Annotated in this window: 50 protein-coding genes; 29 read left to right on the top strand and 21 right to left on the bottom strand. The window is 48.1% G+C overall.

The window, feature by feature from the left end; all coding sequences use genetic code 11:
- The first annotated feature begins 24 nt into the window (after window positions 1-24).
- The 3 genes from ACJJIQ_RS15535 (at window position 25) to ACJJIQ_RS15525 (ending at window position 3497) form a co-directional block, all read left to right on the top strand.
- Entirely contained in the window at window positions 25-429 is a 405-nt protein-coding gene (locus ACJJIQ_RS15535; protein ID WP_445355808.1) for an NUDIX hydrolase, read from the top strand.
- Window positions 430-676: 247 nt separating this feature from the next.
- On the top strand, window positions 677-2725 hold the full coding sequence (locus tag ACJJIQ_RS15530; protein ID WP_445362372.1) for an aminotransferase class I/II-fold pyridoxal phosphate-dependent enzyme: 2049 nt from the start codon (window positions 677-679) through the stop codon (window positions 2723-2725).
- A 31-nt stretch (window positions 2726-2756) separates the two neighbouring features.
- Entirely contained in the window at window positions 2757-3497 is a 741-nt protein-coding gene (locus ACJJIQ_RS15525) for an SDR family NAD(P)-dependent oxidoreductase (RefSeq protein WP_445362371.1), read from the top strand.
- Between the two features lie 42 nt (window positions 3498-3539).
- Here ACJJIQ_RS15525 and ACJJIQ_RS15520 read toward each other — a convergent pair whose 3' ends face one another.
- Window positions 3540-5198 carry an acyl-CoA dehydrogenase family protein gene (locus tag ACJJIQ_RS15520; protein WP_445362370.1) on the bottom strand — a complete coding sequence of 553 codons (1659 nt, stop codon included), beginning with the start codon at window positions 5196-5198 and terminating at the stop codon, window positions 3540-3542.
- Window positions 5199-5883: 685 nt separating this feature from the next.
- Here ACJJIQ_RS15520 and ACJJIQ_RS15515 point away from each other — a divergent pair.
- The 6 genes from ACJJIQ_RS15515 to ACJJIQ_RS15490 all read left to right on the top strand — a co-directional run bounded on the left by ACJJIQ_RS15515 (window position 5884) and on the right by ACJJIQ_RS15490 (window position 10322).
- Window positions 5884-6567, top strand: coding sequence for a helix-turn-helix transcriptional regulator (locus tag ACJJIQ_RS15515; protein WP_444896277.1), 684 nt, complete (start codon window positions 5884-5886; stop codon window positions 6565-6567).
- A 4-nt stretch (window positions 6568-6571) separates the two neighbouring features.
- Window positions 6572-7000, top strand: a complete 429-nt coding sequence (locus tag ACJJIQ_RS15510) for a CsgE family curli-type amyloid fiber assembly protein (protein ID WP_444896278.1) — start codon at window positions 6572-6574, stop codon at window positions 6998-7000.
- The gene (locus tag ACJJIQ_RS15505; RefSeq protein WP_444896279.1) at window positions 7000-7401 is read left to right on the top strand and encodes a curli assembly protein CsgF; all 402 of its coding nucleotides are present in this window, start codon (window positions 7000-7002) and stop codon (window positions 7399-7401) included. Before ACJJIQ_RS15510 ends, ACJJIQ_RS15505 begins: the two co-directional genes overlap by 1 nt.
- A 42-nt stretch (window positions 7402-7443) precedes the next feature.
- A complete protein-coding gene (locus ACJJIQ_RS15500) occupies window positions 7444-8289 on the top strand; it encodes a CsgG/HfaB family protein (protein WP_444896280.1) in 846 nt (281 codons plus the stop codon).
- Window positions 8290-8600: 311 nt separating this feature from the next.
- Entirely contained in the window at window positions 8601-9086 is a 486-nt protein-coding gene (locus ACJJIQ_RS15495; protein ID WP_445362369.1) for a hypothetical protein, read from the top strand.
- A gap of 54 nt (window positions 9087-9140) precedes the next feature.
- The gene (locus tag ACJJIQ_RS15490; RefSeq protein ID WP_444896282.1) at window positions 9141-10322 is read left to right on the top strand and encodes a hypothetical protein; all 1182 of its coding nucleotides are present in this window, start codon (window positions 9141-9143) and stop codon (window positions 10320-10322) included.
- A gap of 88 nt (window positions 10323-10410) precedes the next feature.
- On the opposite strand, the gene holA is transcribed toward ACJJIQ_RS15490, so the two are convergent.
- The 3 genes from holA to leuS form a co-directional block, all read right to left on the bottom strand.
- Complete coding sequence (gene holA / locus ACJJIQ_RS15485; RefSeq protein ID WP_445362368.1) at window positions 10411-11415, bottom strand: DNA polymerase III subunit delta; 1005 nt, start codon at window positions 11413-11415, stop codon at window positions 10411-10413.
- A 13-nt stretch (window positions 11416-11428) separates the two neighbouring features.
- Window positions 11429-11953, bottom strand: a complete 525-nt coding sequence (locus tag ACJJIQ_RS15480) for an LPS-assembly lipoprotein LptE (protein ID WP_444896284.1) — start codon at window positions 11951-11953, stop codon at window positions 11429-11431.
- A gap of 85 nt (window positions 11954-12038) precedes the next feature.
- Window positions 12039-14636 (bottom strand): leucine--tRNA ligase, encoded by a 2598-nt coding sequence (gene leuS, locus ACJJIQ_RS15475; protein ID WP_444925763.1) that lies wholly within the window; start codon window positions 14634-14636, stop codon window positions 12039-12041.
- A gap of 161 nt (window positions 14637-14797) precedes the next feature.
- Between leuS and ACJJIQ_RS15470 the strand changes: the two genes are divergently transcribed.
- The 3 genes from ACJJIQ_RS15470 to ACJJIQ_RS15460 all read left to right on the top strand — a co-directional run bounded on the left by ACJJIQ_RS15470 (window position 14798) and on the right by ACJJIQ_RS15460 (window position 16612).
- Entirely contained in the window at window positions 14798-15247 is a 450-nt protein-coding gene (locus ACJJIQ_RS15470) for a zinc ribbon-containing protein (protein ID WP_108734284.1), read from the top strand.
- Between the two features lie 197 nt (window positions 15248-15444).
- On the top strand, window positions 15445-16026 hold the full coding sequence (locus tag ACJJIQ_RS15465) for a YdcF family protein (RefSeq protein ID WP_413663112.1): 582 nt from the start codon (window positions 15445-15447) through the stop codon (window positions 16024-16026).
- 172 nt (window positions 16027-16198) lie between these two features.
- A complete protein-coding gene (locus ACJJIQ_RS15460) occupies window positions 16199-16612 on the top strand; it encodes a hypothetical protein (RefSeq protein WP_413663111.1) in 414 nt (137 codons plus the stop codon).
- Window positions 16613-16622: 10 nt separating this feature from the next.
- On the opposite strand, the gene ACJJIQ_RS15455 is transcribed toward ACJJIQ_RS15460, so the two are convergent.
- The 6 genes from ACJJIQ_RS15455 to miaB form a co-directional block, all read right to left on the bottom strand.
- Window positions 16623-17540, bottom strand: a complete 918-nt coding sequence (locus tag ACJJIQ_RS15455) for a TIGR01777 family oxidoreductase (RefSeq protein WP_444925762.1) — start codon at window positions 17538-17540, stop codon at window positions 16623-16625.
- A gap of 114 nt (window positions 17541-17654) precedes the next feature.
- The gene (gene lnt / locus ACJJIQ_RS15450; protein ID WP_444925761.1) at window positions 17655-19220 is read right to left on the bottom strand and encodes an apolipoprotein N-acyltransferase; all 1566 of its coding nucleotides are present in this window, start codon (window positions 19218-19220) and stop codon (window positions 17655-17657) included.
- A gap of 70 nt (window positions 19221-19290) precedes the next feature.
- On the bottom strand, window positions 19291-20187 hold the full coding sequence (locus tag ACJJIQ_RS15445) for a CorC family transporter (RefSeq protein ID WP_445355814.1): 897 nt from the start codon (window positions 20185-20187) through the stop codon (window positions 19291-19293).
- 71 nt (window positions 20188-20258) lie between these two features.
- The gene (gene ybeY / locus ACJJIQ_RS15440; RefSeq protein WP_444940901.1) at window positions 20259-20729 is read right to left on the bottom strand and encodes an rRNA maturation RNase YbeY; all 471 of its coding nucleotides are present in this window, start codon (window positions 20727-20729) and stop codon (window positions 20259-20261) included.
- A gap of 16 nt (window positions 20730-20745) precedes the next feature.
- Window positions 20746-21801, bottom strand: coding sequence for a PhoH family protein (locus tag ACJJIQ_RS15435; protein WP_445362367.1), 1056 nt, complete (start codon window positions 21799-21801; stop codon window positions 20746-20748).
- A 194-nt stretch (window positions 21802-21995) separates the two neighbouring features.
- Complete coding sequence (gene miaB, locus ACJJIQ_RS15430; protein ID WP_413663105.1) at window positions 21996-23363, bottom strand: tRNA (N6-isopentenyl adenosine(37)-C2)-methylthiotransferase MiaB; 1368 nt, start codon at window positions 23361-23363, stop codon at window positions 21996-21998.
- 180 nt (window positions 23364-23543) lie between these two features.
- Here miaB and ACJJIQ_RS15425 point away from each other — a divergent pair, with 180 nt between their 5' ends.
- From ACJJIQ_RS15425 to olsF, 3 genes are all read left to right on the top strand, one after another.
- Complete coding sequence (locus ACJJIQ_RS15425; protein ID WP_172975496.1) at window positions 23544-23876, top strand: DUF1820 family protein; 333 nt, start codon at window positions 23544-23546, stop codon at window positions 23874-23876.
- A gap of 311 nt (window positions 23877-24187) precedes the next feature.
- Entirely contained in the window at window positions 24188-24979 is a 792-nt protein-coding gene (locus ACJJIQ_RS15420) for a UDP-2,3-diacylglucosamine diphosphatase (protein WP_445362366.1), read from the top strand.
- Window positions 24976-26649, top strand: a complete 1674-nt coding sequence (olsF, locus tag ACJJIQ_RS15415; protein ID WP_444915682.1) for a bifunctional ornithine lipid synthase OlsF — start codon at window positions 24976-24978, stop codon at window positions 26647-26649. The genes ACJJIQ_RS15420 and olsF overlap by 4 nt, the downstream gene beginning before the upstream one ends.
- An 84-nt stretch (window positions 26650-26733) precedes the next feature.
- On the opposite strand, the gene ACJJIQ_RS15410 is transcribed toward olsF, so the two are convergent.
- Window positions 26734-28008 (bottom strand): aspartate aminotransferase type Ic, encoded by a 1275-nt coding sequence (locus tag ACJJIQ_RS15410; RefSeq protein WP_445362365.1) that lies wholly within the window; start codon window positions 28006-28008, stop codon window positions 26734-26736.
- 191 nt (window positions 28009-28199) lie between these two features.
- Window positions 28200-29066, bottom strand: coding sequence for a DUF6279 family lipoprotein (locus ACJJIQ_RS15405; protein ID WP_445362364.1), 867 nt, complete (start codon window positions 29064-29066; stop codon window positions 28200-28202).
- A gap of 262 nt (window positions 29067-29328) precedes the next feature.
- On the opposite strand from ACJJIQ_RS15405, the gene nagB-II reads away from it, so the two are divergent.
- Both nagB-II and nagA read left to right on the top strand, forming a co-directional pair.
- A complete protein-coding gene (gene nagB-II / locus ACJJIQ_RS15400; protein ID WP_413663100.1) occupies window positions 29329-30327 on the top strand; it encodes a glucosamine-6-phosphate deaminase NagB-II in 999 nt (332 codons plus the stop codon).
- A 32-nt stretch (window positions 30328-30359) separates the two neighbouring features.
- Window positions 30360-31490 carry an N-acetylglucosamine-6-phosphate deacetylase gene (gene nagA / locus ACJJIQ_RS15395; protein ID WP_445362363.1) on the top strand — a complete coding sequence of 377 codons (1131 nt, stop codon included), beginning with the start codon at window positions 30360-30362 and terminating at the stop codon, window positions 31488-31490.
- A 29-nt stretch (window positions 31491-31519) separates the two neighbouring features.
- On the opposite strand, the gene ACJJIQ_RS15390 is transcribed toward nagA, so the two are convergent.
- Window positions 31520-32566, bottom strand: a complete 1047-nt coding sequence (locus ACJJIQ_RS15390; RefSeq protein WP_445362362.1) for a LacI family DNA-binding transcriptional regulator — start codon at window positions 32564-32566, stop codon at window positions 31520-31522.
- Window positions 32567-32684: 118 nt separating this feature from the next.
- Window positions 32685-32897, bottom strand: a complete 213-nt coding sequence (locus tag ACJJIQ_RS15385) for a hypothetical protein (RefSeq protein WP_445362361.1) — start codon at window positions 32895-32897, stop codon at window positions 32685-32687.
- 497 nt (window positions 32898-33394) lie between these two features.
- Here ACJJIQ_RS15385 and edd point away from each other — a divergent pair, with 497 nt between their 5' ends.
- From edd to ACJJIQ_RS15345, 8 genes are all read left to right on the top strand, one after another.
- Window positions 33395-35212: a phosphogluconate dehydratase gene (gene edd / locus ACJJIQ_RS15380; protein ID WP_445362360.1), complete on the top strand. Its 1818-nt coding sequence runs from the start codon at window positions 33395-33397 to the stop codon at window positions 35210-35212.
- Window positions 35213-35265: 53 nt separating this feature from the next.
- Window positions 35266-36726: a glucose-6-phosphate dehydrogenase gene (gene zwf / locus ACJJIQ_RS15375; protein WP_444934012.1), complete on the top strand. Its 1461-nt coding sequence runs from the start codon at window positions 35266-35268 to the stop codon at window positions 36724-36726.
- A 69-nt stretch (window positions 36727-36795) separates the two neighbouring features.
- Window positions 36796-37506: a 6-phosphogluconolactonase gene (pgl, locus tag ACJJIQ_RS15370; RefSeq protein WP_445362359.1), complete on the top strand. Its 711-nt coding sequence runs from the start codon at window positions 36796-36798 to the stop codon at window positions 37504-37506.
- Between the two features lie 21 nt (window positions 37507-37527).
- Window positions 37528-38154: a bifunctional 4-hydroxy-2-oxoglutarate aldolase/2-dehydro-3-deoxy-phosphogluconate aldolase gene (gene eda, locus ACJJIQ_RS15365; RefSeq protein ID WP_445362358.1), complete on the top strand. Its 627-nt coding sequence runs from the start codon at window positions 37528-37530 to the stop codon at window positions 38152-38154.
- A gap of 75 nt (window positions 38155-38229) precedes the next feature.
- On the top strand, window positions 38230-39264 hold the full coding sequence (gene gap / locus ACJJIQ_RS15360) for a type I glyceraldehyde-3-phosphate dehydrogenase (protein WP_445362357.1): 1035 nt from the start codon (window positions 38230-38232) through the stop codon (window positions 39262-39264).
- A gap of 117 nt (window positions 39265-39381) precedes the next feature.
- A complete protein-coding gene (pyk, locus tag ACJJIQ_RS15355) occupies window positions 39382-40818 on the top strand; it encodes a pyruvate kinase (protein WP_444907446.1) in 1437 nt (478 codons plus the stop codon).
- A gap of 879 nt (window positions 40819-41697) precedes the next feature.
- The gene (locus ACJJIQ_RS15350; RefSeq protein ID WP_445362356.1) at window positions 41698-46740 is read left to right on the top strand and encodes an RHS repeat-associated core domain-containing protein; all 5043 of its coding nucleotides are present in this window, start codon (window positions 41698-41700) and stop codon (window positions 46738-46740) included.
- Window positions 46724-46972: a hypothetical protein gene (locus tag ACJJIQ_RS15345; RefSeq protein WP_445362355.1), complete on the top strand. Its 249-nt coding sequence runs from the start codon at window positions 46724-46726 to the stop codon at window positions 46970-46972. Before ACJJIQ_RS15350 ends, ACJJIQ_RS15345 begins: the two co-directional genes overlap by 17 nt.
- A gap of 84 nt (window positions 46973-47056) precedes the next feature.
- Here ACJJIQ_RS15345 and ACJJIQ_RS15340 read toward each other — a convergent pair whose 3' ends face one another.
- The 3 genes from ACJJIQ_RS15340 to ACJJIQ_RS15330 all read right to left on the bottom strand — a co-directional run bounded on the left by ACJJIQ_RS15340 (window position 47057) and on the right by ACJJIQ_RS15330 (window position 48351).
- Entirely contained in the window at window positions 47057-47659 is a 603-nt protein-coding gene (locus ACJJIQ_RS15340; protein ID WP_445362354.1) for a hypothetical protein, read from the bottom strand.
- A 194-nt stretch (window positions 47660-47853) separates the two neighbouring features.
- Window positions 47854-48006 carry a hypothetical protein gene (locus tag ACJJIQ_RS15335; protein ID WP_445362353.1) on the bottom strand — a complete coding sequence of 51 codons (153 nt, stop codon included), beginning with the start codon at window positions 48004-48006 and terminating at the stop codon, window positions 47854-47856.
- Between the two features lie 204 nt (window positions 48007-48210).
- The gene (locus ACJJIQ_RS15330) at window positions 48211-48351 is read right to left on the bottom strand and encodes an IS4 family transposase (RefSeq protein ID WP_445364821.1); all 141 of its coding nucleotides are present in this window, start codon (window positions 48349-48351) and stop codon (window positions 48211-48213) included.
- Window positions 48352-49176: 825 nt separating this feature from the next.
- Between ACJJIQ_RS15330 and ACJJIQ_RS15325 the strand changes: the two genes are divergently transcribed.
- From ACJJIQ_RS15325 to ACJJIQ_RS15315, 3 genes are all read left to right on the top strand, one after another.
- Window positions 49177-49728 carry a putative adhesin gene (locus tag ACJJIQ_RS15325; RefSeq protein WP_444958494.1) on the top strand — a complete coding sequence of 184 codons (552 nt, stop codon included), beginning with the start codon at window positions 49177-49179 and terminating at the stop codon, window positions 49726-49728.
- 556 nt (window positions 49729-50284) lie between these two features.
- Window positions 50285-51199 (top strand): zinc metalloprotease, encoded by a 915-nt coding sequence (locus ACJJIQ_RS15320; RefSeq protein ID WP_445362352.1) that lies wholly within the window; start codon window positions 50285-50287, stop codon window positions 51197-51199.
- A gap of 33 nt (window positions 51200-51232) precedes the next feature.
- Window positions 51233-51634 carry a hypothetical protein gene (locus ACJJIQ_RS15315; RefSeq protein WP_445362351.1) on the top strand — a complete coding sequence of 134 codons (402 nt, stop codon included), beginning with the start codon at window positions 51233-51235 and terminating at the stop codon, window positions 51632-51634.
- Window positions 51635-51712: 78 nt separating this feature from the next.
- Here the strand turns inward: ACJJIQ_RS15315 and ACJJIQ_RS15310 are convergent, their stop codons facing one another.
- The 4 genes from ACJJIQ_RS15310 to ACJJIQ_RS15295 form a co-directional block, all read right to left on the bottom strand.
- The gene (locus ACJJIQ_RS15310) at window positions 51713-52576 is read right to left on the bottom strand and encodes a DUF4396 domain-containing protein (protein ID WP_445362350.1); all 864 of its coding nucleotides are present in this window, start codon (window positions 52574-52576) and stop codon (window positions 51713-51715) included.
- A 38-nt stretch (window positions 52577-52614) separates the two neighbouring features.
- Window positions 52615-53214 (bottom strand): class I SAM-dependent DNA methyltransferase, encoded by a 600-nt coding sequence (locus ACJJIQ_RS15305; protein ID WP_445362349.1) that lies wholly within the window; start codon window positions 53212-53214, stop codon window positions 52615-52617.
- A gap of 138 nt (window positions 53215-53352) precedes the next feature.
- Window positions 53353-54717, bottom strand: coding sequence for an IS4 family transposase (locus tag ACJJIQ_RS15300; protein ID WP_445362217.1), 1365 nt, complete (start codon window positions 54715-54717; stop codon window positions 53353-53355).
- 343 nt (window positions 54718-55060) lie between these two features.
- Window positions 55061-56074 carry a Vgb family protein gene (locus tag ACJJIQ_RS15295; protein ID WP_445362348.1) on the bottom strand — a complete coding sequence of 338 codons (1014 nt, stop codon included), beginning with the start codon at window positions 56072-56074 and terminating at the stop codon, window positions 55061-55063.
- A 412-nt stretch (window positions 56075-56486) separates the two neighbouring features.
- On the opposite strand from ACJJIQ_RS15295, the gene ACJJIQ_RS15290 reads away from it, so the two are divergent.
- Window positions 56487-57668 carry an MFS transporter gene (locus ACJJIQ_RS15290; protein WP_445362347.1) on the top strand — a complete coding sequence of 394 codons (1182 nt, stop codon included), beginning with the start codon at window positions 56487-56489 and terminating at the stop codon, window positions 57666-57668.
- The last annotated feature ends 3 nt before the right edge of the window (window positions 57669-57671 follow it).

The raw sequence follows: 57671 nt of genomic DNA, 5'->3' as shown, positions 1-57671 counted from the left end.
CTGACTTGTTATCAAGGTTTGTTCATGGCCTTTGATGATAGTTACCGATTGAGTGCCCATGCGGTAATCACGAATACTGGCGGAGAAGTACTGCAGCTGAAAGCGACTTATGCTGAGCGTAGCTGGGGCTTGCCTGGCGGAGCATTAGACCCGGGTGAAACTGCCCATGAGGCATTGGTGCGGGAGTGCCATGAGGAGCTTGGACGAGAAGTGCGAATAGAGTATCTCAGTGGCATCTACTACCACAACGCTTTCAATTCACATGTTTTTATTTTTCGAGCCCATTTTATTAAAGAGGGTGACTACATTCTCTCTGATGAACATTCCCAATGGGCTTACTTTCCGCTTCACCAATTATCCCTGGTACAACGTCACAGGGTCGAGGATTGCCTCACGTTTAATGGTATTGTGCGTAGCGCAAAGTTCTAACTTTATTATCTTCCTTGGCAATAGATCTGGTATGCCTGGGTACATTTGGCGAAAATCGCCAAATGCAATGTAGTCGCAGAATTCCCCTCCCTCCTACATTAGTATTTGCCCCCTGGTGTTTATTGCCCTGGAATTCCAGAGCCACCGCAACTCGCGGGGGCCTTATAAAAGTTAATAAAATCAAATAGTTGAATAATTGATACAGCAAGTTGTACTCACCTGCAAGCTATGCTGATGGATAAGAATTATGGGTTTGGAATTGAAGATGCCTGAGTTGGGCAACCTAAACGAAAACAGCCTTGAATTAGAGTGCCGGGTCGCTCTGGTCAGTTCTGATAGCAAATTGGCCAATGAGTGGATTACCGCTCTCAATAATACGGCAGCAGTACACGACAATCCTTTTGGCCTTCACTTTGAAGCCGTAACGCCCGCAGATGCTGAAAGGTTGGCAAAAGAAGAGGATTCACTGCAAGCGGTCATTGTCGATGGTGGCAGTGACGGGCAGGGGATGGATGCTGCAGATGACATCGCTGACCGAATTCACGCTTTGCGTTCCCAGCTTAATATCTTCCTCGTAGCCCACAGTGATTTTGCTGGAACAACCTCCAAGCCGGGCAAATCCGGTTCAAAATCCCTGGCAAATTTGCGTCGCCGCTTCGATGAGTTGTTCGATCGTCGTGAGGGCAATTTCAACCATATGTTCCGCTTGGTGCAGGCGTTTATTGCTCGAAGAGCTTCGACTCCTTTTGCCGACACTCTGAAAGAATACGTATTCTCAGCTCGGGATGCGTGGCATACACCTGGCCATTCTGGTGGTGACAGTTTGCGCAATAGTCCCTGGGTGGGGGATTTTTATCGCTTTATGGGTGAACATATCTTCAATACAGACTTGTCTGTTTCTGTTCAAGTTTTAGATAGTTTACTCGAGCCCCACTCGGTTATTCAGGAGGCGCAGGATCTAGCAGCTCAGGCTTTTGGAGCTCGCCATACCTTTTTCCTGACCAACGGCACCTCTACCGCAAATAAAGTGGTTATTCAGCAAATTCTTGGTGGTGGCGGAAAAATTATCGTTGACCAAGCGTGTCATAAATCAGTTCACCATGCGATTGTGATGAATCGCTGTGAGCCGGTTTACCTGAAGTCTGTACTGCATCCAGAATTTGGAATTTACGGGCCGGTAAAGCGTTCGGATATTGAAGCTGCCCTGGATGAGCACAGTGATGCGCGCCTATTGGTAATTACCTCCTGTACCTATGATGGATTGCGTTACGACCTTAAGCCAATTATCGACTACGCCCATGAGCGTGGAGTGAAAGTGCTAGTGGATGAAGCCTGGTTTGCCCATGGTTTCTTCCATCCCGAGTTGCGGCCTACAGCACTGGAGTGTGGGGCGGATTATGTGACCCAAAGCACCCACAAAATGCTGTCGGCCTTTTCCCAGGCCAGTATGATCCACGTGCAAGACCCGGACTTTGATGAATTCCGTTTTCGCGAAAACCTGAATATGCACGCCTCTACCAGTCCTCAGTACGCAATGATTGCGAGCCTAGATGTGGCGCGTAAACAAATGGCGATGGAGGGGTATGGTCGTTTGAAGCAATGTCTAAAGATGGTGGAAATTTTACGTAATGCCGTCAATGAGACAGGTGTGTTCCGCGCGCTAACACGTGATGACTTGATTGCTGATCCACTTGCCAGTGATAACATTCGCCTTGATTCCACTAAGGTGACTATTGATATTTCCAAGAGTGGTTACTCTGGCAATGAAATGCAGATTAAATTGTTTGATCAGTATGGCATCCAGGTGGAAAAGACCACCTACAATACCATTACTGTACTTGTAACCCTCGGTAGTACAGAGAGCAAATTACTTCGCTTGATTCATGCTCTTAAGCAATTGGCAGGAAATACTCACAAGCGTATTCATATCGGGTCGCCGAGGCGTTTGCCAGAATTTACCCGTTTTACATGTCTACCGGCAGATGCTTATTTTTCGGAAGCAGAAGAATTGCCGCTGATGGATAATGGCACAGAAGCTATTGAGAACCTGGTTGGTCGGACCAGTGCAGATGAAATTGTTCCCTATCCGCCAGGTATTCCGGTCCTTGTGCCGGGGCAGGAAATTTCAGCCCAAATAGTACAGTTTTTGCAGCAGCTACTTCAGGGGCAGAATACGACAGAAATTCACGGTCTTATTTTCCGCTCTGATGAGCCGATGCTAAGGGTCGTTAAGGAAGCCTCCAAGGGCAAAGCTGAGAAAGTGCAGTCTTCTGGAGAGAAAAAGAAAGGAAAATAGTAAAACTCCACAATCCGGCATGGAGGCCGGTATGCTCGAAAGTCCACAATCTGTGTTGATAGCCGGTGCTTCCGGTGGCATAGCGCAGGCCATTGGCGCCGAAATCATTCGGCGCTACCCTCAAGTTACATTATTGACCTTGAGTCGAATCACAGTTGATATGATTCCTGGCCATGTCGGTGAGCGACACCATTTATCCGTTTGTCTAGAGCAAGCCGAGTCCATCGATATTGTTGAAAATTTTTTGGCCGAACATTCTGAGCCTCCAGGTTGGGTAATCAACTGCTGTGGCATTTTACATGATGAGTTCCACGGACCGGAGAAGTCCCTATCGCAATGTGATGATCACTGGCTATTGCAGTCGATTCAGGTCAACGTACTTTCCCATTTACATTTAGCGCGCGCACTAGATGGATTCTTGAAGCGCAGACGCCCTTTGTTGTGGGCGTCGCTTTCGGCAAAGGTGGGAAGTATCACGGATAACCAACTCGGTGGCTGGTACAGCTACCGGTGTAGTAAGGCCGCATTAAATATGCTGGTTAAGAATCTGTCTATTGAGTGGGCGCGGAAACTGGAGGAAAGTTGTGTGGTAGCGATTCATCCAGGTACGACAGATACTTCACTGTCCAAGCCTTTTCAGTCTAATTTGCCCCCAGATAAACTCTACACCCCTGAACTAAGCGCGAATCGTATTGTAGATGTTTTGAGTCAACTGGCATCGTCAGACACCGGAAGATTACTGTCATGGGATGGAAGTCTTATACCCTGGTAGTGATCAGCTTGAAATAGGCGTGATAGTGATTGTTATCGTATCTTAAGTTATAAGAGGGTTTCCCCGCTCCAGAATAGTGGCGATATCAATCCCGGTGGGTAGGCTTCCAGTATTGTGTGTGCCGTTAATTCCTATTCTTGATTTGATAAAGGCGTCAGTTACACAAGGGGTACTCCCCTGTAGCAGAAGGTGCGCCTGCATGGTCAGGGCCATTTGATCAATAATATGACGTGCACGGTATTCAAATTGATTTAGGTCGGAAAGGTCGTTTCTTAACTTGTCGACTGCCTTATCAAATTGTGTGTTTATGCCTCGACTAATGTTTAATTCATCAAACCAGTGGCTAATTACTGCAGGAGTTTTAGTGATGGCACGTAACACGTCCATCGCTTGAATATTCCCTGATCCCTCCCAGATTGCATTTATCGGAGCATCTCGGTACAGCCGTGCCGTAATAAAGTTTTCAATAGCTCCATTGCCTCCCAGGCACTCCATAGCCTCATAGGCGTGATGGGGACTGCGTTTGCATATCCAGTATTTTCCCACCGCGGCCCCGAGCCTGAGTAGCATCTTCTCGTGTTCGCTGCCCTCTTGATCCATTGCTCTGGCTATGCGCATGGTAAAGGCAATTGAGCCTTCCACCTCCATTTGAAGGTCGGCAAGCACATTTTGCATCAGTGGTTGATCAATCAGCTTTTTGCCAAATGCTTTGCGCTCACTAGCGTTGTAAATTGCCTGGATAACAGCTTGCCGCTGCCCTGCAGATGAGCCCATCATGCAATCAAACCGCGTAATCGCTACCATCTTGATGATGGCGCTGACCCCACGCCCTTCTTCGCCGATTAGCCAGCCCAATGCGCCGCGTATCTCAACTTCTGAAGAAGCATTGGAAACATTGCCACACTTTGTCTTCAGGCGTTGAATCTCCAGCTGGTTCTTCGAACCATCCGGCCTCCATCTTGGAACCAAGAAGCAGGATAAGCCGCCGGGCGCCTGGGCAAGAATTAAAAAGGCATCGCACATAGGGGCGGACATAAACCATTTGTGCCCTAATAATTCATAGGTTCCATCGGCGAGGGGAATTGCAGCGGTGGTATTTGCCCTGACATCTGAGCCCCCTTGTTTTTCGGTCATGCCCATACCGATCGTCAATGAGTTTTTCTCAAAATATGGGCGATTACTTCCATCGTAAGTGCGGCTGGTTATTTTGGGTATCCATTCGATGGCGATTTCAGAGTTTAGCTCGATAGTGGGCACTGAGGCGAAGGTCATAGTGATAGGACACCCGTGACCGGCTTCAAGCTGAGTGTGCAAGTAATTTTTTGCAGCTCTGGCCACGTGGGCACCTGCGCGTGGGTCGGTCCAGGGAGAGCTGTGTAAACCTTCTGAAAGTGCCAGCTGCATTAACTGGTGATAAGAGGGATGATATCGAACCAAATCAATGCGGTGGCCGGAACGATCGTGACTTTCGAAGATAGGTTTAAATTCATTGGCGGCATAACCTCGCTCAATCATTTCTGGCCTGCCACACACCTCCCCATACCGCTCCAGGTCATCTTCAGCCCAATGGGCCCCATTAATATGTACGGCTTCCTTTAACGCCTGATCAGCAATATAGAGGTTATGACCAGTAAGTGGACGAGGCTGATTGCTAACTTGATATGTGGATTTGTAATCTGGCACATAGTTTTGACTGTTCATAACTTCACCTAAAGGACTTGAGATTTCAATTGGTGTAGCGACTTACTTTGTACAATTTTACCAATTAATTAAAGGTAATAATTCAAGAAATAGCTGAATATGAGCATAAAACAAGCTTTCCTTGATTACTATTTAAGCTGTTTGATTGTGGTCAGTTATTTTGTTGCTTTTATTTACAGGGCTGTATGTTTTGATTTGAGGGTAATGTTTACTCGATCAAATATGGTTTTAAGGTAATGAAATGAAATTTATATTTAATTGCTATCGAATACTATTTTTTCAGTTTATCTACTGTAGCTCTTGAATAGTTTGATGTTTGTCACCTCATTTTAGCTAAGGTTTTTTTTATCTCAAATTGATCAAAATAAATTTAATAATACTGTGGACCAGTATAAAAAAATTGATATTTATGAGTTCTTGTTTGCTGGGAGAATCTATACCAAAGCATGTGAATTTTTCTTTTCGGTTCACCTTTCTATGATACCTTAGTATTACTAAATGGTATGAAGGAACCAAGTTGGCACACTTAAGATTGAATTTTTGATATCTAGATCACTACCGGTTGAAGTCATTGGGTTGATCGAATAGATTTAGCTCACAGCATAAGATGAGCGCGGAAACTTAAAAAATAGTTAGCCTGGCAACAGGCTTAAACATAAAAGGACTGCACATTGGGGGAACCCAGATGAATTTGCATAAGGATTATGCACCGCTAAAGGTTGTTAGCCCTAAGTCAGAAAAGACAGGGATTACAGTTGCCTTTTTAACCGCATGCGTCAATCTACAATCCTCAATATTTGCCGGGCGAATTGAGGATGAGTTTAAGACTACTTGCGCTATTTTGCAGCGCTCGACACTTTCTTCGCTGAGTGGCATTAAGGCTGAATACCTCCTTCTTGATTGTGCCGATGTCTCTGCTTCAGAGCTTGAATTACTCTTAAGGGAAATACACTCCCTGCCCAGTCCACCAAATATCGTATTGATCAATGTAGGTCAGAAATCGGATATTGATTTTGTTCTTCATTGGGAAAAAGTCTTGGGATTAATACCCTCTGAGTGCGAAGCAAAAGTCATTATGGAGAGGTTAGGGAGGATATTCTCAGGGGAATACTGGTTCCCAAGAGATGTGCTTCATAACTTCCTTAGGCAGCATAGAAAGCCAAAAAAATGGTGCGATAAAGTATCAAATCTTACTCAGCGGGAACGGCAAATTTTGCAGTTGATTTGTGACTGTAATACTAACGCTAATATAGCTGAAGCCTTGTGTGTCAGTGAACATACTGTTAAGAGCCATCTATATAAGATCTATAGAAAAATAGGCTGTAAGAATCGCCTAGAAGCAAGTAGCTGGGCCAGTCAAAACTTGTAATATTATGAAATCACTATTAATAAGTGCAGCTGTGTTTACAGTTGCACTTTCATGTATCGTATACAAAAGTTATGCCCAAGAAACAGGTGAGCAAATCTCAGAGGAGTCTCTGCTTACTGGACTGGTTATTGATAATACGGTAAGTGGTATCGGCCATGAGTTTGCGAGATCTCTTTCTATTTATATCACGACTAATTTCACTGGGTTTGATTACAATCTGACAGTGCATGAAAGGCCGTCGGCTAGATGGGGTAGTGTTGTTTGGGTGACCTTCGATAGCAAGCAGGTTTTTAAGACGGTTATTTACCCTGGGCGAAGAAAGTTCGGTGCAGTTGTTGAGCAGGCAGCATCGCAAATAAATAATAATGTACGTCAGCAGCGGTTACAGGAGCTGTTATCTCAAAATATTGATTTGGCGGGGGATGAAATATAATGAAATATATTTGCGCGGTAGCTATTTGTATTTTTTCTTGTTCTGTGTTTGCAACGGAGTTGGTGTATACGCCAGTTAACCCATCATTCGGGGGTAATCCTTTAAATGGTAATTATTTGTTGAATAATGCTAGCGCGCAGAACAGTAAGAAAGATCCTGATGCTAAGAATTCCCCCTATTCTGATTCTTCTTCCCTGGATAGATTTACAGACACTCTAGAATCTCGCTTGCTTTCACAGTTGTTGACAGATGTCGGGAACGGTAATGACGGGACTTTGGTGACTGATGACTACATTGTAAATATTGTTGATATTGATGGTGAGCTAACAATAACGATAACCGATGCTGTTACAGGTGAAATATCTGAGATTGTGGTAGTGGGTCTCAATCCTACCAATTAATAAAATTTTATCGATAGGCTTAGGTTTTTGTGGGGTGGTGCAATGTTGTTAAGAATATTGTTGTTTACTGTTATTTTTGGGTTGAGTGCGTGTAGCTCTGTAAAAGAAGCTTTATTTGGTCCCGGTCAACAAAAGGCAACGCTGACAGACCGAATGAGCACTTATTCTGATTTGGTTAGCTTGCCTGCTCCCAGGGGAAAAATAGTCGCAGCTGTTTATGGTTTTAGTGATCAGACTGGGCAGTATCGGCCTGCGCCTTCCAGTTCATTTTCGACAGCGGTTACTCAGGGAGCTGCTGCCATGCTTGTTCAGGTTCTGAATGAATCTGGATGGTTTGTAACGCTTGAGCGAGAGGGTCTTCAGAACCTATTGACGGAAAGGAAAATAATTAGGGCCGCAATAAAAGAACAGGATAGCCCTGCAAGTCCTGTGTTCGATTTACCTTCACTAATGTCAGCAAACATTATGCTTGAAGGTGGGATTGTTGGTTATGATACCAATATTAAGACTGGAGGAGCAGGTGCCCGTTACTTTGGTATTGGTATTTCCGAGCAGTATCGTGTCGATGAAGTGACCGTTAATTTACGTGCAGTAGATGTGCGAAGTGGTCGGGTGTTGAGTAGTGTTTTGACTAGCAAGAAAATTTTGTCGAGGCAGGTTCAGGGAGACGTTTACACTTTTGTTGAGTATAAGCGATTGCTTGAAATAGAAGCAGGTATGACAACTAATGATCCTACTCAGTTATGTGTTCTTTCGGCCATAGAGTCAGCGGTAATTCACCTTATTTCACAGGGGGTCAATGCTAACCTGTGGGCGCTAGAAGATAATAGCCAATACCCTATGTCTGTACTTAGCGAATATGCAGCAACTCCAGTTAAAATATTATAAATTTTTAAAGAATATTAAATTTTTCAATACATGTTTCTATTTGTTTGGTTGGCCTGGAGTAGTTTTATTTGTTAATTGTCAAATTTTATTTGTGAGCTTTAATGTTTTTGTGTGTAATTAGATGGAATGGGTTTACGTTGGCATTTTGTGTGTTTTGGGCTTGTGGTCTAAGTTAATACCAAAGTCTTATATTCTTCTTATTCTTTTTTATTAAATATAATCTTTCTTCTGATTCAATATTTCTCTTTTTTATCTATAGTTGTTCTCGTTGTTTTTTTAGTTGTTAACCGTTCTTTATTGAGAGGTGGTTGGTGATTGCTACAGCGAAACGAGTAACGGTAATTACACTTCTGTTCCTGGTTTTACCGTTTTCGGTGTGTTGGGCTTCTGATTTGGATAACCACGATGAACTGTCTGCGGGGCAGGGGGCCCTGGATCTTCTTTTACTAAGAAAAGATTCAATTTCGGGCAACTTGGCTCAGGTTTCACAAACGGGTGATTATAACGTTGCAGAGATTACCCAGTCCGGTTTTTATAACCAGGCCGTCCTGATACAAGGAGGTGAATCCAATGCTGCATTAGTGCAGCAAACAGGCGATTCTAATTATGCTGCGATATCGCAGTCTGGGGCCTACAACCAAGCTACAGCGATACAGAGTGGTGTGGGTAACGTGGCATTGATCAGTCAGGTTGGCTACGGAAATTCCGTAAACATTATTCAAAACGGTGATGGATTGTTTGGTTATGTCGCTCAGTTCGGTGACGACCATGCGGTGCAACTAGTGCAGTACGATTAAAGCACTGCACTCTTTTACTTGTATTTATAATTTTATTCCGAGGGAGATTGATAGATGAAAAAAGTTACACTTGCTGCTGCTATTGCTTTGGTTGTTGGCTCTAGCCAGGCACTAGCTGATAACAACTTTGGTGATCAGGTGCAGCTTGGAAATGACAATGATGCCAATGTTATCCAGGTGACAGCAGCTACCAATAATGCGGCGTACCAGTGGCAGGAAGGCGAGTCAAACTACGCCAGAGCCATTCAATCTAATGCTGATGACAACTACATTGACCAAACACAAATTGGCAACCGTAATTCAGCTAGAACAACCCAAGAATATGGCCAAGTCGGTAGTGAGGCAACTACTTATCAAGATGGTGAGGGAAACAACGGTGTAATTCATCAGTGGGAAGGTTCGTATAACACGACTCATATTGCTCAAATCGGTAGTGAAAACCAGCTGCATGTAGATCAGTTCTTTGGGTCTAATTTCAATTACTCTGACATGTATCAAGTGGGTAGCGATAACGCCGGACTCCTACAGCAAGAAGGTGATGGTAACTACTTTGTCAGCACCCAAGAAGGCGATAGTAACGGTGTTTGGAACAGCGCAGTTCTTTCTTCTACCGATGGGTTTTATGGCGGTCAGCTAGGTGACTTCAACGTGGGGTCAGTCTATCAATATGGTTCTGCCAACAATGCTAATTTGATGCAAAGAGGCGACTTCAACCTATTAGACGTTGGACAGGCCGGAGCTAATAATACGGCTAATGTCTTACAAGAAGGCCTGGGAAATGCGGGAATGGGCTATCAATCTGGAGATAATAACGTTGTTAATATCAGCCAGAACGAAACCTTCAATTATGGTGTTATGAATCAAGTGGGTAATGATAATAGCGCTAATCTTGTTCAAACTGGTGATGCTAATGTGGCCGACTTCGGTCAGTATGGCGATTTGAATCTTGTTAACATTGACCAGGCTGGTATTAGTAATGAGACATATGGTTATAGTGCCGGTGTATCAAATATTGTAGATGTAGATCAGTTTGGAGAGCTGAACTTGGCTGAAGTGCATCAAGATTTTGGTGCTGATAACCTGGTAACCGTAGCTCAATCAGGCGCCGAGCACTTCGCTCACGTTGGTCAGTCTGGCTATGAAAACATTGCCACTGTTAACCAGACCAGTACCTTAAATATGGCTAGCATTGAGCAAGTTGGCGCCAACAATATGGCTACCATCACTCAGAACTGATCTTGAAAAGTTTCAGGTATGAGAAAAAACCGCCCTTTTGGGGCGGTTTTTCATGAGGTCAATGTGGTTTTAGGTAAACAAAAAGTGACTAGATTATCCGTTGACCAGAAAAGTTGAGGATCAGCTCTAATAGCCCTGTCCATGGAGATTGATGCCCACTACCACCTTTGATAGAGACATCTATAGCCCGAGCGCGAATTAATAAGCTTTCCAGCTGCTTCCTATTAAGTCTGTGTAGGGCTCCTTGGACCAATGGCTGTCGCTTTTGCAGCCGAACCAATCTCGCTAAAGGTTGGCCTTGATCCAGTTTTTCCATGATGTCGAGAAGAGTGCGAATTTCTCTTGCTATTGCCCAAAGTACAATGGGTGGTTCAATACCTTCGACCCTCAATCCGTCGAGTGTTTTGACTGCTTTGGCTGAGTTGCCAGAGAGTGCTGTGTCAATTAGGTCAAAAACACTGTAACGGGCGGAGCTGGTAACACTATGTTCCATCATTTCCCGGGTGATTTCTTGCCCGGGGCAGGAAAGCTTAAGTTTTTCTATCTCCTGGCTTGCGGCAAGCAGGTTGCCCTCTACTCTTTCTGCCAGGATTTGTATTGCTTCTGGTTCGGCTGAGAGGCCTGCAGATGCAAGGCGCTGGTTGATCCAACGGGGCATTTCCTGAATCGTCACAGGCCATACCTGAACCAGCACTCCCGATTGTTCTAGGACTTTGACCCACTTGCTGTTGAGTTGCGATCTATCAAGTTTCGGTAATACCAGTAAAAGCAAAAGATCTTCACTTGCTAGTGAGGCAAACTCTTGCAGGGCTTTACTGCCCTTATCCCCAGGTTTACCTCCAGGCAAACGCAGCTCGACGAGTTTTTTTTCTGCAAAAAGAGACATATTTCCGGCTGAAGCAACCAGCGTGCTCCAGTCAAAATTATGTTCTGCGTGAATAAGTTCTCTCTCGGTGAAACCGTGCTTTTTCGCTGTTGAGCGGACTAAATCGCAGCACTCTTGTACTATTAAGGGCTCATCACCAGTGATAACAAAAATTGGCGATAGGCCCTTTTTTAGATTTTGCGATAATTGATGGGGGTTAACGCGCATTAATAAAACTAACCTAGTAGCTCTTTTCTTCTAATGAAGCATTCACATCGATACGCCGTAAGCGGTCGATAATGCGCCCAATAAGCTCCCGCTGCATCTCCGCGCGTAAGGTATTTTCCTCTTCACTTTTACTGACAATTTCATCGACATCCCACTCCAAGGTGCGGTAAACGTCTGCCTGTGCTTTATTTAGGAGGACTTGGCCTGAAGCTGTGCGTACGCTATAGATTGCACTGGTAATTAATTCGTATTCAGATGCTCGCCCTTCAGAGTCTACAGCTACGGTTAGTTTTCTCTCGGTTTCCTGGTGAATGATGAGTGTATAGTCAGCTTCTGCAGGTGATTCCGCCATAGGCACACCCGCATTATTGAGCAGTCGCGTTAATTGATCTGCGATATCACTGCGAGGGTCTACTGTGGATATATAGAGTGTACTACCGGGAGGAAAATTCTTAGGGGCGCCTCTTAGATGCCAGCCGCAACCGGCAATAGTGATAGCGAGAAGAAAAATAAAGGCTCGAATTGCGATTGTTTTCATAAACTACTTGCCTTGATCTTGTCGGCTACAGCGAGCTGACTTAAGTGAGCCGGGAGTGAAACTCCCGGCATCATATTGCGGGTCTCTACTTGGCGACAATATTAACCAGTTTGCCAGGAACGACGATTACTTTGCGCACCGTAGCTTCACCGATAAATTTCTGAACGTTCTCATCGGCGAGGGCGAGTTTTTCCAGGCTCTCTTTGTCTGCATCAGCAGGCGCATCCAGTTTTGCCCGTACCTTGCCATTGACCTGGACGACCAAAGTAATCGAGGTGCGCACCAGTGCTTTTTCATCTGCCATTGGCCAAGGAGAATCGATTAGGGCACTGGTATTCCCCAGCACCTGCCACAGTTGGTGACAGATATGAGGAGTAACCGGAGCCAACAGCAAGACGGCGGTCTGTAGGGCTTCTCTCTCTACAGCCAGTCCTTGATCACTGTTGCGATCTGCCAGCTTGCCCACTTCATTGAGCAATTCCATTACTGCTGCGATAGCGGTATTAAAGGTCTGGCGGCGGCCATAGTCATCCCCCACTTTTTGGATGGTCTCGTGGGTTTTGCGGCGTAGCTGCTGTTGCTTGTCATTGAGGGACTGCTGGTCGATCTGTGCTTCACTGGAGCCCGCTGCAATATGGGCGTGAACGGTCTTCCAGAGTTTGCGCAGGAAGCGGCTGGCACCTTCCACACCGGCATCGTGCCACTCCAGAGTCTGCTCCGGAGGGGCGGCAAACATGGTGAACAGGCGAACGGTATCGGCACCGTACTCCTCAACCGCAGCGTGAGGGTCTATGCCATTGTTCTTGGACTTGGACATCTTTACCACGCCGCCGGCAATAATCTCTTCGCCGGTGGCTCGCTCAATCGCTTTGGTCGGCTTGCCCTTGTCATCGCGCTCGACGTCCACATCGGCGGGGTTGATCCAGGTCTTGTGGCCGTGTTCCTCCTTGTAGAAGGATTCGGCTAACACCATGCCCTGACACAGCAGCTGCTTGAAGGGTTCATCGCTATTGACCAGGCCCTCATCCCGCATCAGCTTGTGGAAGAAGCGCGCGTAGAGAAGGTGCAAGATGGCATGTTCAATACCGCCGACATACTGGTCCACTGGCAGCCAGTAGTTGGCGCGGTCCGGGTCCAGCATGCCCTCTTCAAAATCGGGACAGGTATAACGGGCGTAGTACCAGCTGGACTCCATAAAGGTGTCGAAGGTATCGGTTTCACGTTCTACGGGAGTGCCGTTGAGTTCGTCTTTACGCCATTCGGGATCGGCTTTAATAGGTGATTGAACGCCGTCGAGCTCGACATCTTCCGGCAACAGGATCGGCAGCTTGTCTGCGGGTACTGGTATTTCTCCGCCGTCGGCCAGGTTGAACATGGGGATGGGCGCACCCCAGTAGCGTTGGCGGGATACACCCCAGTCGCGCAGGCGGTAGTTGGTCTTAACCCGACCCTTACCTGCAGCAATCAGCGCTTCGGAGATCGCAGTAAAGGCGCCATCAAAATCCAGGCCGTCAAAACTGCCGGAATTCACCAGTTTGCCTTTCTCTGTATAGGCCTCTTTCTCCAAATCGATAGACTCGCCGTCGGCAGCCTCGATAACCTGGATAACGGGCAGCTGGTATTTTTGTGCAAATTCCCAATCGCGCTGGTCGTGTGCCGGTACTGCCATCACTGCGCCTGAGCCGTAATCCATCAGAACATAGTTGGCCACCCATACGGAGACTTCTTCACCGCTGATGGGGTGAATTGCCTTGAGCCCGGTATCCATGCCTTTCTTGTCCATCGTGGCCATATCGGCTTCGGACAGGGACTGCTTTTTGCACTCGGCGATAAAGGCTTTGAGTTCGGGGTTGGACTCGGCAAGCTCCAGAGCGATGGGGTGCTCGGCGGCGAGGGAAACATAGGTAACGCCCATCAGTGTATCCGGACGGGTGGTATACACATCGAAGTGGTCCATGCCCGCAATAGGCTTGGGCAGGGCAAAGCTCAGCTCTACTCCCCGGCTCTTGCCGATCCAGTTGCGCTGCATGGTGCGCACCTGCTCGGGCCACTCGGGCAGTTTGTCCAGGTCTTCGAGCAGCTCTTCGGCATAATCGGTGATCTTGATAAACCACTGGGCCAGCTCGCGGCGCTCAACGGTGGTGCCACAGCGCCAGCAGGCGCCATCTTCGACCTGCTCATTGGCCAGTACGGTCTGGTCGTGGGGGCACCAGTTCACTGCAGAGTTCTTCTTGTAGACCAGGCCTTTTTCGTAGAGGCGGGTGAAGAACCACTGCTCCCAGCGGTAGTAGGTGGGCTGGCAGGTGGCCAGTTCGCGGGACCAGTCAAAGCCAAAACCCAGGGCCTTGAGCTGGCCTTTCATGTACTCGATATTGGCATAGGTCCATTTGGCTGGAGCGGTCTTGTTCTGGATGGCCGCATTCTCTGCAGGCAGACCGAAAGCATCCCAGCCCATCGGGTGCAACACGTTCTTGCCCTGCATGCGCTGATAGCGAGTAATTACATCGGTAATGGTGTAATTGCGCACATGCCCCATGTGTAGCTTGCCGCTGGGGTAGGGGAACATGGATAGGCAGTAGAACTTTTCCCTGCCGGCGTCTTCCTTTACTTCAAAGCTCTTCTCGGCCTCCCAGAATTCCTGGGCGGAAGCTTCGACTGCGGAGGGGTTGTACTGCTCTTCCATCGATTCGGGACCTATACTCTGTGATCAAAATTTGCGGGAAACTGTTCAGTGTTTATTGGGGGATGTGAACGCTTGTCAATCGGTAAAGATTGATCGCGATCAAGTTTCGCTCCCAGTGCATCTTTTACGATGCGTAAACGCGGGATTATAGGAGGGATACCGTGACGAAGGAACCAAAGTTGCCGCCGAAGGACGATCTGATTAATGAGTTTCGCGAAGACTTTGAAGATTTGGTCGAAGGTGAGCTGGCTGTTGAGAATCTCACCGCCAATAAGATGGCATTTTTGCGCGCTTGGCTGAAAGATGACCTGCATCGGGCTGCTGACTATATCCGGGGACTAGGTGGGGAATTGAAGACCCTAGAGGAGCGCAGCGGTGATTGGCTGCTGGATGCGGCGGACCCCACAGAAACTGCCTGGCCAAACTTAATGCGATGCATCAAAGAGGGCAAGCCCTGGGCTTTGGCCGGCGAGTTTGTAGGGCCGGATGAGGAGTTGCAGTGTTTGGGCTGTGGATACCGAGCTATGCCGCCGGCAAATACCCAGATCACTCCCTGCCACCGGTGTGGTTATGGATGCTTTCGTCAGATTGAGGGTGGTCTCGAGTATTGAATGGGCTCTATACGGCGGCGGCCACGCTTCTGATGCCTCCAGCAGCCCCATTGTTGGGGCTGCTGGTTGCATTCCTTTTGCGATTCTCTTCATCCGGGTCCTTGCTTGAGAGATGCTCTCTACCCTTGGCTGTGATTTCCTTTTGTGTGCTTTGGTTAGGGGCGACCCCGGCATTCTCATCCTGGCTTGGGGATCGATTGGGCAAAGTACCTTATCAACCCCATATAAGGCCTGAGGCTGTTGTGATCCTTGGTGCAGGGCGTTATCGCGACAGGTATTCGAATAGGGAGAGACTCTCTGCGGCGAGTCTTGAAAGAGTTGCCGGTGCTGTCGAGCAAGCACCAAAAGAGTTACCGATTCTGGTATCTGGCGGTCGGGTTCACAGCGGAGAGCGGCTGGCAGAGTCTGATTTAATGGCTGCGTTGTTGGAGGAAGAGTTTTCCACTCCGGTCACTTGGCGTGAAGATTGCAGTCGTACTACTGCAGAGAATGCAGTAAATAGTGCTGATATTTTGCACAGTGCTAATGTGAGGTCGGTTTTTTTGGCCACTCACTGGTGGCATATGCCTCGCGCAGCGGAAATTTTTTCCCGCGCTGGCTTAGAGGTACAACCCCTGCCGGTTGGGAGTGCCGGAGAATTGATGCCCCGCGCTCAAACAGGTGTGGGGCGCTGGCTGCCCAATGCTGTCTCCCTGCTAAGGACCCAGGTCTACTGGCGGGAAATACTGGCACGGATCTGGTATCGGTGGAGTTCGCTACCGTCCATCAGGAAATGTTGAGGATCCATAAGGAACTTTTTGATAAATGTAATCTCAGAGGGCTACAGGATTTGAGGGATCAGGCGTCGAGCCCAAATGTTTGAGAGCTCTTGATTGCTAGTTGTACCGGGCTTAGGATGACTGGCGCCACAGGACATACCCATTGATTACCTTTTAATATGGAGTAGCGGCTGTGGATAAGAAACATAACAATAATCGAGATAACCTTATGATGAAGGGCATCCCACTTTCTTTCTCTCCGATACAGTTACATAACCGGTTGAACCGGGCTGTTTGGATTGGCTTCAAGCGGGTTGAGCAAGATGGCCGCACACTGGTTTTTCTGTGTGCCGGTGGCGATAGCGGCGCCCAACTCAGTAAAAATTTTGAGACCTTTGCCGGGCAGATAGTCCGGGAGTTCGGTTTTGCTCCCGCCGAAGTGGAGTTTATCGAGCTGCGTTCAAAAGCCGAGGAGTCCCATTGGTATCGCTGGCATGCCCAATGGGTGGGGTCTGCGCCAATGGAGTGCCATGGCGACCTGGTGACCAGTGAATCTAGCCGACGCTACTTAGCCCAGGCACTCGAAAGCGATATGGCCGCCGCTTAAATTCATTTGTTCAGGCGCTGGCTTTAGTGGCAGCGCCGTCACCCTTGAGCAGGTCTGAGAGGGCCTGCTCCAGAGTTGGAAATTGGAAGGTATAGCCGGTTTCCAATGCTGTACAGGGCTCGACCCTATCACTGGCTAGCAGTAATTCATCAGCCATCTCTCCAAAAGCTATCTTTAAAGCCCAGGTCGGTAAGCGTAAAAACGCCGGGCGATGCAGCTCTTTGGCCAGGATCCGGGCAAAGCTGTTGTTGGTGACAGGTTCTGGTGCACTTCCGTTAAATGGACGGCAAAGTTGATTGTCGATGGCGTGTAATATCAGCCCGACTTCGTCTTCTTCGTGAATCCAGCTCATCCAGTGCTCGCCCGAGCCCATGGGGCCGCCAAGCCCGAGACGAAATGGTGGCAGCATTTGGGGAAGGGCGCCACCGCGCATGGAGAGAACGATAGCTGTGCGGATAATGCCTACCTTAACGCCAGAGTGCTGCAGCGGGAGCGTGGCGGCCTCCCAGTCCCGACACAGCTGTGCGGCAAAGCCCCCTCCTGGAGCGCTGTCTTCTTTCAGTAACTCCCCTCCGCGATTGCCGTAATAGCCGATTGCGGAGCCGGACAAGAAGTAGGATGGCTTGTCTCTTTGGCCCAGGGTCCAGTGAACCAGCTTCTCTGTTGTGTCCAGGCGTGAACTGCGAATCTCAGTGCGATATTTTTCTGTCCAGCGACGGGAGATGGGGGCCCCGGCAAGGTTCACAATAACATCTACGGGCTGGTTTACCTCTGCGGGATCGCGGCAGGCGTTGGCTGATTCGCCACATAAGTTTCGAACCCTGTCCGGATGTCGGCTTAATACCGTAATAGTATTGCCTCGCTCCAGCCAGCGCCGACAAAAGAGTCTGCCTATAAGCCCGGTGCCACCGCTAATCAAGCAATGCATGGGGAATCACCTTGCCTTATATTCGCTAGAAAATTGAATGGAGCATAGCAGTGATATTCAGTGGCGGTAGCTTACCGATGGCCACCCCGGCAGGGAGTGGCCACAGGGCTTGTTTTAATCGGGTAGCTCGCCACTGAGAGGGGAGTTGGATTGGGGTTCCACCCTACGGCGTAAAAACAGGGCCAGGGCCAGCATTGGGAGCGCCAAGGCAAATACCAATGAGATGCCGGCTAGCATAAACGGAGTGGCGCCACTCATCGCTCTGATATCCCCGGTCATATTCGCGCGCTCGAATTGGGGGAGTTTTTTAATAATCCTCCCCTTGGGGTCCACAATTGCCGTCACACCAGTATTTGTCCCTCTCACCAGGTAGCGACCAGTTTCCAAAGCGCGCATCTGCGCCATTTGCATATGTTGTAAGGGGCCAATAGAGGTCCCGAACCATGCATCATTGCTAATGGTCAGCAAAACCTGGGAAGACAGTGCTGAGTCGGCAACCAGCCTGGGATAGACAATCTCATAGCAGATAAGCGGCGCCCAGCTTGCACCAGCAGCATTGAGTGGTGATTGTTCGTCCGGGCCTGAGCGGATAAAGGAAGTGGGGAGATTAAAAAACTCGATAGTGCCCCGAATAAAATCCTCCAGAGGTACATACTCACCAAAGGGGACCAGGTGGCGCTTGTGATACACGCTGGGGCTCTGGCCAAAAACTGCGGCGGAGTTGTGAATACTCGGCCGCTCCTGTGCCGAACCCCGGGTGTCATAGAGAATACCGGTGATCAAATCGATGTTGGTAGTCTCAGCATTGCGTTGCAGCGCCTGCATAAGGTTGGGGGCTTGCCCGTAGAGCATGGGCAGGGCGGCTTCGGGCCAGATAATAACGTCTACATCCTGATCGCTAAGGGCGCGAGTACCCTCCTGATAACGACTGATAGTTTCCCCGCGAAACTCTGGCAACCACTTCTTTTCCTGAGGAATATTAGCCTGCACCAGCCCAACGCTGATAAGAGGACCTTTTGCGGAGGTCCACTCCACTTGGGAGAGGGCAGCTCCTATTGGCCAGGAGGCCAGTGCCGCAGTGAGTAGAATGATATGGCTGTGTCGCTTGAGCGGGGATAGGCGGCCACTGACAACCAGGGCCAGCACTGCGCCGGTAAATGCCAATAGCAGGCCTATGCCGTAGACACTCAAAATCGGCGCCCAGCCCGCTAGCCAGGTTTCTGTATGGCCATAGCCGGCGAAGAGCCAGGGGAAACCGGTAAAGGCCCAGCTGCGCAGCCATTCACTGATAAACCACAATGCGGCAAAAGCCAGAGCGAAGCTGAATTTATTATCTGTGAAGCGGCCCAGAATGTAGAAGGGCGCGGCTAACAGCAGCGCCATAATAGCGACGAAGCTTCCGGTGAGGGCCAGTCCTAATGGCACCGATGAGTTGCCAAAATTTGTAATCGAAACGTAGACCCAGGAAGCCCCGCTGGCGAAGAGGCCCAATCCATAGCAGAGGGCGAGCCAGAAGCTTTTGCGACCTGGTAGCACCTGCCCTTTGGCTGCAGAGAGCAGAATCCAGGCGAATAGTGTCAGGGACAGCAGGCCACATACCCAATAGTTAAATGGGGCAAATGAAAGTGTCATCAACCCGCCAGCTACAACGCTGGCGAGAGGAGAAAATAATCTGCGCATAAAGTTGTTGTCAGGATACCCCGTTCGCTCAGGGTATCAGTGTATTAAGGCTTGCAGTAATGAGCGGTACTCAGCTGTCTTCTTCTGGCGGTTTGCGCATATGGGCAACCCGCAAAAGGTGTATCTGGCGGCTGTCTGCATAGAGTACCCGGAACATAAAGTCACCCAGTCGGGTGACTTCGTCACGGCCCGGCAAATGGCCGAATGATTGCATAATAAGACCGCCGACAGTGTCGAATTCTTCATCACTAAAGGCGCTCTCGAAAAATTCATTGAACTCTTCAATGGGAGTCAGAGCTTTAACGATAAAATCGTTTTCCCCAACTTTACGGATATAACTATCCGCTTCTTCCTCGTCGGTCTCGTCTTCGATTTCACCGACAATTTCCTCGAGAATATCTTCGATAGTCACAACACCGGATACACCGCCGTATTCGTCTATCACGACCGCCATATGGTAGCGGTTCTCACGGAACTCGCGCAGCAGGATATTGAGGCGCTTGCTCTCGGGAATAATATTGGCTGGGCGGATCAGGTCTTCGAGCTGAAATCCGTCGAAACCTTTCAACAGGAGAGGGAGCAGGTCTTTGGCGAGCAATATCCCGCGTATATCATCGACACTTTCGCCGACGACAGGGAATCGGGAGTGCCCCGAATCAATAATTTTGGGGAGGAACTCTTCCGGCTTATCTTGAAGGCCTACCACAACCATTTGCGAGCGTGGAATCATAATCTCGCGGACTTGCTGGCTGGAAACGTCCAGTGCGCCTTCGATAATAGAGAGCGCTTCAGCATCTACCAGCTGATTTTCAGCGGCGTCCTTAATGATGTCCAATAATTCGTCGCGAGACTTGGGTTCAGCTGAAAAGGCGCTGAACAGCTTTTCCAGCCAACTTTTTTCACTCGCGCGGGATTTGCTCGCTGAGTGACTACTTGGGGGCTCGTCTGTGGTCATGGAAGTGGCCATGCTCCGGGGTTCTCTCGTTGGTAGATAAAATTCAGTAGCAGTTTGCCATTACTTCGGTGGTACAGCGGCTATCATCCCACTTCATCCTGTGGGGCGTAGGGGTCTGCAATGCCGAGGTTGGCGAGCAACTTCGTTTCCAGGCTTTCCATAACCTGAGCGTCTGCATCTTCGATATGGTCATAACCTAGAAGGTGCAGTGTGCCATGGACCACCATATGTGCCCAGTGCGCCGATAGTGATTTGCTCTGTTGCTCCGCTTCCAGTTCAACTACTGGGGCACAGATCACAAGATCTCCAAGCATTGGGAGATCCAGCTCCGCAGGGAAATCGGTAGGGAAGGATAAAACATTAGTGGGTTTATCCTTGCCTCGGTACTGGTGATTAAGTTCCTGGCTCTCACTTTCGTCCACGATTCGCACCGACAGTTCCGCTTCGTTGCGGTGGCCGGTCAAAGCCTTGGATACCCAGTTGCTGATAGCCTCATCGGAAGGGATGTCGTGGCAGCGGCTGACCCGCTGCACATCGAGTGTTAAATCAGTCATAACTCAGGTGCGGACTCTAAGCGGCATTCTCATCGGCTTTATTGGAAATTCGATCTGCTGAGGCCATTTCCAGCTCAGCTTCATGAATATCGTAGGCCTCCACAATGCGCTGCACGAGGGGGTGGCGAACCACATCCTTGGCTCCAAAGTGGGTAAAGCTGATTCCATTAACTCGCCCCAGTACTCCAACAGCATGGCGCAAACCGGAAGCTTGGCCACGGGGCAGGTCGACCTGGCTGGGGTCACCGGTAATTACGGCGGTGGAGCCAAAGCCAATCCGCGTGAGGAACATTTTCATCTGCTCGCGGGTGGTATTTTGGCTCTCATCGAGAATAACAAAGGCATTGTTCAGGGTGCGCCCGCGCATATAGGCAAGGGGAGCCACTTCGATAACGTTGCGTTCGATCAGCTTGCCAACAGTTTCAAAACCGAGCATTTCGTAGAGGGCGTCGTAGAGTGGGCGGAGGTAAGGGTCTACCTTTTGGCTCAAGTCACCGGGCAGGAAACCCAATTTCTCGCCGGCTTCAACGGCGGGGCGGACCAGGAGGATTCGCTCAACTTCATCCTTGAGCAGAGACTCCACAGCACAGGCTACCGCCAGATAAGTTTTACCGGTACCGGCGGGTCCGATACCGAAATTGATATCATTGGTCTGCACAGCGCGAACGTATTTACGCTGATTGAGCCCTCTGGGGCGTACCGAGCACTTCTTAGTGCGAATCAGTACTACTTGGTCAGCTTCGTTGGAATCACCGCTACCATCTTGGCCGGTGAGTTCTTCAACCCCCGCTTGCTGCAGAGCCAGGTGAATCTCATCTGGAGTGAGATAGTCCTTGGTACCGGTTTCCTTGTAGAGCCTACTGAGTAGTTCGCCAGCGGCACGCGCCGATGTGGCATCGCCGAAAAATGAAAACCGGTTGCCGCGATTTCGAATTTCGATATCCAGGCGCTGTTCTATTTGGCGTAGGTGTTGGTCGAACTGACCGCAGAGATTGGCGAGACGGCGTGCGTCGTTGGGCTCGAGAGTGATGCTGTGGGCGAGGGTTTGTGTTTCCAAATTGGTTTCCGGCACCTTTAATCCAGGGGTTATATTGCTAGGGTATACCCATTTTCCCTAAAGGGGAAAGAGGTGATTCCTACAAATAGGTTCTAACTTTACCTGATTTTAATTACGGGGCGTAATTTGGGGGGTAAGTTGAGCCTAATTTGGCGGCAGGATGTGCTTTCGAAGTACATCTTGCCGCTATTTGAGGTAATCACAAAGTCTTAGAACAGATCTTCTTCCAGCTCAGATGTGACTAAAGTACCGCGCAGGGAGTTTGGCAGGGCCTCTTCAATCACAACATCGGCAAATTTGCCGATCAGGGCGAGATCGTCCGCACGGAAGTTGACTACCCGGTTGTTCTCGGTGCGGCCTTGCAGCTGTCCGGGGTCCTTTTTGGAAACGCCGGTTACCAGCACACGCTCAGTGTTGCCAACCATGCGGCGGGCAATAGCTGCAGCCTGCTGGTTAATCCGCGCTTGCAGCAGCTGTAGGCGCTGCTTTTTCACCTCTTCCGGGGTGTCATCGGCCAAGTCGGCAGCCGGAGTGCCTGGGCGAGGGGAATATATAAAGCTGAAGGAGATATCGAAGCCCACGTCCTGGATCAGGTTCATGGTCGCTTCAAAGTCCCTGTCAGTTTCGCCGGGGAAGCCGATAATAAAGTCTGAAGACAGGCAGATATCCGGGCGAATTTTCTTCAAGCGGCGGATCTTGGATTTGTACTCCAGGGCGGTGTGGCCGCGTTTCATTGCCATCAGAATGCGGTCGGAGCCACTCTGTACGGGCAGGTGAAGGTGACTAACCAGTTCTGGCACCTGTCCGTAGACATCGATCAGCGCATCGGAGAACTCTACCGGGTGAGAGGTGGTATAGCGGATACGGTCGATGCCATCGATCGCTGCCACATAAGTGATCAGCTCGGCGAAATCTACTTCGTGGCCATCTTCTCCCGTAGCGCGGTAGGCGTTTACGTTTTGCCCAAGCAGGTTCACCTCGCGGACACCCTGGTCTGCCAGGTGGGCGATCTCTTCGAGTACATCGGCCACAGGGCGGCTGACTTCTTCGCCACGGGTGTAGGGAACCACGCAGAAAGTACAGTACTTGGAGCAGCCTTCCATAATAGAGACAAATGCAGTGGCGCCGTCGGCCTCTGGCTGGGGCAGGCGATCAAACTTCTCGATCTCCGGGAAGCTCACATCGACGATAACTGCGCCGCTTTTTTGCTCCTTGGTCTCCATCATCTCCGGAAGGCGATGCAGGGTCTGGGGGCCAAAGATCAAGTCTACATGGGGCGCGCGCTTGGCAATCGCCTCGCCTTCCTGACTGGCTACACAGCCGCCAACACCAATCACCAGGTCGGGATTTTTTTCCTTCAGGTGCTTCCAACGGCCCAGCTGGTGGAACAGCTTTTCCTGGGCTTTCTCGCGGATAGAACAGGTGTTGACCAATAGTACATCCGCCTCGTCGGGATCGTCGGTAGGTACCATGTCGTGGGACTCGCCGAGCAGATCGCGCATCCTCGCGGAATCGTACTCATTCATTTGGCAGCCGTGGGTCTTAATATATAGCTTTTTCACCGATGTTTCGGACATATCGCGCCTGGTTAAAAACTGGTCAACAATTAGGGTGGGGCATTATAGCGATACGACCCGGCACTGCATAGATGGCTATATTAGCTGTTGCGAACCTGTGCTATTCTTGCGCGCTTTTTCGGGCTTTGCCCGTTCTATGATCAATTTGAGCTTCGGGGTCATCCCCATCCTGAGAGACTTATGGCCAACCCGATTTATAAAGTTATTTTCCACAACCAAAACCAAGTGTACGAACTCTACGCTCGGGCCATCTATCAAAGTGATATGTACGGCTTTATCGAGGTGGAGGAGTTTGTATTTGGGGAAAAGGCTCAGCTTGTGGTCGATCCCAGTGAGGAAAAGCTGAAAACCGAATTTGCTTCGGTAACCCGTTCCTATATTCCGATGCACAGCATCGTGCGTATTGATGAAGTGGAAAAAGAGGGCACCGGCAAGATTGTTGAAGTAAAGGGTGACAAAGTTGCCAAGTTTCCTTTTGCCCCGCCTATCCGTCATCCCCAGGACACAGAGTAAGCTTTATTTTTACTCTGAATCAGGCCGGGCTCTATGCCCGGTTTTTAGCGCCAAAATCATCCGCTGCACCTTTTTTTCCTCTGCAATATAAGCTTCAATAAAAATCCTCCTGACTGTCATCAAATCGCTGCAAAGTGGTTGCGCTGACGATCAACGCCGTTCTGTATTTAGTTGATCTCAATTTGCTAGCAAGAGAGCAAATACGGATTTATCGATTTTTCTCAAGTTAGCTCAAGCGACGACCTATATTTTTGCCGCGTATCTGCCCTGATTTTTATGGGCTGATAACTGGTACAGACTGGAACTTTGCTATGAGCAATCGCTATCGCGCACTGTGGATTTCCGATGTCCATTTGGGCAGCAGAGACAGTGAGCCCCATCGACTTGCAGATTTTCTGGCTCAGAATCGCGCCGATACGGTCTATCTGGTTGGGGATATTTTTGATATGCAGGCACTCGCTCAAGGACGAGGTACATGGTGTCAGGCCTCTTCGCTGCTACTGGAAATACTTTCCGAATTAAGTAGCCTGACGCCTGAAGTCATTTATATTCCTGGAAATCACGACGCGCCAATGCGCAGCTGGGCCGGAAAGCGGCTCGGCAATATCCGAATTGAAAAAGACTATATCCACACTGCTTCTAATGGGCGCCGCTTTTGGGTAACCCACGGCGATCAGTTTGAACACCGAATTAAAATAAATCCAATCAGTTACCATATCGGCGATCGCAGTTATTACCTGATGCTGCGCTTTAATCGCTGGATCAATTATTGGCGCAATCGATTTAATAAGCCCTGGTGGTCGCTGGCCAGCCAGATAAAAAATCGTGTGGGTGCCGCTCGACAAATGATGAGTGATTTTGAGGATGTCGCCACTCGTGAAGCGATATCGCGGGGATTCGATGGTGTTATTTGTGGCCATATCCATAGGCCTGCCCTTAGAAATAAAACAGTGTGTGGGGATGCTGTGACCTATGCGAATTGTGGTGATTGGGTCGACTCTATGAGTGCGGTTGTAGAACAACAGGATGGCAATTTAGATCTTTTACATTGGTATCGGACTCCAAAAATTGCCAGCATAATGACAGAGGTGGTTGCGGCATGATTCATCTTGAGACTCTTTTGCAGAAAAACGCCTGGTACAGCGCGGCACCACAAAAAACCACGCGAAAATTGGTTTCTGCCACAGTAAAGAAAATCTGTTGTGAGGAGCAGCTACAGGAATTTACCAGCAGTTACCCCCATCTTGGCGGCCTGGATTTTATTCGCCAGGTATTCGATGACTTGAATTTTCGCTACGAATTAAATCCATCAGAGTTGGCTCGGGTTCCCACTAGTGGGCCGCTGGTGATTGTGTCTAATCACCCCTTAGGAAGCCTGGATGGTCTCGCTCTGATTGATATGGTGGCGCGGGTACGGAAAGATGTTCGAGCTGTCGCGAGCCAATTATTATGGAACATAAAATCCCTGCGCCCCTGTTTATTGCCCGTAGATAACTTTAATGGGCGTACCCGTCGAGCCGATATTGAAGGTATTTATAGCCATTTAGGTGACGGGGGAGCGATTATCATTTTCCCGGCGGGCGAAGTATCCAGGCTCACCCCCCATGGGGTTCGGGATGGACGCTGGAATTCAGGCTTTGCCCGTTTTGCGGAAAAAACCAATGCGCCGATATTGCCGGTGCAGGTTTTAGGGAGGAATTCCTGGTGGTTCTATGGCCTCTCCATGTTGAACAAGCCCCTCTCGACTTTATGGTTGATTAGGGAGATGTTTAAACAGGCCAGCCGCAGTATCGATATTCGTATAGGACGTCCCCTGGAAGCGGAACACTTTCGTAGCTGGCCGCTAACACCCCGCGCCAAGGCTGCCTTGTGGCGTAAACATGTCTACCAATTACATCGTTCGCCCGCCCCTCTGGGGCCGGAATTAATTGTTGAAGCTGAGCCAAAAGCCGATGTAGCGCGAGTGGTTGAGTCCTGTGTATCACTCTCTGAACTGGGTAATTTTTCTGTGCGTTTATATCGGCAGAAAGCAGATTGCCCCGTCATGCGGGAATTGGCCAGAGTGAGGGAGATTGCCTTTCGATCAGTGGGGGAAGGGACCGGGCAGAGCCGGGATTGGGATGCGTTTGATGCTCATTACGACCATCTATTGTTGTGGGATGCAGAAAATCGACAGATTGCAGGAGCTTACCGCATAGCAGCGACCGAGGCGCTCTCGGATGATCAGATATACAGCAGTACGCTATTTAATTACCCGCAGCCTCCTCGGCAGTGCCTGCCAGATTCTGCAGAGCTAGGGCGTAGCTTTCTACTGCCGGAATATTGGAGAGGGCGCGGGTTAGACCTGCTCTGGTGTGCTATTGGGCAGTGGGTATTGCGCAATAAGGTACGCTACCTATTTGGCCCAGTGTCTATGCCCGGTACATTTTCCGTGAGAGCGAAGTCCGTTATTGTGCGCTATTTTTCCCATTATTTTGCTCCTGAAAACTCCTTGGGGGATGCTCGACTGCCATTTCCGGAAGCACAATCTGAACTGCCTGAATTACTTGGGGATTCGGTGTCAGATATGCGTCAATTGAAGCATATTTTGCGTGAGGAGGGCGTCATGCTACCTCCCCTATTTAAAAAGTATGCCTCTGTTACTAAAACTGGAGGGACCAGTTTCCACGCCTTTAATATTGACCCGGATTTTTGCGATGCTGTGGATGGGCTGGTCGTTGTTGATTTATCAAAAGTGGACGAGAAGTTTGCTAAACGTTATTTATCCAGCTGACTTAGAAGTGACTCTTTATGAAAAAGGCAGCGTAAAGCTGCCTTTTTTGATGATTCAGGAAATCTCACTTGGCATTTTGGATGGTTAAATTTTGCCAAGCTTTTTACGTAGGCTCACCAGTTTGACACAGAGGACGAAAACAGACATTGCGGTATCCAGTTCTTCCAGCGGTGGGAAACTGGGTGCAATACGAATATTGCGGTCCTCAGGGTCCTTACCATAAGGGAAGGTAGCGCCGGCAGGTGTTAATTTTACTCCGGCATCCGCAGCCATTTTAACCACTGCTTTTGCGCAACCGGGAAGGGTATTAAAGGAAACAAAATAACCTCCTTCAGGTTTTTCCCAAGTACCCATATCTGCATCGGTGAGGGCATTATGTAAATGCTCCAGAACACACTCGAACTTCGGGCGAAGAATATCTGCATGTTTATGCATGTGTTCTTTCAGACTGGTGTGTTCGGTAAAAAATCTCGAGTGACGCAATTGGTTGACTTTGTCAGGACCAATGGTCATTGCCTGCATTTGGCCTTTGAGGGAATCGAGATTTGCCTGGCTGGCGCTCACAAACGCAACGCCTGCGCCAGCGTGGGTGACTTTTGAAGTTGAGGCAAACTGTATTACGGAGTCTGCAGTATCATTTTCCATGGTTGCTGTGCGAATATTTGGCAGATTTACATAGTTGCCAATGTCGTGCACCGAATAGGCATTGTCCCAAAATATCCGGAAGCTAGCGCCGGCAAATTGTCCCAACTGTGCCAATCTTTCTACAGTTTCCTTGCTGTAAGTGGCTCCTGTTGGATTTGAAAACTTGGGCACACACCAGATACCAACAATCTCTGCGTCTTCGCGCACGAGCTTTTCCACAAGCTCCATGTCGGGCCCCTGCTCTCCCATGGGCACGTTAATCATCTCGATACCCAGCTGCTCACAGATCGTAAAATGGCGGTCATAGCCGGGAACAGGGCAGAGAAATTTGGGAGCTTTTAATTCGCGCCAGGGGGTAGTGCCCGCAAAGCCGAACAGGTAACCGGTGACTAAGGCGTGATACATCAGTGTAAGAGAGCTGTTGCCTCCGGCAATCACTTCGTTGACCGGCACTTGAAGCATTTCGGCTCCCAGCTCCCTTGCGCAGGTCAGGCCGATGAGGCCACCGTAGTTGCGAGTGTCGGTACCGTCTGCCGCTCGATAGTCGCCGGAGAGAATTCCATCAAGTTTATCGGAAAGTTTTAATTGCTCCGCCGAGGGCTTTCCACGTGTGATATCCAGGCTTAACTCGTGTTGACAGATCTTGTTGTAGTGAGCGCTTAATTCTTTTTCCCACTCGATCAATTGTTCCTGTGTGGCGGATTCGATATGCACTTGAATTCCCCTGGCTGGTAATGTGAGTTGGCGAGCTTATCAGCCTTAGGTCGCTTTCGTCAGCAGGAAATCACACATGATTATTAGTTTCTCTTGAATCTATTGCGTGGAATTTATCCTGGATACGCTAGCTTTTTGAGCTCTCATGTCGTTCATTAGCCTGGCGGTGGTGTTGGGATCTGGGCGTCTGATTATTGGCTGGCTAGAGAGCGGAAGTCCTGGGCATAGTCGCGCAGAGTTTTGCTTAGATGACGACGTTGTGTGGGGCTGGTACTGGATAGAATTTGTTCTCCCAGTTCGCGAGCTTGGGTTTTGCGCTGCTCTTGCGCCTTGCGATATTCGTCGGACCAAAGTTGGTCAGGGTTTTCCAGTAGACCGCGCAACTGTTGTTGGTATCCATCAGGCTTCTGTCGGAGAAGCTCAATGGCATGTTGCTGCCAAATCATATGTTGTTCGTTACGTAAAACAGGGTTGTACTCTACCTGCTTTACCCAGGCTGCGATCAGCTGCTTTTGTGGCTCGGTTAAACTCCCCAGCCATCGCCTGCTCTCCCGGCGAATTTGCCGATCGCGGTGTCGTTGTATTTTCCACGGCGAGCGCTGCCATTTTTCCAGTGTTTTCTGCTGCTTTTTGGCCAGGTTGTGTTGCAGGTGATCAATTTGTTGTGGTGTTAACTGCGCCACAATAGGAAGCATTAAGTTGAAGGCGTTGTTACTGGCGCTTTCGATGAAGTGGTACACCTCTTTTTCAACTGGGGCCAGCTGAGGATTCTCAAGTTGGCCTTGATCTACTTTATCTGCCAGTTGGCTCAGGAAAACGGCATATTTTGGTAGCTGTGTTTGGCGGTGCCAGTGAAAAAAGCTGTTAAGAGCCCCTTGAAACTCCAGCTCTTGCTGGGAATTTAAGTCGATATAGTCACGAAGCTTCCAGCGTATCCAATAATCAATGTTGTTATAGGCGAATTGAATGCTGGAGCAGCTGCTCAGTAAGCTCGCAACTACAAGGAGAGTGATTAAACGCCATTTTTGTGTGGTGCAACTGCCCGGGGTTTGGGGCATTGATCCTTCCTGTAGATATGATCGGCTGCGACTGATAGGGGTGCCTTAAGCATAGATTAAAAAGGTATACCCAATTCCAGTTTTGTTGTGACAGTAATGGGGTATCGGGTTGGCGAGCTAGTGGACATTTGAAAACAAAGCAGGACGATTAATGGCGTCAATTAACCGAGGTGAAGTACTGCTGGGCATAGACTGATTGATGGAGCTCGGTATTAATGTGAGAACTGGGTTCATATTTTGAGTGAGTCAGGTAGGAAGTATTATGGTTACCACGGTCATGGAGGCTGAGGCTCGTGAGGCGCCGGATAGGATTGCTGAACAGCTGCATTCCAATGCCAATATAATGTCTCATCTGGGAGAGCGACTGCGCCAGAAGCCTCCTCGTTTTGTGATGATTGTGGGGAGGGGTTCTTCTGATCATGCGGGCGTCTTTGCCAAGTATCTGATAGAGATTGAAACTGGTACCCCTACTTTTGCTGCCGCACCGTCGGTCTCCAGTGTTTATGGTCGCAAATTAAAGCTCGATGAGGCCCTGGTTATCGTCATTTCCCAGTCTGGCAGAAGCCCAGATATTCTGACCCAGGCCCGCATGGCGAGAGAGCAGGGGGCTTATACAGTCGCTTTGCTTAACGATGAAGATGCGCCGATTAAAGATGTGGTTGACCTGGTGATTCCCTTAAAGGCTGGCCCGGAAAAAGCGGTTGCAGCTACGAAAAGTTACCTGGCGACCCTATCTGCGATACTGCAGATGGTCGCCAATTGGACGCAGGATCCCGCTCTTTGTAATGCTCTGGAAAAGTTGCCGGAAACTTTGAGATCTGCGGTGCGGGCAGAAATTCAATTGCGTCCGGAAAACCTGGCCTCGGTACAAAATCTGGTAGTTTTGGGGCGGGGTCCCGGTTATGGGATTACCCGGGAACTGGCGCTGAAGTTAAAAGAAGTCTGCAATATTCATGCGGAGTCCTATTCCAGTGCGGAATTCTTGCACGGCCCCGTTACGCTGGTGGAAGGGAAATTGACAGTGGTGAATGTTCCAATCGAGGATGAGTCATTCCCCACACACAGCCAACAGATCGATGAAATTCGACGGCGTGGGGCGGCGCTGATTAATTTGCATGTGCCGAGTAAGGGGGTTCACCCGAGGGTGGCTCCACTGGCGCTGTTGCAGCGTTTTTATATCGATGTGGCCCACGTGGCGGTAAGTCGGGGGATTAATCCCGATGAGCCGGCGGGTTTAAAGAAAGTTACTCAGACAGTCTGAATAAAACAGAAAATAGTATTTGGGAGGGGGAAGTGGGAGTTATCCTGATTGCTGAAAAGCTATTTGATGGCGAGCGCATACTTGCAGATGTTGCTATCACCATTGGAGATAGCGGACTGATTTCCGCAGTGGGTGGGGGTGTGAGTTCCGATGCTGAGCGCTTACCGGGTTTGTTGGTGCCGGGCTTTATTGATATCCAGGTCAATGGTGGTGGTGGTGTACTGTTTAATCAGGAGCCCTCAGTTAATGCGCTTCAGAAAATAAGCGAAGCCCATAGTCAGTTTGGTACCAGTGTTTTCCTGCCCACCTTGATTACGGATAGCTTTCCAGTGATGCAGCGGGCAGCCGATGCGGTAAGTGGGGCCTTGTCCAGTGGTGTTCCGGGTGTGATTGGAGTACATTTTGAGGGGCCGCATTTAAGTGAGGCCAAAAAGGGTACCCATGAAGGAGGGTTTATCCGCTCTTTGAGTCATGAGGAGCTCTCCCTCTACGCCCGGGAAGACCTGGGAATCCGCTTGGTCACTCTGGCGCCAGAATGTGTATCGGTATCCGATATCCGAAAGTTGGTTTCCCTGGGGGTTCATGTTTGTCTCGGCCATTCGAATGCGAGTGCTGAAATTGTTGAAGCTGCGTTGGATGCTGGAGCGACAGGATTTACCCACTTATACAATGCAATGTCCCCGTTTCATTCGCGTGAGCCGGGTATGGTGGGGGCAGCCCTGATCCGGGATGACGCCTGGTGTGGATTAATTGCCGATGGCCACCATGTCAGTAGCGGCGCTATGGCGTTAGCTTTGAAAGCAAAACCTCGCGGTAAGTTGTTACTGGTAAGCGATGCAATGTCGCTAGTGGGCAGTGATGCCACCAGTTTTCCCCTATTTGATCGAGTGGTTACACGAGAAGGGGATAAACTGACCTCCAGTACCGGAGAATTAGCGGGTTCTCACTTAGATATGATCGGTGCGGTTAAAAATATCCGCGACTGGTGTGGGATTGAATTGCCGGAAGCGCTGCGCATGGCAAGTTTGTATCCGGCGCAGTTCCTTGGTCTGGGAGCAGGTGTAATCACTGAAGGGGCCCGAGCGGATATGGTTTTATTAGGTGAGGATCTGCAAGTGAATAGGACCTGGAGCCTGGGGCGTGAAATTTATCGACGAAATTAACTTTCCAGATCTCTCTTAAGCTGAAGGGGTTATGTGGGCGCGGGGCCTGTGGATTGTCGAATAATTAACTCGGGGGTGAAGCTACGGTATGTTTCACTCTCTTGCCCAGAACCATTGAGTTCTTTTGAACTTTTACACTGAATTTTCTCAAGCAGTAATTCTGCTGCCGAGCGGGCGATTTCCTGGTTGGGTTGGTGTGCGGTTGTAAGTTTGGGCCAGGTTTGTCGAGAAAATGGGCTGTCTTCAAATCCTGCGATAGAGACTTGCCCGGGAACATCAATCTTTAACATACGGGCGGCAAATAGAGCGCCCGCTGCGATTTCGTCATTAGCGGCAAATATTGCCGAGGGAGGTTTGTCGCTGTCGAGGATCTTTCTCGCATTGATCTCGCCCGATTCAAATGAATATTTCCCTTCAACAATCAAATGTCGGTCTACTGCTATTCCTGCATCTTCGAGTGCCTGGCTGTATCCATTTTGGCGCCCCAATGTGGAAAGGTGCTCCTCGCCTCCGCTTAAATAAGCGATACGCTTGTGCCCGAGTGAAAGTAGGTGCTGGGTAATATTGTAGGCGGCCTGGCGGTCGTCAATCTGTATAGACTTTCCCTTTGCTTTCTCTGTATTGGTGGAGGAAATAATTCGCACAAATTCCACATTCATGGATTGGAGCGTATCGATAAAAGAAGGTGACTCTGAAAAAGGGGGGGTCAGGACCAATCCGGCTACTTTGCCGTGCTCGACAAGTTTATTTAGGTCGCTGTGGATAACTGGAGATTTTGAATTACAAGGATGGATAAGTAGCTCATACCCTTTTGCTCTGCAGGCTTCCAATATGCCGTTTTGCATATCGATAACGTAGTGGGCATTAGGGTTGTCATAAATAAATGCGATGGAATAGGAGTGTGTCCCCGCCAGATTCCGCGCTGCCAGACTGGGTGTGTAGTTCAGGCTTTTGACTGCGTCGAGTACTTTTTGCCGAGTGGCTGCGCGTACAGAGGGCTCATTATTGATCACCCTGGACACTGTTTTGATAGATACGCCGGCGCGCTCGGCAACATCGTTAATTGTGACTTTCATGCATCAACTAGTTCTATCTGAGCCTTGGCCTTGCTGGCATCGACAAGTAAGTATTGCTGGAAGGTGGGATTTTAACAGTTATGAGTCTGCAATTAGTTTACGAAGTGCGCCTCCTTTCTTAATTTGTGGGTAATTTGTAGTTTTTTATCCCAATTCTTTGAGATTCCCAGACCTTATCATTTGTCTGTAAAAATCCTACACCTAAGTAAGGCCAATCTTTCTCTTTGTGACTGAATGAAGGCATTAAGTTTCCCAGTATTAAAGAAAATGATGGCTTTTGCGCCAAATACTTCCTATATGCCTGTCTCCTCTGGTCAACATCTTCAATCACTATTTGAAGCCTCTTGAAAATTTTTGTAGTTTTACTACATAATGCGCATCAATAAGATTGAGTGGCTACAGATTGGGTGAATTACTCAAGCCGGGCGTCCAAAGTCTCTACCACCTCAGCGGGGAGGAGGTTCCGGCATTGTTGGATCACTAACATTCAGCTCTAAGAGCGGGAAGAGGTTCGGAAGTGAGATTTCTACCCGATAACAGAATTTCCCATGAGTCTCCATAAGCAGTCTTGCCGTGGGCTGAAAGGTTGTCCGCTGGAATGATTGGGTTTCCAGCGATCTGATAAAAGCAACTTTGTTCCTCCTGCTTCAGATTTACGATTGGGCAATAGGACATTGATGGCACTACAACCAAAGGGTTGCAGTGGGAGCCAATCCGCCGAAAGGCGCTCCACGGAAAGATAATCACAGGTGGCTGATGCCACTGAAATGTGACCCTGGTGGTTTTTGTAACTAGAGACCACCTCAACAGAGTTATTACGGAATAGTCATGGTTCACAGCAAGCTTCAGACCGTTACCGAACGCATCATTAAGCGCAGCGAAGAAACTCGTGCAGAGTATCTTGCGCAGGTTGAGAAAGCGCATATTGAAGGGCGGGCAGCGGCACATGTGTCTTGCGGAAACTTGGCCCACGCAATAGCTGCATCTCCGGAAGGTGATAAGCAGTTGATCGCCTCTGGGCGGGGGCCGAACCTGGGTATCGTCAACGCATACAACGATATGTTGTCCGCTCATCAGCCTTATGGTGTCTACCCTGCTCAATTGAAAGAGGCAGCTGCGCGCAATGGCGCAACGGCCCAGGTTGCCGGTGGCGTACCGGCAATGTGCGATGGGGTGACTCAAGGGCGTGCAGGGATGGAACTCAGCCTGTTTTCGCGAGATGTGATTGCCATGTCCACAGCAATCGCGCTTTCGCATGATGTTTTCGAAGGAGCCATATTCCTGGGTATCTGCGACAAAATTGTCCCCGGCCTGGTTATTGGTGCTCTCTCTTTTGGCCACTTGCCTTCAATTTTTGTACCTGCGGGTCCAATGCCCACAGGCCTGTCCAATGCGGAAAAAGTTCGGGTTCGCCAGCTCTATGCTGAAGGTAAAGTAGGGCGCTCTGAACTATTGGAAGCCGAGAGTGCTTCCTACCACAGTGCCGGCACCTGCACCTTTTACGGCACTGCCAACAGTAACCAGATGTTGGTAGAAATTATGGGACTGCAACTGCCTGGCAGTTCCTTCGTAAACCCCGGTACTGATTTGCGCTCGGCATTAAATGAAGCTGCGGTAGCGCAATTGGTAAAAATTACTGAACCGAGCCAGCATACTTCGGTAGCTAAAATTCTCACCGAAAAAGCATTCGTCAACGGGGTGGTGGGGCTGCTCGCTACCGGCGGATCCACAAACCACACATTGCACCTTATTGCGATGGCGCGTGCAGCAGGTATTCAGTTGACTTGGCAGGATATGGCCGACCTCTCTGAAGTGGTGCCGCTGCTTTGTCATGTGTACCCGAACGGCACTGCGGATATCAACCACTTTGCCGCAGCCGGCGGTATGCAGTTCCTGATTCGCGAACTCCGCTCCGCTGGCCTTTTACACGATGATGTGCACACGGTACTCGGTAATTCCGGTCTCGAACCCTACTGTGAAGACCCCTTCCTCAACAGTGATGCAGGTGGAGTGGTTTGGAAACCCACTCCAGAAGAGAGCGGTGATACGACGGTCATTCGTCCAGCCACTGACCCTTTCTCCCAGCATGGTGGTTTGCAGTTGCTCGAAGGAAACCTTGGGCGCAGTGTAATCAAAGTCTCTGCGGTTAAATCTGAGCATCTCAAAGTGAAGGCGCCGGCCATTGTTCTGGATAACCAGGACGATCTGCTCAAACGATTCAAAGCCGGTGAGCTAGAGCGTGACTTTGTCGCTGTAGTGAGATTCCAGGGACCTCGAGCCAACGGTATGCCGGAACTGCACAAGCTAACACCGACGTTGGGGGTGCTACAGGATCGTGGCTTTAAAGTGGCATTAGTCACCGATGGGCGTATGTCCGGCGCTTCCGGGAAAGTCCCGGCTGCCATTCATATGTCACCGGAAGCCGTAGAGGGCGGTGCGATTGCCAAGGTGCAAGAGGGTGACATGATTGAGCTGGATTCAGAGGCTGGTGTTTTACGTGTACTAGTAGATGAAGCTGAATTTAATGCCCGCCAACCGGCCCAGTGTGATCTTTCGGCAAGTGCCCGTGGTACCGGCCGTGAACTATTCGCTAATATGCGCGGGCTTGCCAGTGGTGCAGAGACCGGTGCAAGTATTCTTTATTGATTATTACGGAGCCAAGTAGGCTCCGAGAAAAGAACGATCTCAGAGCAAAATTTATGATTAACCCTTTTGATATGGTGTTATTTGGTGGAGGCGGAGACCTTGCACTGCGCAAGTTACTACCGGCACTTTACCGAGCATTTAGAGAGGGCAGCTTGGTTGAGGGCTGTCGCATCCTTCCGGTGTGCCGCCGCCAGTCAGATGTTGATCAATATATCGAAACAGCCCACCAGGCACTGCAAAAATATCTCCGTGAGGGTGAGTACAGTGCTTCGAGCTGGGACCAATTTAGCCAATTACTTTGTCCGATCGCACTGGATATTGCCGTACCGGATAGCCAGTGGGATCACTTGGCAGAAATTCTCGGTTCCGACTCAGAGCGGGTTCGTATTTTCTATTTGGCAATACCGCCCGCGGTATTTGGCCCCTGTTGTGAAAACCTCTCAGTAAAAGGCCTTATTACTGGAAATTCCAGAGTCGTAGTGGAAAAGCCACTGGGCTATAACGCCCAAACCTCTGATGAAATTAACAGTAAAATTGCCAGTTACTTCCCGGAAGATAGTATCTTCCGTATCGATCACTATCTAGGTAAAGAAACTGTCCAAAACCTTCTTGCACTGCGTTTTAGCAATGTGTTGTTTGAGCATCTTTGGGATGCAAAAACCATTGATCATATCCAGATCAGTATTTCAGAAACCGTAGGCCTGGAAGGGCGTGCGGGTTTTTATGATGAAACTGGTGCTATGCGGGATATGGTGCAAAACCATCTGCTGCAACTGCTGTGCCTTATCGCCATGGAATCTCCCAACAGTATGTCGGCGAAGAATATCCGTGCAGAAAAAATTAAGGTGCTTGAGGCTTTGCGCCCGCTTACCGGAAACTTGGTCGATAAAAACGTTGTGCGTGGCCAGTATATAGCTGGGCAAATCAATGGCAATGATGTTCCTGGTTATCTCGATGAGCTCGACGGTGGAACCAGTTCAACCGAAACCTTCGTTGCCATTCGAGCGCATATCGATAGTTGGCGTTGGGCAGGGGTGCCGTTTTACTTGCGTACCGGCAAACGCATGGAAAAGCGTTGTGCCGAAATTGTAGTGCAGTACAAAAATGTTTCTCATCATGTATACGATGAGTCAGCCGGAAAGATTGTTCCCAATCGCTTGGTTATTCGCTTACAGCCGGAAGAAAGTATCAAGCTGGTTTTGATGGCGAAAAAAATGGACAGTCTCACCACTGAGTTGCAACCGGCCGAATTGAATTTAACCCTTTCTGATACTTACGACAGCTTCCGCAGCGACGCTTATAAGCGCCTGATGTTGGATGCTGCTGCAAATAATCCCGCGCTCTTTATTCATCGCGACGAAGTTGCCGCTGCCTGGGCGTGGGTGGATCCAATTATTGAGCATTGGCGCGAAACGGCTAATCAGCCGCAGCCCTATCCTGCAGGTAGCTGGGGGCCAGAAGAGGCAGAAAAACTGCTGTCACGCAGTGACCGTCATTGGTTTAACGCGCAGTAATAATCTGGAAAGCCGGCGCAGCTATTGATTTTACCGCGCCGGTTTCCACTAAGAGAAATGGAATAATCCATGGCTGAAGAAAAATTTTTCCAAGATCGCGAGCGCCTGGTGCAGGCTCTAGCCCACGATTGTGCTTGCGAACTGCAAAAAGGTATTAAAGAAAATAATCACGCAAGTTTCCTGGTGTCTGGCGGCAGTACGCCGGAACCAGTATATCGCGAGCTATCCAAACGCCCGCTTCCGTGGTCGCAAATTACAGCAGCTCTCGTTGATGAGCGCTGGGTAGAAAAAACCGAAAGCGGTAGTAACGCAGCTTTTATTGAAAAGTCGCTTTTACAGAATTTTGGCGCCGAAGCCAATTTCCTGGGTATGAAAAACTCACATGCAACAGCTGCTGAAGGTGAAGAAGCCTGTGAGCGCGCATATAGCGAGTTGCAGAAACCGTTTGATGTTTGTCTGCTGGGTATGGGCAGTGACGGCCACACCGCATCACTATTCCCCCATGCACAGGGCTTACAGGATGCACTAAATCCTGAATCACAAAAGTTGTGCAAGGCAATTACTGCTAATCAAAGTGAAGTTACCGGCTCCAATACCGAGCGTATGACTTTGACCCTGAGTGCAATTTTGCAAGCGCGCAATATCAAGTTATTGATCACTGGCGAAGAGAAGCTAAAAGTTTATCGCGAGGCGTTGCTCGGCAGTGATGAGTTAGAAATGCCGGTGCGCAGTATTCTTAAGCAGGGGCTGAAACCAGTCACTGTTTACTGGGCGCCTTAACGAAAGATTTGGAATTATCTGATGCAGAAAAATATCGCCGAGATTTTGCAGGTAGCTGGCGTTGTCCCAGTACTGGTTGTAGATAAAGTTGAAGATGCCCTCCCTCTTGCCGGCGCTTTGATTGAAGGTGGCCTGAAAGTACTTGAGGTAACCCTGCGCACTGAGGCAGCCCTGGAAGTTGTTGAACAAATTGCAAAACACCTGCCGGAAGCCCATGTGGGAACTGGCACGGTGCTCAATGGTGATGATCTGCGTCGCTCTATCGAAGCCGGCGCCAGCTTTATGGTGAGCCCCGGTGCAACCGACCGCTTACTGGATGCTGCTGAAGGCAGTGAAGCACCGTTGCTGCCCGGTGCTGCCAGTGTTTCAGAAGTGATGCGCCTCTACGAGCGTGGTTATCGCTACCAGAAATTTTTCCCAGCCCAGGCGGCAGGGGGAGTGCCAATGCTGAAATCCATTGGCGGTCCGCTACAGGACGTTCGCTTTTGTCCCACCGGTGGTATAGGGCCTCAAAATGCCCCGGACTTCCTGGCTCTGAACAATGTGGTCTGTGTCGGTGGTTCCTGGATGGCGAGTAGTACTCTGGTTCGTGAAAAGAACTGGGCAGAGATTACTCGTCTGGCAAAACAAGCTGCGGAATTGAAATAACACACACTCGGTATGGTGCACTCGCAAGCGGGTGCCACTTGAAAAACCAGAAGCATATAAAGAGGGTAAAGCGAGATGAAAATTAAAATTGCCATTAATGGTTACGGTCGTATCGGTAGAAATGTCACCCGAGCTATCTATGAATCAGGCTACAGCGATCGTGTTCAATTGGTCGCGATTAATGATCTCGCTCCGGTAGCTTCTAATGCTCACCTGACTCGCTTCGATACTATTCACGGTCGCTTTGGTACAGACGTCAAAGTCGATGGTGATGCTCTGGTTATTGGTGGTGATCGAGTTCAGGTTTGCCAGGAGCGCGACCCTTCCAAATTGCCTTGGAAGCAATTGGGTGTGGATTTAGTCCTGGAGTGTACAGGCCGCTTTACCGATCGCGCTTCCGCTTCTGCCCATATTGAAGCCGGTGCCGCTGCAGTGCTGATTTCTGCACCCTCAAAAGATGCGGATCTCACAGTTGTTTACGGTGTAAACGACAGCAATCTCACTGCGGATCACCGTGTGGTATCCAATGCATCCTGCACCACCAACTGTCTGGCACCTGTAGCTCAAGCACTGCATCGTGAATTGGGTATTGAGCGCGGCTTTATGACCACCGTGCATGCCTATACCAACGACCAGAATACCCAAGATGCGGTGCACGCAGATATTTATCGTGCCCGTGCGGCGGCGGATAATATGATCCCTACCAAAACAGGTGCGGCTGCAGCGGTAGGTTTGGTATTGCCTGAGTTAAAAGGTCGCCTCGATGGTATGGCCGTCCGTGTACCGGTAAGCAATGTGTCTCTAGTGGACTGCCAGTTTATTGCCGGCCGTGACACCACCGCCGAAGAAGTTAACCGCATTATGCAGGAAGCTGCTCAGGCCAGTGGCGGTGTACTGACTTACTGCGATCAGCCCTTGGTATCTGTGGACTTCAATCACACCAGTGCCTCCAGTCACTTTGATGCCAACCACACTCGTGTGAATGGTAACTTGGTGAAGGTCATGGCCTGGTACGATAACGAGTGGGGCTTCTCCCACCGCATGCTGGATACCAGTCTGGCGATGGCTGAAACGCTTCAGTTGAAGCAGCCTGTTGCTGAATCCGCCTGATCCCCCTCATTTACCATATTTTGGTAATTCAATTACTGAGGGCCATTAAATGGACATAGAATTCCTGTTTGATAGCCCTCTGAACCTCCTTCTCAAATTATTAGATGACGGGATCTTATGATTCGCCATACAAAAATCGTAGCAACCTTAGGCCCGGGTACGGACAAGCCTCGCGTAATCGATGAAATGATTCGCGCTGGGGTGAACGTTGTACGTCTGAACTTTTCTCACGGATCGGCGGAGGATCACCGACGCCGCGTTACAGAAGTGCGCAACGCCGCCGAAGCGCAGGGAAAAATTGTTGCGGTTTTGGGGGACTTGCAGGGTCCCAAAATTCGTATTGCCCGTTTTGCTAAGGGCAGTGTACAACTGGAAAACAATGACGAATTTACCCTCGACCTGGATTGCCCGGTTGAAGGGGGGGATGAGCACCGTGTTGGAGTGGATTATCCAAGCCTGATCAGCGACTGCCAGTCCGGCAATATCCTGCTGTTGGATGATGGCAAGATTCGCCTTGAAGTAACCGGCACTACGCCAAGCAAGCTCTATTGCCGAGTTTTACAAGGCGGTAAGCTGTCGAATAACAAGGGCATCAACTTGTTGGGCGGCGGCCTGTCTGCACCGGCTCTGACAGAAAAAGACTACCGGGATATTAAGCTGGCAGCAGATCTCGAAGTGGATTTCCTCGCAGTCAGTTTCCCGCGTTGTGCGGAAGACCTGGATACGGCTCGCAAAGCCATGGCAGAGGCTGGTAGCCAAGCAGCGATCGTCGCCAAAGTTGAAAGGGCCGAAGCTGTTGCCGATGATGAGCAAATGGACAGCCTAATCCTGGCTTCCGATGCGATTATGGTAGCTCGAGGTGACCTAGGGGTAGAGATCGGTGATCCCGCTCTGGTCGGGGTGCAGAAAAAACTGATCAACCGCGCAAATGCTCTCAATCGCGCCGTAATCACTGCAACACAAATGATGGAGTCGATGATTACCAGCCCGACTCCCACCCGTGCCGAGGTGATGGATGTTGCCAATGCGGTGCTGGACGGTACTGATGCAGTTATGCTGTCGGCGGAAACAGCAGCGGGTGATTACCCGGTTGCCGCCGTGGAATCTATGAGTGAAGTGATTATCGGCGCTGAACAGTATTTGGGCAGTGTTCCCTATACTGCAGAGGATCACGGTTCTTCAGCTTTAATCGATACTGTGATTGCCCAGGCGGCGATTGATGTTGCAACGCGAGTGGAGAACCTCTGTGCTGTAGCCGCACTGACCGAGTCTGGCCGCACACCGAGAATGATGTCCCGTGCAAATACTCGCTTGCCGATCTATGCACTAACCCGGCATCCTAAGATCGCTCGCCAGCTGATGCTGTTACGGGGAGTAGAGACAGTGAGCTTTGATCCGGCTTCAGTTCCCCTGGGACATTTAACCGAAGCGGTTATCGAGGTATTAAGCTCTAGAATCGATTTGCAGAAAGGGCAGCGGGTACTAATTACCCAGGGGGAGCGCCTCAATATGGGTGGGCATACCAATTCCATGCGGATCAAAGAGATCGAATAGGCTTTCTGAAAAAAGGCTCAGGCACCTGATCATGAGGTTACTGGGCCTACTTCAACCCATACGCGCTTTATTTGCAGTTAACGCTATTTTCCAGCTATTCATGTTTGCTGATTTTCCCCTTTCCCTCAGCCTGTAACTGAATTGTTTTGTGATAAACATCACAAATTTAAAAATTCAATTTCACGGTCTGCCAAACGCTATCTAATTAGATGCTTTTATCAATAACGGAATATTGATACTCGCTGTAGAGAAATTATCCAATCACGGTAAACAAATGAATAATAATTGTTCATAGGGTTTGTATTACAGGATATTTTTTTAATACACGGGTACTATTTTTATTGGTTTATTAAAAATTAATCGACGATAACTTTGGCTCGGTTTTGTGTTATCGAAGTTTTAATTTCTGCTCCCGAAAGCTTCGCTACTCAGCTTAACACTTGCTATCTACCGTATTTACCTAATTTGCGGTAACCTCGCGAAGTAGATCTCAGTCCTATGTTTTATTTGGCGCCACCTAGATTCTTAATTTCTTAAGAGTGAAAAGGAAGATAAGAATCTAATCGTTAGTATTCTTCTAGCACGGTAGCCCTTAAGCTCCCTTTTTTGGATAGAGAATGTTCTTCTCAGTGGCTTCGTTGTGTAATGGCGTGGTATTGGCTGATCTTGCGATTTCGATTTTAATCGACGCCGGCAAAGCCCAGAGGAATTATCAGTTGAAGCCACGCTGGTTTCAGCTTGAGGGTATTTTGTTCGAAAAATAGACGGAATCGAAAGCTTACCGGAGTTCTTTGGGGGTTCCCTAATGTTCGCGGGTGAGAAATAACTGAATTAGGTCCCCACTAGGTCCAGATAGGCGTAAGTGTTTAAAGGATTATCATGCAGCTACGTGTTGAAAATAAGCAAGGCATCCAGTACGAAGTGAGAGTAGGGTGGACGTACCCGCTGGGGATTCCGATGCAGGTCGATGCCGGCCACTTGCTCTCGATGTTCGACGATGCGGTTATTGAGAAAATTTACCAGCACTTTTTCAGCCTGGGAGGTAGCTCCTGCAATTTGCTCAGTACCAGTATTCAAGCGGGTACCTCGGGCACAATCTTCCTGGGGCCCCTATCTGAGCCGCCCGGCCACTTGTCCTCTTCTGAACGAGAGATTTATCGCGCTTTAATCCAGAATCGACTGATTATTGAAGAAGCGCCAACAGCAGCTACCGTAATTGCTGACAAACAGGCTGAGTTGATTGCCAAGATTCGTATCGGCCTACAGCAAATTATTGCCCAGGAGAGGGCAGAGGCGGCCCAAATCCAGCAGCAGCATGAGAAGCGCTCAACGCTGGAAAAAGTGGGTGCCTATATTGAAAGTGGCGCGACCGGTTTTGGCAATGCCGCCTGGGGCTTGGCGGTATGGACAAAAGATGTGCTTGAAGTGGCACAAATGCTGAATCCCATGCGCCAGTCTCAAAGGCTGGGTGTTGCCACAGCAAATTACTTCTGGAATGACAAAAGCTTTACAGAATCTGGCCAGGAATATGTCACAGACTTACAAAAAGAAGTGGTGGATGTACTCGGTTTTGACCCTTCAAAGATTACAAAACAGCAACTGGATTTGGCATTTGACGTTGCTCAAATTATTTATGATGATCCGGCCCTGCGCGAGATTATTTTCCGCTTTGCCCAGGATTATGTAAAAGCACAGCACAGTCTGGAAATCACCGAAATAGCCGGCGGTGGTGCCTTTGAAATTATCCTCACTATCGTCCTAGCGGCGATTACGGGGGGCGTTGGCGCCGTTGTAGCTATGGCTAAAAATGCACGCTTGCTAAAGTCCTTTAAAAATGTCGGCGAGCTGATGTTGGACTTGGCCAAACTGAAGAAGCAGCAACAGCTAGTTTCCAAGAAAAAGAGCGGCAACGCTAAGGGAGGGGAAGGCGCTAACTTCTCCGATTTGAGTTCCTCTGAAGCGGCGGCTCCGCCAGCCAGCTCTGGCAGTTCTGGTGGCTCAGGGGCCAGCAGCACTGCCTCAAATTCCAATCAAAGCAATAGTGGTTCCAATAATAATTCAAGTGAGTCGCAAGGTAGCCAAGCGAATAATAGCAACGAGCCGGACAATACCAATAGCGACACCGGGGAAAACCAGAACGGTGACACCTCCCAGTGCAATGCCAATGCCTGTGAAGGTGGTGAACCGATCAACTTAAAAACAGGTGAAGAGCGTCTGACTTTGGTGGATACGGTGCTGGATGGCCCGCTGCCACTAACTCTTGCGCGAACTTACCGCAGCAGTAACGCCAGGGATTTCGGTTTGGGCCACGGCTGGACCCACACGTTGAATGAGCGCCTGGTATGGCGTCCAGGCAAAGCGGTACAGTTTCATGATGCCGAGGGCCGGGTAATCAGCTTACCTGCACCGGGTAATAGCGGCCGCAGCCACAATGTGGTGGAAAATTTATCGTTAACTCGCGTTAACGATGAGCACTGGGTTGTAACTCCCTATGGAGCCCAAAATGGTGTGCAAAAACACTTCAAGGCGACAGGTACTAAAGGGGCTCTAAAACTCTCTGAAATCCGCGACGGCTACGGTAACTATTACCTCTTCCACTATATTGATGAGCGCCTGATTTGTATCGAGAGCAGCCTCGGTGAAGCTCTGCATATCAGCCCGCCCGAAGGGCAGCCCAATAGCCTGCGTATTGGCGAGTTAAAGAAAGAAACTCGCGATGGTCGCATTAAAATACTGGCTCAGTACGAATACAGTGATGAAGGTGATCTGATAAAAGCCACCGATGCGGATGGCTACAGTGAGCAATATGAATATCATCAGCATATTATTTCGAAGCGTACTTTAAAAACCGGTTACCGCTTCTACTTTGAATGGGATAAAGAGGGCCCTTCTGCCCGCTGTGTACGCCAATGGGGCGATTCTATTGATGGGCAGGTCACCTACAACTACGAGTTTGACTGGGATGAGGATGGTCACGGGGTTACCGTTACGGATACCCGTGGCGGACAGGAACGTTACCGCTTTAACGATCGAGCCCTACCGATTTATCAGCGCGCCCCTGAAGGCGGAGAGACCCTCTACAGCTACAACGAGCTGGGCCAAGTTACCAAAGTACAATCGCCCAGCGATGATGGCAGTCGGCGTGAGGAGTTCTATAAATATGATGACCAGGGTCGCCTGATACAAAAGACCGATGTCGCCGGCAATAGCCACCGCATCGAATACAATAGTGAAGGCCTGCCAGCCAAAGTTACTGACCCCAGTGGTAACACCTGGCAACGTGAATACAACAAGAAAGGCCAGATCGTCACGACCAAAGACCCTCTTGGCAATAGCACCCGATATAGCTATAACCCGGTCGGATTGATCGGCAGTGTTACCGATCCCTTGGGCAACGCCACTCGCTATCTATGGAACCCGGAAGGTAAGCTGGCAGCGGTCAAAGACCCCATGGGGCGCACCCAGCACTATCGTTATGACGGTGCCCGCCGCCTGGAAGAAGTTCAGCATGCCCCCGGCCAGATAACCCGCTATGAATACGACGCCCAGGATCGAATCCATGCAGTTATTACCCCGGATGGAGCCAGGACTCAGTACAGTTACAACCCCCAGGGGCTGCTTGCGGAAGTTATGGACTCCGAAGGCCGCAGTACCTGCTACGCCTACGACGGCCTCAGCCAGGTTAAGATGCGCACTAACCCGGACGGCAGCCGCCTGGAGTACCACTACGACGGCGAGCGCAACCTTGTGGGCCTCACCAACGAAAATGGTGAGCGATACCAACTCAAATACGACCTGAACGAACGCCTGATTGAAGAAGTGGGTTTCGATGGACGCGTGACTCGCTACGCCTATAACCGCGCCGGGCACCTGATTAGTTCCAGGGCAGTCACTGATGCTGATACCGGCAAAGGTGTGGATACCATCTTTGAGCGCGACCCCTTTGGCCGCCTATTGGAAGAAGTCACCCCGGATGGTGCAACCAACTTCCGCTATAACCGCAGCGGTCAGTTAATCGAAGCGGAAAATACCCATCGTAAACTGCGCTGGGAATATGATGCCAACGGCCGCGTGACTGCGGATTGGCAGGGCAAAGATAAACTCACCCATAACTACGATGCCGCAGGCAACCGCATTGCCACCACCTTGCCTGATGGTGAAGTGCTCAACTTCGCCTTTAACCCCGCCGGCCAATTCCAGAGCCTGCACCGTCGCCCGGTAGGCAGTAACACCGATCAGCTGATTACTTGCATTAATCACGATGAGCAGGGCAGGGAGAGTCAGCGCCAGCACGGCAATGGGCTGGAGAGCCAGCGAGATTATGACCCTCAAGGGCGGCTGCAAAGGCTATGTCTAAACAAAGCTAGTGGCCCAGTCTCCGACCCAACTCAAAACTCTCACTCAATCCTGGAGCGAAGCTACCAGTACAATAAAGCTGGCCAGATTGCCAAAATCGAGGACAGTCTACGTGGTACCCGCAGCTACCACTACGACGCCCTGGATCGCCTCACCCAGGTTGATGGCCCTAACCCAGAGCATTTTGTGCACGATCCCGCACACAATATTCTGGCCGCCGCTAATTCAAAGGATGAAGCTAAGCAACAGGCCAGCGCCACCCAGGTCAAAGGTAACCGTTTAGCCTTCCGTGGCGATACTCACTATCGCTACGATATCCACGGCAACCGTATCGCCGAGCTGCGCGGTAAAGGGCAGAAGCTTCAAACCCGCTATCAGTACAACAGTCGCCAGCAGTTGGTGCGGGTTGAAAAGCTCAAGGTGGAAGAGGGGAGCGAACAGCTTCAACAAGAGATTCACTACCAGTACGACCCGCTGGGCCGTCGTATTGGTAAGGGAACTAACAGTGAACAAACCAGCTTCCTCTGGGATGGGGATGTTCTGCTTCGCGAAAACAAAGCTGATATCCACACCCAACAAGATCTGAATACTCGGATTTACTATTTTGAACCGGGGACTTTCAAACCGGTTGCACTGAAAGAAGATGAGCAGGTATACCACTACCATCTGGATCATCTGGGAACCCCAGATGCCCTTACCAATCAGGAAGGTGAAGTCGTATGGAGTGTTGCCTATAAGAGTTATGGCAGTATTGCGTTAGCTCATGAGAATCAGATAGAGCAGTCGATTCGTTTTCAGGGACAGTATTTTGATGAAGAGACTGGGCTGCATTACAACCGGTTTAGGTACTATGATCCGCAAGTAGGGGAGTTTACTCAGCAGGACCCGATTGGGTTGTTGGGTGGGGTTAATAATTACCAATATGTACCCAACCCTGTAACTTGGGTTGATCCTTATGGATTAACGAGTAAAGATTGTCCGCCTGTAAATTCTTGGAATGAATTTCAGAAAAATACCAAAGGGCATTTTGCGAATAGCTCGGAAGCGGCTGCTTCTTACCAAAAGATGAAAGCTGTTCAAGCAATGGATAATGGCGTACGACCAGATCCATCAACTTACTTGCCGCAGTCCTATATTGATGCCCATGAAGGCAAGTTTGCAGGCGGTGCAGCTTACTTTGCGCCTAAGTGGGCGTTAGATGAATTTGGGAGAGATCCAGTTGGGCGTGCAGATGGCCAGTTTGTTATGACCAAAGCGCAAGTAGATGATCTATTAATTAGAACTAATGGAGATATGGCGTTAGTAGAAAAAGAGTTGGGGATTCCTGCAGGTGCTTGGCAAGGTCAAGAAATGGTAGTTATTGAGATAAGTAATCCTGCAAACCATAATCTTAGAATACCTACAGGTCGAGAGGGTGGAGCCAATGAACTTTGGTTGCCAGGAGGAAAATTGCCGACTGGGCATGATGAGGCCGTAACAGATGCGATACCAATAGGATCTTATAAAGAAATGAGTATCTCTGATGCAACTGATAGCGCGAAGAAAAAAGATGAAAATAGTTTTTAAAGAGCCTTATTCATACTTATTGGTTCAGGATGACGCTGATTGGTACCTAACTTTTTTTTCTGGAGGGCCATTTGAAGTTGATATTTGTGTGAAACTAACGGAAGGAGAAATTACTAGAGTCTCAGTTAGCCAGGAAGAAACTGCTAAATTAGCGCAGGAATTTCAGCAAAATAAAGAGTTGTATAAAGGCAGAAGGATTATCCCGTCAGTCGTGCCTGGGCGAAAAAGATGAATGGCAGGAATGAATTATTCTGGACACTACCGTGTGCCAAGATCTAGGACAGCCAAAGACTAGAGGGAGGCGCCAGCAATAGAGCTAACCTCCTTTCTGGCGGCACTTTCTCAATGGTTTACAGGTAAAGGAGATTAAATGCTGGGAATGGCTAGTTAGATTTTGGGGGGCGCTGCTTTTGGGTACAAGGGCGATAATCGCGCTATCGAGTACTTGAGGCAGGAGCAGGTTAGCAGGGCGTAGCTGAGAGGAGCCGTGTACCCAGCGTTTACTGAATTGCGCACAAGTTTGTTGTACCGCCTCTACAAACCCTACCAATCCTTTAAAGTAACTTTCAAAATTCCGGTTGAGATAGAGCCAGTGCTTGGGTGAAATGTCAAGCCGCTCCAGGACGGGAGGCGTTTTTTCAGCAATATAACCTCGTTTTCTGGTGTCTAAATCTCGGCCACTCGGGTCTACTAGCTCCAAATAGTGGTCCAGGTGAAACGGTAGTCCTTTTGGTGTATTCAAACGCTCATCGCCGATAAATGGAGGTAGCTTTTTGGGCTGCTTGCCTAAGACTGCGACACGAATACGCTGTTGAATCGAAGTGTAATTAGATTCTTCAGGTGTCTTGGCGATGTTGGCACGGACCGGATTGAGGTCTACATAGGCCATACAGGCGGTGAGGGCTCTTTCATCCAGCAATGCCTGAGACTTACTACCAAAAGTCGCCTGTACAATTATCTTCAGCGTTGGCCTGACAGGCGATAGATTTGTTTAAACAGCGCATAAACCAGCTGATATCCGTGAAGCGTTCCCGCTATTGGGAGAAGAATTCTTTTAGTCTGTTTACTTCAGCGTGATCGAGGGTATCGCCTCGAAGATAGCGCTGGACCAAGCTAGAGGCTTTGAAGAGCTTTTACTAGCGAGTAAGTACCCTGCGACCACTTATCAGCAGATTCTGCGTCGATGTAGAGCACTATATGGTAGTGATTACTCATTACCGCATAGGCAGCAATATCTAGCGCAAACGCCTCGACCAACTTATGCATATGGCTTTCAATCTATTCGTGCCGATGCTCGTAATCTTTTCCGGATTCAGCATCTCTGACACAAAGAAATGCACGCAGCACACAGATGGCAACACTTAAAGATAGAAAAGTATAAGGAAGGAAAAACTTGTAACCTGAATTTGACCTGATGAGGCACCTTTTTAAAAGCTGATAACTGTCATAACAAGTCTGAACTACTACATTTTATACAGACCCTTTAAGTCGATTTAAAGTCTCCGCTGCCCCCAAGTAATAAAGCAGCTTAGTGAGTCCCTGCCAAACAGTTTTGATGCCAGGCTCACCACCGCTTCTTCGCCCTAGAAAGCCTCCAGTTTCTACCTGCATACGATTTATATCTTTCATTTTGGAGGTTAATTTGGTGAGGAATTTTTACCCATGCCATATGCCACTCTTTTCAGAGTAGACATTCGTCCACAGCTCATCAACTCATTCTTTTCAGCTTAAAATAGTAATCCAACTGAGAGGGTGGGTTGTTAAGCTGTTCAAGTCTTAGTCGTCTGTGAGAGATTTCTCTCTAGTATATTTGTAAAAAAATAACTCTGTATTTCATATGGTGTTACTTATGTTAGCAGTCTAGGCTTTTGTAGCTTATTGGTCTCTCTTTCTAGAGCAATGATGAGAGATGGTATACCTTTCATCTCAAATTTTAACCAAAAAAATTTAAATAAAAGCTTGCTAGGTGTGCTTGACTGTATGATGGTTGCAATAGTCAATAATGTTGTCTTTTATCTGTAATAGAACTTTTTTTCGCGCGAAATTGAGTCTCGGTTTCTCTAAGGTTACATAACCATTTTTTGTGAGATTGTTCATCAGGTTTTAAGCCCATTTACTCCTGGTTTGAAATGTGGATGAAAAATTCCTCAATTGAGATTTTGTGGTTTTTTTTGGGGTTTTGTGTGATGCTTGTTTCGCAGTCCATAGTTTTTTTACTTGTCTTGATTACGGTTTTGCTCGAATGAGAGGGTGGTAATGAAGATTGGATTTCAGTCGCTTACATAGATTTTATTTTCGTTGATCTAATTTTATTTATCTGTAACCATTAAAAGCAGGTGGGTTTTATTTGAAAAGAATAATCTTGAATTTGTGACCGCATTTTGATGGTGTGGTCAAAAAAATAAATTCTCCAACCTTTGATCGATAAGGAATGTGATGAAAACTGTTCAGTTTGGAAAAGTAATAATTCATAAAAAAGAACAAGCCAGTGGTAATGAGGCGATCCTTTACGCACATGGTTCATTTGATAACGGCTCTTTTGGTAAGGCTGAATTGCCAGAGAATTTGGCTCTATACTTCTACTCATTTCATGGTTCGGCGTCTTCTGATCATGCAGTCAGGAGTTTGACAAAAACAGGTAAGCCTGCCAATGAGGAAAATAGTAAAGAAAAATTTGGAACTTTAGAGTTCCTAAATATGGGGTCAGGAAAAGTTCACTCGATAGCTGGTGGTGGTGCGAGTATTTATAATTATAATCTCTCATATAATGAAAAAAGCCCTGGTCATGTGGATAATATTAAGAAGGCTTGGCAGAGTGGTCTTCATGATCATGATTTGATTTTGGTTGAAGAGGGGGCCCATATTCATTTAGATGATGTTCTAAAAGTCATTACTGAAAATAAGCTAGGTTATAACAAGCTTCACTTTACCGCCTGCCGCTCGCCGAGCAGCGGAAATGATCTTAGCTCTCAAAAACAGTGGGGTTAATTTAGAGTAGAGTGTTCACTCTAGTTTAAAAACTGTAGAATTTATAAAGGCCACTTACCTTCATGGCCACAGAAGGTAAGTGGCCTTTGTTATTTGTGATTGGACTTTTGAATTAGGTGCTCTAGTGGTTGGAATATCTTTTTATTGTTGGCCCCAGTTGGTGCGAGCTGTTTTTGCGATGATGTATCATAAAAAATATAACTGTCCGCTTTGTTGAAATAAAATTCGGTATTTTTTATTGGAATTTTACCTGTCAGTAATTTCAGGTTCCTCAACTTTTTGTTCGCATTTTTAAGTGAGTTGCACCTTGTGTTTTCCGTGAAAAAAATTTCATATGTAACCAATTTTAGAGAGAAATGTATCTGCATTTTATTTTTTTGAGTTTATATTTTTTTGGATTTACATTTTTCTTGTTGAATGTTACGCCTTATTAAAGAGTTTGATGTCATTATCATCAATTTAAGAATTGGTGCTATTGACAAAAGTTTATGGGAACGTGGAAAGTTGGCGGGCTCTTATGGGAGTGTAAATAAATAATAAAATTAAGGCTTGGGTTATGAGAAAGACTGTTTCCAATATCTCGATAAAAACTGCTCTATCATTGTGCGTACTTGCGTCATCAACTATAGGTTTTGCTCAAAGTGTTTCTTCGGTTGAGGCTGCCAACAATGGCGTTGGGCTAAAGCGCTGCGGTACAGATCACCCATCAATTCAGGAAGCTGCATTAAAAGAGCAGCATTTTTCTACTCTGCGTGGTGTATCAAGTGATAGAAGTGTGGCGCACGCATTGCGCCCCGCAGGTTCTGTAGAAGTTGATGTTTACTTTCATGTAATTACTGACACAGCTAATAATGGAGCGCTTTCTAATAGTGAGATTAATGCGCAAATGGATGTGTTGAATGATGCTTACGCAAATACTCCATTTACTTTTAATTTAGTTTCAGCCACTGTTACAGCAAATAATTCTTGGTATAACGTTGGTTACAATTCTTCGGCTGAGCAGTCAATGAAATCTTCCTTGCGAGTTGGCGATGCCGGGGATTTGAATATCTATGTAGCTGAAATTAGTGATGGCCTACTTGGGTGGGCTACATTCCCAAGTAGTTACTCCTCTGATCCACTTGATGACGGCGTGGTAATTTTAACTGGTTCTGTGCCTGGAGGTGATGCTGCGCCCTACAATGAGGGGGACACCTTAACTCACGAGGTTGGCCACTGGTTGGGTCTTTATCACACATTCCAAGGAGGATGTTTTGGCCGGGGGGACTACGTCTCAGATACCCCTGCGGAGAGATCGGCTGCTTATGGCTGCCCTGTTGGTCGGGATACCTGTACCAGGGGAAGAAATGCTGAAGGGGAAGATCCGGTAACTAACTTTATGGATTACACTGACGACAGCTGTATGTACGAGTTCACTGAAGGTCAAGCCACTCGCGCGGATGAACAAAGCGCGACTTATCGTGGTCTTTAATGGTTAAGGGGGGCTTGCCCCCCTTCTTTAATTATGAATAAAGAACATTATTTATTTTTAGTGCTGAGCTTATTTGTTTTGGCTAGCCCGGATCTTTTGGCTCAAAGGCTAGCTGTTCCAGAGTACGTGACTTGTGATCGAAACCAATTAACTTCATGGCAGGGAGAGATCACAAAACTTGTGCGAGTGAAAGATGGAGTCAAGCTTTGGATTGCTACTGACCATGGAACAAATGAGGTTCTAAATTTGACTATGCAAAATTGGCAAGAGGTTCTCGGGCAGTTTCGTATCTATGGCCGCTCTTTTCATTCCAGCGATTGGGAGAAACTCATTGATATTAAGGGGAAGCTTAAGACTGGCATAAAAGCGACTGTTTGGTTATGTAATACTGAAGGTATAAGTCCGGTAATCAATTGGCAGCCACCCTCAGAGTGAAATCTTACTACAGGCGGATAAAGAAAATTTTTGAATCTTATGCTTAAGCGATTATTTTAAGTGCATAAGGTTCTTAGATCAAAAGTATATTGGTGTGATTTTATCTGTGACATAAATTGCAAGAAAAAGAACTATAAAAGTGCCCGTTATCCATATACTTGATTCCATTATAGATAGAGAATGCATTTCCATTTTATGCGTTTCTGCTTGTGAGGTACCATAGGTGTGCGATGCTGAATTTGGGGCGCATTCATGAGAACAATGACCAAGATTGGGCGCGGCTCCATCTTTTCCTGGAAGAGTCATACATCCGTGTTTTAAATGATTTTTTACCAGCCAATAGTTAATAGGGTAAGCAATAATACCTCCAACAATGGTTGCCAAGCTCATACGAAACCAAAAGGTAGCATTTGTTGGGTCTTCAGAATTTGGCCATATGGAAGTCAGTATTACCATAGCAGGTATCATGCCAGCCATAACCATATTCATAGATACAGTTTCAGCAAAGAAAGTTTTACCCACTGCTTTTAAGTAGTTTCCCTGATACATACTTCGCATCATCAATGCCTGAAAAATAAACAAACCACAAACAAAGCCAGCCAAGTACTCAATTATGGAGTCCCATCCATTGGTGAGGCCCAGTGTGGGTACAATAGATGCTGCGATAAGGATCCCGGTTGCATCACCTGCTAGACAGTGCATTTCGCTATTTACACTTTGCTTCCATGTCGCCCGAGTGAATTGATCATGGCCGCCAGGAAAGGGGCGGCGACAGGTGAGTAGGTAGAAGATTAAGCCGATGACACCGGTATAAAGAATCACTAATATCCAAGCCAGGCGCTGAACCCAGCTGGTTGGCGCATTAGTGATTGAGTCCCAAATAACAAAAACTACGCTGAGACCGGTAAGAATAAACCAAACAAGCATTGTTCCGTTTAACATATAGGCTACCCATGATAGAGGGAACGGGGTCTAAATAATTATATCTTCTGAGCAATCAAATAGGCGTGTAATTCTGGTGGTTGGTCGTACTCCAGATGTCTACAAATACAACCAGATGAAATAAGGAGTTGTATAAATTTATTTGTGCCTAGCGTAGAGTAATATAATTCCTGTCCCATCGCATTATTCTTATGATAGTCCTCTTTATCTGTTCCACCAAAGGAGAATATTAGAACGCCTTCCTTGTTTAAGTAAGACGCTAGCTTCCTTATAGTTTCCTCTTGTTTTTCAATTGGTATATGCCAAATGCTATCCCATGCACTTATAAAGTCATATTTTTTTGTGGCTTTCCACTCACATATATCCTCTAGATAGAAGTTGACATTAGGGTGCTTATCCCTGGCGATGTCTATCATTTTCTCAGAAACATCAATTCCCTCGGGAGCAAATCCTTCCCTTTGCAGAAACTCGATGTGCCTTCCTGTGCAGCCGCACCCTACATCTAATGCCGCGCCTCTATTTTTTACAAAGCCAAGTGCCCGCTTATACTGACTAATACCGTTGTTCCTGTTGAACTCTGCACGTTCCCATAGGTGTGTGATGGTATCGTATGCTTTCCCGGTCTGTTTCGGTTCCATAATTGTTAATTCTATTTATGAGTTTTTTTAATGACTGATGCACACTTTTTGTTTTGTAGAGTTGCTAGAATTTGATTTATTTGAAGCGAATACTTCAGCACCTATAACTATAATGGTAGCCACTGTGTTTTATACACATTATTTAAGTCCATTTAAAACCTCTGCTGCTTCAACATAATGGAGCAACTTTGCATATCCTTGCCAAACAGTTTTAACCCCTGGCTCGCCATCGCCTTTACGCCCTAGAAATCCTCCTAGACCTGCCAGCATACGCGTTATATCTCTTATGCTCGGAGGTATATTCGGCGGGGAACTTTTATCTTGCATCATCCATACCATGCGCCATTCTTTTTCAGAGTAAGCACTCGTACATGGTTCATCAGGAAGACTTTTTGCTTGTGTAGTTATCGAATGTAGTCGCCATCCAATAATCATATAGATCGCAATACAGTTCAACATTCGCTGCTCTGTTCTAAAACGATTACTTTCTATCTGGCATCCGCCTTTTACCACCCGAAAATAGGTTTCAATTTCCCACCGGCTTCGATACCACTCAATGACGACTCTCGCCTGCTTATAGTCTTCAACTGGAAGATCAGTTAACAGCATCCACTCAATGCCTTTTTCACCCTCTGGTGGGTTTAATTCTTTAGCCAATACAGCATAGAGAGAAAGTGGTCGTTTAGATTTTCCTTTTCCAAGTAGCCGTATCTCGGTAGTGGATACGCTGACTTTGGCTTTTCTTCCAGGTTCCCCATTCCGTTTGGGAATATCTACCGTGTATAGACCAATAGATTTCTGCTCGTTCATATGATCCCAAAGTAAAACCGTTTCTTCTCCATCGAGCTCTAAAGTGCGATTGGCCTTAGCTCGAACGATATAGCTCGCCCGCCGCTGTTCACTTTGCTCTTCAGCCAGCTGAAACCACTCATGAATATCACCCTCTCTATCAGCAATACTCACAATTGTGCTTTCAGGGCAGTGCTCTTGTATCTGACAAGCCGTTTCGTAATGGTCTAGCCAGCGTCGACTCTCCTTATCCTTTATCGACTTGGTATAGCGGGAATTAGAACTTGATTCCTTATCTCTCTGCCACATACTACCTTCAACAACACCCAAATTAACTCTGGATGGTGTTATCGCGATGGAGGTGTGCAAGAGTTGTTGGTTGGTCTCTTTACGCCTAAGTGTTCCCATCTCTTTACTTTCTAGGTCAGTGGCAAAATTTAGAAAGGTAGTATCTTGTGGGATAAGAACAACAGGCTGCGCTTTGATTCTCTCAAGAGTTGCCGATTTATGACCGCTCATAATAGAGTCAAAGTTGACTTTATCATTTTCTATAAAGCGATAAGCTGCAAACGTTTCTGCCCAAGTTTTGTTTGCACAAGGAATGCTATTGTTTGGGTCTGAACTTAAATTACTGAGAATATTAGACAAGCGCTTATTCAAGCGTGTATCACCCATAACCTGATTTCTTACTTCGTCCATGACCCAGTCCTGCATAATAATCCAGCCAAATCTGTAGTTCTTACCAGGCTAAACTGTAACTTATTGATTTACATAATAAAACTTAAAAAACTTGTGTATAAAACTTAGTGGTAGCCATGAGTATCCACACGAGCCACTTCATGCCATTTTGAGTTAGTGTGACTTGTAGTGGGTTGCCAACAAGGTAATCCATCAATGGTCGCCTCACTAGGGCGCCGTGAATGGCAGTAAGTAGTGCTGAAAAAATTAGAATTCTAAATGGAAGTCTGTATTTGAACAGTTTGTCCTGTATCAGGATATATAGAACTATTGCAGTGACGCCATACATCGATTGATGTCAATAGAGCTATATATACTTCTATTTTGGTATTCCCTGGTCGATAAATCCAGAATCAACACCAAACCAAAAGCTTCCATCCATATTGTTAAAATACATATATCTTATATTTCCACCACTTGGAACTGGGGTCTTGCTTGTAAATTTCTCTTTTTCTGTGTTAAAGGAAAAAATGATATTTGGAATCTCTCCAGTATCAGCGAGCCAAAGTTGGTTATTGTTGTCCAGTGCTGTTCCGTAGGGGCGTGGATTCTTACTGGGTAGTTTCCACTCTTTAAACTCCTTGGTCGTCGGAGTATAACGCCCCAAATAGCCTTCTGGATAATCAACGTACCAAATATTGCCGGTAGGATCGATTTCCAGTCTGCGAGGGCGAGCATTTGGGCGTGGCAGGTTAATCTCATTTATGGTCATGGTTTTTGCGTCTACGCGAGCTAACTTATTGGTGCCGAATAGCGCTACCCAGGGGTTTCCCTGGGCATCAATCTTAATACCATAGGGGCGGGCATTGGGGGTTGTTGGGGTGACACTTAGAACTTTGCCACTCTGTACATTTAGCAGGCCTATGCGGTTACTTTGCTGGGCTGTGAACCAGATATTTCCCTCTCGATTGAAGGCTAGCGTATGTGGGTCTTTGATACCTTCAGGCATTGGATATTGTTTAATTTGTCCATTATTGGTGTCTAATCGCCCAATATGCGCATTTCGATTACCTGCATACCAAACAATATCGTTTGAATCCACAATCAGGTTATGAGGGTGAGTGCCTTCAGGTATTTCATACTGCTTAAACTCTTCAGAGGTCGGTGTAAACTTTCCGATGTAGTTACCCGCTTGTCCACAGAACCAGACATTACCTTTACTGTCTACATGCGGGTCTCTGGGGAGTCCCTCCCAGGGCACCTTCCATTCGTTTAATTTAAGTTTGTCAGGTAAGTTATCTTCTTGAGCAGCGGCGTTCGTCAGTAGAAAAGGGAGTGTGGTAAGTAGCATGACTAAGGTGAGATGATAAATTCGCCAGGAATGAATACGCATTTTTCTCTCCAAGATTTGTCTATGTCGGTAATTAGTCATGCTGTGGTGTAAGGCGCCTAGACATGTAGCAGTTAAAGCATAGGTGAATTAAGGTTATAATTGTCTGACTCTAGTTATTATATATATAGTGGACTAAGCGTCTTAGCCTCATTAAAAATACATGGTTAGCGGGAATTTATACACAAGTAGATTGCTTGCTACTTTGCCAATTGGTACTTCTTATGCACCAATTTTACAGGCGGTTGAGCAAGCTATTGGAAAGTGTTATCACTATTTAATGATATTATCAGTATTTATTTACATGAGCCGCAATATTCTCAATGAAAAGAGATATTTATCGGTACTATTTATATGATTTTACAGTTGGATATTGAGGGCGTATATTGCGGGCCTTAGCTATAGGAGGTCATTTATGCTACAACATCTTCGCCGGCCTGAAATTCTTTTGCTTATTCTGGCAGCTTCGATGCCGCTCTCATTTGCTGTTTGGAATACGCTACTTAATAACTTTGTCATTGAAAAGGCAGCATTTACCGGTGCAGATATTGGTTTGTTGCAAAGTGTGCGTGAGATACCTGGCTTTTTAGCCTTTCTAGTAGTCTTTGTTTTGCTTTTTGTTAGGGAGCAGAGGCTGGCGATAATTTCCCTGGTAGCAACTGGCCTTGGAGTGATGCTAACGGGACTGTATCCATCATTGACCGGGTTGTTACTCACTACACTTTTAATGTCTACCGGATTTCATTTTTATGAGACCTTGCAGACTTCCCTGGCACTCCAGTGGTTCCCCAAACAAACAGCAGCAGTTTGGATGGGACGCATGGCTGCCGCAGGTTCCTTTGCTGCGCTTCTGGCTTATGGTTTGGTGTGGGGTTTAATGAACTTCGCAGATTTGGATTATTCCTGGGTTTATCTAATTAGTGGTGGCGCGACCATTGCCATTGCTTTAGGTGCCTGGGTCCTTTTCCCTCAGTTTGCTCAGCCCCACAGCCAGCATAAGAAGCTTATTCTGCGAAAACGCTATTGGCTCTATTATGCGCTCACGATGATGAGTGGGGCTCGCAGACAAATCTTTATAGTATTCGCTGGTTTTTTGATGGTGGAGAAATTTGGATACAGCGTGGGGGAGGTTGCTGCTCTCTATACGGTAAACCATTTACTTAATTTGTATATCGCACCAAAGATCGGACAGTTTATCGTTCGGTTTGGCGAGCGCCGTATCCTAACTTTGGAATATATTGGTCTGATACTGGTATTTGCGGGTTATGCGCTGGTAGAAAGTGCTGCGCTGGCAGCGGCATTATATATTGTTGACCATTTATTCTTTTCTATGGCAATTGCGATTAAAACCTACTTCCAGAAGATAGTCGACGAGCGGGATATCGCGGCTTCGGCTGGAGTCAGCTTTACTATTAATCATATTGCCGCAGTAGTTATCCCTGTAGTATTTGGCTTGTTGTGGCTTGTCTCTCCGCCAATGGTATTCTTTGGGGGGTCTTTAATGGCCTTAATTTCTCTTGGGCTGGCGCAGCTGGTTCCAGAGCAGCCGTTGCCCGGTAATGAGGTTAGGGTTGGGCAGTATTCTGAGGCTACCTAGAAA

The organism is Microbulbifer maximicatervae (SeqCode), assembly GCF_052468295.1.
This window is presented reverse-complemented; position numbering and strand designations above follow the sequence as displayed.

Bases quoted from the DNA above. Each gene is read 5' to 3' on its own strand.
- ACJJIQ_RS15535 (WP_445355808.1), top strand. From the start codon at position 25: ATGGCCTTTGATGATAGTTACCGATTGAGTGCCCATGCGGTAATCACG.
- ACJJIQ_RS15530 (WP_445362372.1), top strand. From the start codon at position 677: ATGGGTTTGGAATTGAAGATGCCTGAGTTGGGCAACCTAAACGAAAAC.
- ACJJIQ_RS15525 (WP_445362371.1), top strand. From the start codon at position 2,757: ATGCTCGAAAGTCCACAATCTGTGTTGATAGCCGGTGCTTCCGGTGGC.
- ACJJIQ_RS15520 (WP_445362370.1), bottom strand. From the start codon at position 5,198: ATGAACAGTCAAAACTATGTGCCAGATTACAAATCCACATATCAAGTT.
- ACJJIQ_RS15515 (WP_444896277.1), top strand. From the start codon at position 5,884: ATGAATTTGCATAAGGATTATGCACCGCTAAAGGTTGTTAGCCCTAAG.
- ACJJIQ_RS15510 (WP_444896278.1), top strand. From the start codon at position 6,572: ATGAAATCACTATTAATAAGTGCAGCTGTGTTTACAGTTGCACTTTCA.
- ACJJIQ_RS15505 (WP_444896279.1), top strand. From the start codon at position 7,000: ATGAAATATATTTGCGCGGTAGCTATTTGTATTTTTTCTTGTTCTGTG.
- ACJJIQ_RS15500 (WP_444896280.1), top strand. From the start codon at position 7,444: ATGTTGTTAAGAATATTGTTGTTTACTGTTATTTTTGGGTTGAGTGCG.
- ACJJIQ_RS15490 (WP_444896282.1), top strand. From the start codon at position 9,141: ATGAAAAAAGTTACACTTGCTGCTGCTATTGCTTTGGTTGTTGGCTCT.
- holA (WP_445362368.1), bottom strand. From the start codon at position 11,415: ATGCGCGTTAACCCCCATCAATTATCGCAAAATCTAAAAAAGGGCCTA.
- ACJJIQ_RS15480 (WP_444896284.1), bottom strand. From the start codon at position 11,953: ATGAAAACAATCGCAATTCGAGCCTTTATTTTTCTTCTCGCTATCACT.
- leuS (WP_444925763.1), bottom strand. From the start codon at position 14,636: ATGGAAGAGCAGTACAACCCCTCCGCAGTCGAAGCTTCCGCCCAGGAA.
- ACJJIQ_RS15455 (WP_444925762.1), bottom strand. From the start codon at position 17,540: ATGCATTGCTTGATTAGCGGTGGCACCGGGCTTATAGGCAGACTCTTT.
- lnt (WP_444925761.1), bottom strand. From the start codon at position 19,220: ATGCGCAGATTATTTTCTCCTCTCGCCAGCGTTGTAGCTGGCGGGTTG.
- ACJJIQ_RS15445 (WP_445355814.1), bottom strand. From the start codon at position 20,187: ATGGCCACTTCCATGACCACAGACGAGCCCCCAAGTAGTCACTCAGCG.
- ybeY (WP_444940901.1), bottom strand. From the start codon at position 20,729: ATGACTGATTTAACACTCGATGTGCAGCGGGTCAGCCGCTGCCACGAC.
- miaB (WP_413663105.1), bottom strand. From the start codon at position 23,363: ATGTCCGAAACATCGGTGAAAAAGCTATATATTAAGACCCACGGCTGC.
- ACJJIQ_RS15425 (WP_172975496.1), top strand. From the start codon at position 23,544: ATGGCCAACCCGATTTATAAAGTTATTTTCCACAACCAAAACCAAGTG.
- ACJJIQ_RS15420 (WP_445362366.1), top strand. From the start codon at position 24,188: ATGAGCAATCGCTATCGCGCACTGTGGATTTCCGATGTCCATTTGGGC.
- olsF (WP_444915682.1), top strand. From the start codon at position 24,976: ATGATTCATCTTGAGACTCTTTTGCAGAAAAACGCCTGGTACAGCGCG.
- ACJJIQ_RS15405 (WP_445362364.1), bottom strand. From the start codon at position 29,066: ATGCCCCAAACCCCGGGCAGTTGCACCACACAAAAATGGCGTTTAATC.
- nagB-II (WP_413663100.1), top strand. From the start codon at position 29,329: ATGGTTACCACGGTCATGGAGGCTGAGGCTCGTGAGGCGCCGGATAGG.
- ACJJIQ_RS15390 (WP_445362362.1), bottom strand. From the start codon at position 32,566: ATGAAAGTCACAATTAACGATGTTGCCGAGCGCGCCGGCGTATCTATC.
- edd (WP_445362360.1), top strand. From the start codon at position 33,395: ATGGTTCACAGCAAGCTTCAGACCGTTACCGAACGCATCATTAAGCGC.
- zwf (WP_444934012.1), top strand. From the start codon at position 35,266: ATGATTAACCCTTTTGATATGGTGTTATTTGGTGGAGGCGGAGACCTT.
- pgl (WP_445362359.1), top strand. From the start codon at position 36,796: ATGGCTGAAGAAAAATTTTTCCAAGATCGCGAGCGCCTGGTGCAGGCT.
- eda (WP_445362358.1), top strand. From the start codon at position 37,528: ATGCAGAAAAATATCGCCGAGATTTTGCAGGTAGCTGGCGTTGTCCCA.
- gap (WP_445362357.1), top strand. From the start codon at position 38,230: ATGAAAATTAAAATTGCCATTAATGGTTACGGTCGTATCGGTAGAAAT.
- pyk (WP_444907446.1), top strand. From the start codon at position 39,382: ATGATTCGCCATACAAAAATCGTAGCAACCTTAGGCCCGGGTACGGAC.
- ACJJIQ_RS15350 (WP_445362356.1), top strand. From the start codon at position 41,698: ATGCAGCTACGTGTTGAAAATAAGCAAGGCATCCAGTACGAAGTGAGA.
- ACJJIQ_RS15345 (WP_445362355.1), top strand. From the start codon at position 46,724: ATGAAAATAGTTTTTAAAGAGCCTTATTCATACTTATTGGTTCAGGAT.
- ACJJIQ_RS15335 (WP_445362353.1), bottom strand. From the start codon at position 48,006: ATGCATAAGTTGGTCGAGGCGTTTGCGCTAGATATTGCTGCCTATGCG.
- ACJJIQ_RS15330 (WP_445364821.1), bottom strand. From the start codon at position 48,351: ATGCAGGTAGAAACTGGAGGCTTTCTAGGGCGAAGAAGCGGTGGTGAG.
- ACJJIQ_RS15325 (WP_444958494.1), top strand. From the start codon at position 49,177: ATGAAAACTGTTCAGTTTGGAAAAGTAATAATTCATAAAAAAGAACAA.
- ACJJIQ_RS15320 (WP_445362352.1), top strand. From the start codon at position 50,285: ATGAGAAAGACTGTTTCCAATATCTCGATAAAAACTGCTCTATCATTG.
- ACJJIQ_RS15315 (WP_445362351.1), top strand. From the start codon at position 51,233: ATGAATAAAGAACATTATTTATTTTTAGTGCTGAGCTTATTTGTTTTG.
- ACJJIQ_RS15310 (WP_445362350.1), bottom strand. From the start codon at position 52,576: ATGTTAAACGGAACAATGCTTGTTTGGTTTATTCTTACCGGTCTCAGC.
- ACJJIQ_RS15305 (WP_445362349.1), bottom strand. From the start codon at position 53,214: ATGGAACCGAAACAGACCGGGAAAGCATACGATACCATCACACACCTA.
- ACJJIQ_RS15300 (WP_445362217.1), bottom strand. From the start codon at position 54,717: ATGCAGGACTGGGTCATGGACGAAGTAAGAAATCAGGTTATGGGTGAT.
- ACJJIQ_RS15295 (WP_445362348.1), bottom strand. From the start codon at position 56,074: ATGCGTATTCATTCCTGGCGAATTTATCATCTCACCTTAGTCATGCTA.
- ACJJIQ_RS15290 (WP_445362347.1), top strand. From the start codon at position 56,487: ATGCTACAACATCTTCGCCGGCCTGAAATTCTTTTGCTTATTCTGGCA.